The 56,535-nt window shown below is 70.7% G+C and carries 56 protein-coding genes, 1 tRNA gene and 1 pseudogene (1 of these 58 only partly in view); 40 read left to right on the top strand and 18 right to left on the bottom strand.

What is annotated here, in order from left to right:
• Together ACGFX4_RS27285 and ACGFX4_RS27280 are read left to right on the top strand one after the other, a co-directional pair.
• On the top strand, positions 1-435 hold the 3' portion of the coding sequence (locus tag ACGFX4_RS27285) for a GNAT family N-acetyltransferase (protein ID WP_393079524.1). The gene continues 132 nt to the left of window position 1, outside the view; only the last 435 of its 567 coding nucleotides appear in the window; its start codon lies beyond the left edge, outside the window; its stop codon occupies positions 433-435.
• A 65-nt stretch (positions 436-500) separates the two neighbouring features.
• Positions 501-815: a YbaB/EbfC family nucleoid-associated protein gene (locus ACGFX4_RS27280; protein WP_393079676.1), complete on the top strand. Its 315-nt coding sequence runs from the start codon at positions 501-503 to the stop codon at positions 813-815.
• Positions 816-891: 76 nt separating this feature from the next.
• Here ACGFX4_RS27280 and ACGFX4_RS27275 read toward each other — a convergent pair whose 3' ends face one another.
• The 4 genes from ACGFX4_RS27275 to ACGFX4_RS27260 are packed head-to-tail and all read right to left on the bottom strand — an operon-like array spanning position 892 to position 3,759.
• The gene (locus ACGFX4_RS27275) at positions 892-1,527 is read right to left on the bottom strand and encodes a nuclear transport factor 2 family protein (protein ID WP_393079521.1); all 636 of its coding nucleotides are present in this window, start codon (positions 1,525-1,527) and stop codon (positions 892-894) included.
• A gap of 48 nt (positions 1,528-1,575) precedes the next feature.
• Positions 1,576-2,532 (bottom strand): NADP-dependent oxidoreductase, encoded by a 957-nt coding sequence (locus ACGFX4_RS27270; protein WP_393079518.1) that lies wholly within the window; start codon positions 2,530-2,532, stop codon positions 1,576-1,578.
• Between the two features lies 1 nt (position 2,533).
• Complete coding sequence (locus tag ACGFX4_RS27265; protein ID WP_393079515.1) at positions 2,534-3,232, bottom strand: TMEM175 family protein; 699 nt, start codon at positions 3,230-3,232, stop codon at positions 2,534-2,536.
• Positions 3,233-3,279: 47 nt separating this feature from the next.
• Positions 3,280-3,759 carry a VOC family protein gene (locus ACGFX4_RS27260; RefSeq protein ID WP_393079513.1) on the bottom strand — a complete coding sequence of 160 codons (480 nt, stop codon included), beginning with the start codon at positions 3,757-3,759 and terminating at the stop codon, positions 3,280-3,282.
• A gap of 154 nt (positions 3,760-3,913) precedes the next feature.
• Here ACGFX4_RS27260 and ACGFX4_RS27255 point away from each other — a divergent pair, with 154 nt between their 5' ends.
• The 12 genes from ACGFX4_RS27255 (at position 3,914) to ACGFX4_RS27200 (ending at position 15,473) form a co-directional block, all read left to right on the top strand.
• Positions 3,914-5,386: an MFS transporter gene (locus ACGFX4_RS27255; RefSeq protein WP_393079510.1), complete on the top strand. Its 1,473-nt coding sequence runs from the start codon at positions 3,914-3,916 to the stop codon at positions 5,384-5,386.
• A gap of 113 nt (positions 5,387-5,499) precedes the next feature.
• A complete protein-coding gene (locus ACGFX4_RS27250; RefSeq protein WP_393079508.1) occupies positions 5,500-5,835 on the top strand; it encodes a nuclear transport factor 2 family protein in 336 nt (111 codons plus the stop codon).
• 32 nt (positions 5,836-5,867) lie between these two features.
• On the top strand, positions 5,868-6,536 hold the full coding sequence (locus tag ACGFX4_RS27245) for an SDR family oxidoreductase (protein WP_393079505.1): 669 nt from the start codon (positions 5,868-5,870) through the stop codon (positions 6,534-6,536).
• Positions 6,537-6,589: 53 nt separating this feature from the next.
• Positions 6,590-8,035 carry an ankyrin repeat domain-containing protein gene (locus tag ACGFX4_RS27240; protein WP_393079502.1) on the top strand — a complete coding sequence of 482 codons (1,446 nt, stop codon included), beginning with the start codon at positions 6,590-6,592 and terminating at the stop codon, positions 8,033-8,035.
• A gap of 94 nt (positions 8,036-8,129) precedes the next feature.
• On the top strand, positions 8,130-8,816 hold the full coding sequence (locus ACGFX4_RS27235; protein WP_393079499.1) for an NADPH-dependent F420 reductase: 687 nt from the start codon (positions 8,130-8,132) through the stop codon (positions 8,814-8,816).
• A 108-nt stretch (positions 8,817-8,924) separates the two neighbouring features.
• On the top strand, positions 8,925-9,455 hold the full coding sequence (locus ACGFX4_RS27230; protein ID WP_345697944.1) for a nuclear transport factor 2 family protein: 531 nt from the start codon (positions 8,925-8,927) through the stop codon (positions 9,453-9,455).
• A 149-nt stretch (positions 9,456-9,604) separates the two neighbouring features.
• On the top strand, positions 9,605-10,204 hold the full coding sequence (recR, locus tag ACGFX4_RS27225; protein ID WP_393079673.1) for a recombination mediator RecR: 600 nt from the start codon (positions 9,605-9,607) through the stop codon (positions 10,202-10,204).
• Complete coding sequence (locus tag ACGFX4_RS27220; protein ID WP_393079496.1) at positions 10,197-10,841, top strand: DUF5063 domain-containing protein; 645 nt, start codon at positions 10,197-10,199, stop codon at positions 10,839-10,841. Before recR ends, ACGFX4_RS27220 begins: the two co-directional genes overlap by 8 nt.
• Before the next feature lie 238 nt (positions 10,842-11,079).
• Complete coding sequence (locus ACGFX4_RS27215; protein ID WP_345697942.1) at positions 11,080-12,360, top strand: aspartate kinase; 1,281 nt, start codon at positions 11,080-11,082, stop codon at positions 12,358-12,360.
• A 255-nt stretch (positions 12,361-12,615) separates the two neighbouring features.
• Complete coding sequence (locus tag ACGFX4_RS27210) at positions 12,616-13,146, top strand: SigE family RNA polymerase sigma factor (protein ID WP_345701892.1); 531 nt, start codon at positions 12,616-12,618, stop codon at positions 13,144-13,146.
• 109 nt (positions 13,147-13,255) lie between these two features.
• The gene (locus tag ACGFX4_RS27205; protein ID WP_393079493.1) at positions 13,256-14,275 is read left to right on the top strand and encodes a hypothetical protein; all 1,020 of its coding nucleotides are present in this window, start codon (positions 13,256-13,258) and stop codon (positions 14,273-14,275) included.
• 412 nt (positions 14,276-14,687) lie between these two features.
• The gene (locus ACGFX4_RS27200; RefSeq protein WP_393079490.1) at positions 14,688-15,473 is read left to right on the top strand and encodes an SURF1 family protein; all 786 of its coding nucleotides are present in this window, start codon (positions 14,688-14,690) and stop codon (positions 15,471-15,473) included.
• 21 nt (positions 15,474-15,494) lie between these two features.
• Here ACGFX4_RS27200 and ACGFX4_RS27195 read toward each other — a convergent pair whose 3' ends face one another.
• From ACGFX4_RS27195 to ACGFX4_RS27185, 3 genes are read right to left on the bottom strand one after another with little or no spacing between them, the layout of a single operon-like run.
• Positions 15,495-15,818 (bottom strand): hypothetical protein, encoded by a 324-nt coding sequence (locus tag ACGFX4_RS27195; RefSeq protein WP_393079487.1) that lies wholly within the window; start codon positions 15,816-15,818, stop codon positions 15,495-15,497.
• Positions 15,815-16,153, bottom strand: a complete 339-nt coding sequence (locus tag ACGFX4_RS27190; protein ID WP_393079485.1) for a hypothetical protein — start codon at positions 16,151-16,153, stop codon at positions 15,815-15,817. The genes ACGFX4_RS27195 and ACGFX4_RS27190 overlap by 4 nt, the downstream gene beginning before the upstream one ends.
• On the bottom strand, positions 16,150-17,982 hold the full coding sequence (locus ACGFX4_RS27185) for a prolyl oligopeptidase family serine peptidase (protein ID WP_393079482.1): 1,833 nt from the start codon (positions 17,980-17,982) through the stop codon (positions 16,150-16,152). The genes ACGFX4_RS27190 and ACGFX4_RS27185 overlap by 4 nt, the downstream gene beginning before the upstream one ends.
• A gap of 102 nt (positions 17,983-18,084) precedes the next feature.
• Here ACGFX4_RS27185 and ACGFX4_RS27180 point away from each other — a divergent pair, with 102 nt between their 5' ends.
• The 4 genes from ACGFX4_RS27180 to ACGFX4_RS27165 all read left to right on the top strand — a co-directional run bounded on the left by ACGFX4_RS27180 (position 18,085) and on the right by ACGFX4_RS27165 (position 20,800).
• Complete coding sequence (locus ACGFX4_RS27180) at positions 18,085-18,624, top strand: hypothetical protein (RefSeq protein WP_393079479.1); 540 nt, start codon at positions 18,085-18,087, stop codon at positions 18,622-18,624.
• Between the two features lie 258 nt (positions 18,625-18,882).
• Positions 18,883-19,455: a helix-turn-helix domain-containing protein gene (locus tag ACGFX4_RS27175; RefSeq protein WP_393079476.1), complete on the top strand. Its 573-nt coding sequence runs from the start codon at positions 18,883-18,885 to the stop codon at positions 19,453-19,455.
• A 50-nt stretch (positions 19,456-19,505) separates the two neighbouring features.
• On the top strand, positions 19,506-20,027 hold the full coding sequence (locus ACGFX4_RS27170) for a GNAT family N-acetyltransferase (protein WP_393079671.1): 522 nt from the start codon (positions 19,506-19,508) through the stop codon (positions 20,025-20,027).
• Positions 20,028-20,077: 50 nt separating this feature from the next.
• A complete protein-coding gene (locus tag ACGFX4_RS27165; RefSeq protein ID WP_393079473.1) occupies positions 20,078-20,800 on the top strand; it encodes an SDR family NAD(P)-dependent oxidoreductase in 723 nt (240 codons plus the stop codon).
• Between the two features lie 7 nt (positions 20,801-20,807).
• Here ACGFX4_RS27165 and ACGFX4_RS27160 read toward each other — a convergent pair whose 3' ends face one another.
• Positions 20,808-20,945 carry a hypothetical protein gene (locus ACGFX4_RS27160; protein WP_393079470.1) on the bottom strand — a complete coding sequence of 46 codons (138 nt, stop codon included), beginning with the start codon at positions 20,943-20,945 and terminating at the stop codon, positions 20,808-20,810.
• Positions 20,946-21,166: 221 nt separating this feature from the next.
• On the opposite strand from ACGFX4_RS27160, the pseudogene ACGFX4_RS27155 reads away from it, so the two are divergent.
• Together ACGFX4_RS27155 and ACGFX4_RS27150 are read left to right on the top strand one after the other, a co-directional pair.
• Positions 21,167-21,442, top strand: a pseudogene (locus ACGFX4_RS27155) (helix-turn-helix transcriptional regulator); the annotation flags it as partial.
• A gap of 382 nt (positions 21,443-21,824) precedes the next feature.
• Positions 21,825-22,028: a cold-shock protein gene (locus ACGFX4_RS27150; protein WP_345697933.1), complete on the top strand. Its 204-nt coding sequence runs from the start codon at positions 21,825-21,827 to the stop codon at positions 22,026-22,028.
• A 416-nt stretch (positions 22,029-22,444) separates the two neighbouring features.
• Here the strand turns inward: ACGFX4_RS27150 and ACGFX4_RS27145 are convergent, their stop codons facing one another.
• Positions 22,445-23,152, bottom strand: coding sequence for a DUF6009 family protein (locus ACGFX4_RS27145; RefSeq protein WP_393079467.1), 708 nt, complete (start codon positions 23,150-23,152; stop codon positions 22,445-22,447).
• A gap of 608 nt (positions 23,153-23,760) precedes the next feature.
• On the opposite strand from ACGFX4_RS27145, the gene ACGFX4_RS27140 reads away from it, so the two are divergent.
• Entirely contained in the window at positions 23,761-24,582 is an 822-nt protein-coding gene (locus ACGFX4_RS27140) for an SLATT domain-containing protein (RefSeq protein ID WP_393079464.1), read from the top strand.
• Between the two features lie 189 nt (positions 24,583-24,771).
• Here the strand turns inward: ACGFX4_RS27140 and ACGFX4_RS27135 are convergent, their stop codons facing one another.
• Together ACGFX4_RS27135 and ACGFX4_RS27130 are read right to left on the bottom strand one after the other, a co-directional pair.
• Positions 24,772-25,698 (bottom strand): hypothetical protein, encoded by a 927-nt coding sequence (locus ACGFX4_RS27135; RefSeq protein WP_393079461.1) that lies wholly within the window; start codon positions 25,696-25,698, stop codon positions 24,772-24,774.
• 834 nt (positions 25,699-26,532) lie between these two features.
• On the bottom strand, positions 26,533-27,348 hold the full coding sequence (locus ACGFX4_RS27130) for a TIGR04255 family protein (protein ID WP_393079459.1): 816 nt from the start codon (positions 27,346-27,348) through the stop codon (positions 26,533-26,535).
• 614 nt (positions 27,349-27,962) lie between these two features.
• Between ACGFX4_RS27130 and ACGFX4_RS27125 the strand changes: the two genes are divergently transcribed.
• A complete protein-coding gene (locus ACGFX4_RS27125; protein ID WP_393079456.1) occupies positions 27,963-28,133 on the top strand; it encodes a hypothetical protein in 171 nt (56 codons plus the stop codon).
• Positions 28,134-28,183: 50 nt separating this feature from the next.
• Here ACGFX4_RS27125 and ACGFX4_RS27120 read toward each other — a convergent pair whose 3' ends face one another.
• Both ACGFX4_RS27120 and ACGFX4_RS27115 read right to left on the bottom strand, forming a co-directional pair.
• On the bottom strand, positions 28,184-28,843 hold the full coding sequence (locus ACGFX4_RS27120; RefSeq protein WP_393079453.1) for a YdcF family protein: 660 nt from the start codon (positions 28,841-28,843) through the stop codon (positions 28,184-28,186).
• Positions 28,840-29,634 (bottom strand): GntR family transcriptional regulator, encoded by a 795-nt coding sequence (locus ACGFX4_RS27115; RefSeq protein ID WP_393079451.1) that lies wholly within the window; start codon positions 29,632-29,634, stop codon positions 28,840-28,842. The genes ACGFX4_RS27120 and ACGFX4_RS27115 overlap by 4 nt, the downstream gene beginning before the upstream one ends.
• Before the next feature lie 604 nt (positions 29,635-30,238).
• Here ACGFX4_RS27115 and ACGFX4_RS27110 point away from each other — a divergent pair.
• From ACGFX4_RS27110 to ACGFX4_RS27055, 12 genes are all read left to right on the top strand, one after another.
• On the top strand, positions 30,239-30,517 hold the full coding sequence (locus tag ACGFX4_RS27110) for a hypothetical protein (protein WP_393079448.1): 279 nt from the start codon (positions 30,239-30,241) through the stop codon (positions 30,515-30,517).
• Positions 30,514-31,563, top strand: coding sequence for a DUF2637 domain-containing protein (locus ACGFX4_RS27105; protein WP_393079445.1), 1,050 nt, complete (start codon positions 30,514-30,516; stop codon positions 31,561-31,563). The genes ACGFX4_RS27110 and ACGFX4_RS27105 overlap by 4 nt, the downstream gene beginning before the upstream one ends.
• Positions 31,560-31,889 (top strand): hypothetical protein, encoded by a 330-nt coding sequence (locus ACGFX4_RS27100; RefSeq protein ID WP_393079443.1) that lies wholly within the window; start codon positions 31,560-31,562, stop codon positions 31,887-31,889. The genes ACGFX4_RS27105 and ACGFX4_RS27100 overlap by 4 nt, the downstream gene beginning before the upstream one ends.
• Positions 31,886-32,260 (top strand): RRQRL motif-containing zinc-binding protein, encoded by a 375-nt coding sequence (locus tag ACGFX4_RS27095; RefSeq protein ID WP_393079441.1) that lies wholly within the window; start codon positions 31,886-31,888, stop codon positions 32,258-32,260. Before ACGFX4_RS27100 ends, ACGFX4_RS27095 begins: the two co-directional genes overlap by 4 nt.
• A 26-nt stretch (positions 32,261-32,286) precedes the next feature.
• Positions 32,287-33,888: a hypothetical protein gene (locus ACGFX4_RS27090; RefSeq protein WP_393079440.1), complete on the top strand. Its 1,602-nt coding sequence runs from the start codon at positions 32,287-32,289 to the stop codon at positions 33,886-33,888.
• 118 nt (positions 33,889-34,006) lie between these two features.
• Positions 34,007-36,175 carry a hypothetical protein gene (locus ACGFX4_RS27085; RefSeq protein ID WP_393079437.1) on the top strand — a complete coding sequence of 723 codons (2,169 nt, stop codon included), beginning with the start codon at positions 34,007-34,009 and terminating at the stop codon, positions 36,173-36,175.
• A gap of 217 nt (positions 36,176-36,392) precedes the next feature.
• A complete protein-coding gene (locus ACGFX4_RS27080) occupies positions 36,393-36,602 on the top strand; it encodes a hypothetical protein (protein WP_393079435.1) in 210 nt (69 codons plus the stop codon).
• Entirely contained in the window at positions 36,599-36,871 is a 273-nt protein-coding gene (locus tag ACGFX4_RS27075) for a hypothetical protein (protein WP_393079433.1), read from the top strand. Before ACGFX4_RS27080 ends, ACGFX4_RS27075 begins: the two co-directional genes overlap by 4 nt.
• 11 nt (positions 36,872-36,882) lie before the next feature.
• Positions 36,883-37,584: a DNA methylase gene (locus tag ACGFX4_RS27070; RefSeq protein WP_393079430.1), complete on the top strand. Its 702-nt coding sequence runs from the start codon at positions 36,883-36,885 to the stop codon at positions 37,582-37,584.
• A gap of 234 nt (positions 37,585-37,818) precedes the next feature.
• Positions 37,819-38,667: a bifunctional DNA primase/polymerase gene (locus ACGFX4_RS27065; protein WP_393079427.1), complete on the top strand. Its 849-nt coding sequence runs from the start codon at positions 37,819-37,821 to the stop codon at positions 38,665-38,667.
• A gap of 2 nt (positions 38,668-38,669) precedes the next feature.
• Complete coding sequence (locus ACGFX4_RS27060; RefSeq protein ID WP_393079668.1) at positions 38,670-40,145, top strand: ATP-binding protein; 1,476 nt, start codon at positions 38,670-38,672, stop codon at positions 40,143-40,145.
• Positions 40,146-41,238: 1,093 nt separating this feature from the next.
• The gene (locus ACGFX4_RS27055; RefSeq protein WP_393079424.1) at positions 41,239-42,747 is read left to right on the top strand and encodes a tyrosine-type recombinase/integrase; all 1,509 of its coding nucleotides are present in this window, start codon (positions 41,239-41,241) and stop codon (positions 42,745-42,747) included.
• 160 nt (positions 42,748-42,907) lie between these two features.
• Here ACGFX4_RS27055 and ACGFX4_RS27050 read toward each other — a convergent pair whose 3' ends face one another.
• The 5 genes from ACGFX4_RS27050 to ACGFX4_RS27030 form a co-directional block, all read right to left on the bottom strand.
• Positions 42,908-43,873 (bottom strand): NaeI family type II restriction endonuclease, encoded by a 966-nt coding sequence (locus ACGFX4_RS27050; RefSeq protein WP_393079421.1) that lies wholly within the window; start codon positions 43,871-43,873, stop codon positions 42,908-42,910.
• 56 nt (positions 43,874-43,929) lie between these two features.
• Entirely contained in the window at positions 43,930-45,027 is a 1,098-nt protein-coding gene (locus tag ACGFX4_RS27045; protein WP_393079418.1) for a DNA cytosine methyltransferase, read from the bottom strand.
• Positions 45,028-45,365: 338 nt separating this feature from the next.
• Positions 45,366-45,439: transfer RNA gene (locus ACGFX4_RS27040), tRNA-Pro, on the bottom strand.
• 111 nt (positions 45,440-45,550) lie between these two features.
• Positions 45,551-46,495, bottom strand: coding sequence for a metallophosphoesterase (locus ACGFX4_RS27035; protein WP_393079415.1), 945 nt, complete (start codon positions 46,493-46,495; stop codon positions 45,551-45,553).
• 230 nt (positions 46,496-46,725) lie between these two features.
• A complete protein-coding gene (locus tag ACGFX4_RS27030; protein WP_393079412.1) occupies positions 46,726-47,172 on the bottom strand; it encodes a hypothetical protein in 447 nt (148 codons plus the stop codon).
• Between the two features lie 465 nt (positions 47,173-47,637).
• On the opposite strand from ACGFX4_RS27030, the gene ACGFX4_RS27025 reads away from it, so the two are divergent.
• The 6 genes from ACGFX4_RS27025 to ACGFX4_RS27000 all read left to right on the top strand — a co-directional run bounded on the left by ACGFX4_RS27025 (position 47,638) and on the right by ACGFX4_RS27000 (position 56,405).
• Positions 47,638-48,981, top strand: a complete 1,344-nt coding sequence (locus ACGFX4_RS27025) for an NDP-sugar synthase (protein ID WP_345697930.1) — start codon at positions 47,638-47,640, stop codon at positions 48,979-48,981.
• 134 nt (positions 48,982-49,115) lie between these two features.
• The gene (locus tag ACGFX4_RS27020) at positions 49,116-49,808 is read left to right on the top strand and encodes an SDR family oxidoreductase (RefSeq protein WP_393079409.1); all 693 of its coding nucleotides are present in this window, start codon (positions 49,116-49,118) and stop codon (positions 49,806-49,808) included.
• Between the two features lie 99 nt (positions 49,809-49,907).
• On the top strand, positions 49,908-52,046 hold the full coding sequence (gene glgX / locus ACGFX4_RS27015; protein ID WP_393079406.1) for a glycogen debranching protein GlgX: 2,139 nt from the start codon (positions 49,908-49,910) through the stop codon (positions 52,044-52,046).
• Entirely contained in the window at positions 52,043-54,208 is a 2,166-nt protein-coding gene (locus ACGFX4_RS27010; protein ID WP_393079403.1) for an AGE family epimerase/isomerase, read from the top strand. Before glgX ends, ACGFX4_RS27010 begins: the two co-directional genes overlap by 4 nt.
• Positions 54,209-54,355: 147 nt before the next feature.
• A complete protein-coding gene (locus ACGFX4_RS27005; RefSeq protein ID WP_393079400.1) occupies positions 54,356-55,573 on the top strand; it encodes an IS701 family transposase in 1,218 nt (405 codons plus the stop codon).
• Positions 55,574-55,730: 157 nt separating this feature from the next.
• Positions 55,731-56,405 (top strand): Crp/Fnr family transcriptional regulator, encoded by a 675-nt coding sequence (locus ACGFX4_RS27000; RefSeq protein WP_253802339.1) that lies wholly within the window; start codon positions 55,731-55,733, stop codon positions 56,403-56,405.
• Positions 56,406-56,535 lie beyond the last annotated feature (130 nt).

Raw genomic sequence — 56,535 nt, 5'->3', positions numbered from 1 at the left:
GAGTGGCGGGACCGGGCGGCGCGGCAGTCGTGGCCGGCCACCATCGGGGTGGCGGCGGTGACGCCGGACGGCGCCTGGGTCGGCCTGGCGGGCGGGTACGTGGTGTCCCGGCTGGCGTACGACGGGGAGTTCCGGACGGCGGTGCCGGTGGCGAAGGTGGTCAGCGTCTGGGTGGATCCGGCGCACCGGGGCCGTGCGGCGGGGGCGGCGGAGCTGCTGCTGGGTGCGGTGACCGGGTGGGCGCGGGAGCAGCCGGGCGTCGGGCTGGCGCTGCTGGAGGTGCACGAGGGGAACGGCCGGGCGCGGGCGTTCTACGAGCGGCTGGGGTACGTGCCGACCGGCGGGGAGCGGCCGTACCCGTTGGATCCGACGGCGCGGCTGCTCGAGCTGGGGCTCGATCTGCGTCCGGCGCCGGTGCCGGGTTCCGGCGCGTAGGCTCGACGGCGAAGAGATCGGTTCGAAGGCAGGAGAGTGCCGTGTTCCCTGGTGGCCAGCCCAACATGCAGCAGCTGCTGAAGCAGGCGCAGAAGATGCAGGAGGAGCTCGGCCGGGCTCAGCAGGAGCTGGCCGAGACGAAGGTGAGCGGTTCGTCGGGCGGTGGCCTGGTCGAGGCGACGGTGACCGGCGCGGGCGAGCTGGTGGCGCTGACGATCGCCCCGGCGGCGGTGGACCCGGAGGACACCGAGACGCTGGCGGACCTGGTGCTGCTGGCCGTCCGGGAGGCGACCGCGGCGGCGCAGAAGCTGCAGGCGGAGCGGATGGGCCCGCTGACCCAGGGCCTCGGCGGCGGCGGGATCCCCGGTCTGCCGTTCTGACCCGGCGCCAGGACGAAGGACGGACGGCTGTGCCCGGCGGTGGAGTTCCCGCCGGGCACAGCCGTCTGTGGTTCCGTCAGCGCCAGAAGGTGTCGTTGCCGGTGGGGCCGTCGCCGAAGTAGGCCTCGTGGCCGGTGACGACCTTGCCGTCCTTCCAGTGCAGCAGCTGGACGACGTCCACCGCGAGCGAGCAGGAGCAGTCCTCGCCGGTGCGGTGCGCGGAGTTGCGGCACAGGTAGGCGGAGACGTGCCCGTCGATCATGATCTGCTCGGTCTCGGAGCGGAACGAGCCGCCGGTGATCTCCTGCCGCGACTTGGCGTAGCCGAGGAAGGCCTCCAGGCCCTCGTACTTGCCGGCCAGCTGGTTGTCGCCGGGGACGTGCCAGACCAGGTCCTTGTCCCAGTACTGCTCGATCTGGGCGCGGTCGCCGCTGTCCAGCGCGGCGTACGCGTCGCCGACCCGCTTCGGGGTGAGCTTGACGGCGAGCTCCTGCTCGGAGCTGACGATCCCGCCGCGCATCATCTCCTCGGTGAGGAGCGTGCCGCCGACCGAGGTGGCGCCGGGCTTCATGTCGTCGACGGTCACGTAGATGAAGGGCCGGGCGACCTCGCCCATGACGGCGACCAGGGCGTCGGTCATCTCCGTGGTGATCTGCGCCTTCTCCGCCATGCTGGCGAAGCCTTCGATGAGACTGACCCGGATGATGGGCATGGGGATCCTCGATTCGTACGGGTGGGGACGGCGGCCGGACGACTGCGGTCAGATGACCTGGAGGACGACCTTGCCCTTGGCCTGGCCGGTCTCGATGAGCTCGTGGGCCTTGTCGGCGCGCTCCAGGGGCAGGACGTTGCCGATGATCGGCTTGAGGGCGCCGGCGTTGATCAGCGCGGTGATGTCCTCGAGGTCCTTGCGGTCGCCCTCGACGGTGAGCGAGACGGCGCGCAGGCCGAGCCGGGCGGCCTCGGCGGCGGTGGCCTCGTCCGGCGGGACGGGCAGCGAGACCAGGACGCCGCCGGTGCGCATGGTCTTCAGCGAGCGCAGGCCGTTCTCGCCGGCGACGGTGTCGACGACCACGTCGATGTCGTGGGCGTGCTCCTCGAAGCGGACCTTGGTGTAGTCGAAGACCTCGTCGGCGCCGAGGCTGCGGACCAGTTCGACCTGGTCGGTGGAGGCGGTGCCGCAGACGTATGCGCCGCGGGCGCGGGCGATCTGGACGGCGAGGTGGCCGAGGCCGCCGGCCGCGCCGTGGACCAGCACGCGGGTGCCGGGGCCGGTGTTGCCGACGCTGACCAGGCTCTGCCAGGCGGTCAGCGAGACCAGCGGGACGCCGGCCGCCTCGACGTGGGTGAGCGACTCGGGCTTGGGGGAGAGCTGGCGGGAGTCGACGGTCACGTACTCGGCGTAACCGCCGCCGATCCGCGGGAAGTTGATCATCCCGTAGACCTCGTCGCCGACGGCGAAGCGGGTGACGCCGCCACCGATCTCCACGACGGTGCCGGAGACGTCCCAGCCGATGGTGATCGGGAGCGGGCCCTGCGAGGGGGAGATCCCGCCGCCGTCGCGGGTCTTGCAGTCGACCGGGTTGACGCCGGCGGCGTGCACCCGGACCAGCACCTCGGTCCACATCGGCTCGGGGCGCGGGACGTTCTCCTCCAGGCGGAGCACCTCGGGAGCGCCGTAGCTGTGCTGGCGGACGGCGCGCATGGTCTCGGTCATCTCAGAACTCCTTAGGCGGTTCGGGTGAAGTGGCCTGGGGCCGGGACGACTTGGGGCTGACGTCGATGAAGTAGGAGATCAGCAGCACGATGTAGAAGCAGATGCTCACGGTCGCGTTGAAGATCGAGATCAGCACCGCGGTGAGGTACAGGAACGGGCCGATGCCGAAGCGGACGCGGATCCGCCGGGCCTGTTCGGGGGTGATGTGCCCGCCGAGGTGCTGGTGGTCGCGCGAGGCGTAGATCCAGATGGCGTTGAAGAAGATCCCGCTGAGGATCAGCACGATGCCGTAGAGCGCGGCGGCGACCTTCTCGCCGTGGCCGATGGTCACCGCGTCGGCGAGCACGGCGGTGGGGAAGGGCAGGAAGGCCACCGAGAGCAGCATCATCAGGTTGAGGATCATCAGCGGCCGGTCCACCTTGGTGATGTAGTGGAACACCAGGTGGTGGTTGAGCCAGATCATCCCGATCAGCAGGAAGGTGACCGAGTAGGCCGCGTACGAGGGCCACAGGTGGAGCAGGGCGTCGCCGAGTCCGGCGCGCATCGCCTCCGGCGAGGGGGTGTGGACCTCGAGGATCAGCAGGGTGATGGCGATCGCGAACACGCCGTCGCTGAACGCCTCCAGCCGCTGGGGGGACATCTCCACGTTGCCGAGGGCGTCCTCGGTCTCCTCGACCATCGGTTCGGTCGCGGTCACCATGCGGGGCTTCCTCCGATCGGGACGGGAGGGCGCGGACTGATCCGGGATCAGCTCCGGCCGGGGGTCTGGACGAACTCGATGAGGTGGCCCTCGATGTCGCGGACGAAGGCGACCGAGAGGGCCAGCGGGGCGATGTCGACCGGGCCGACGGCGACGGGCACGCCGAGGCCGGCGAGTTCGGCCAGGGCGGCGTCCAGGTCGTCGACGTAGAAGGCCAGGTGGCTGGGGCCCTGGACGAACCCGTGCTCGGGCGGGTCGGCCCGGTGCAGCGCGGCGGAGCCGTCCCGCTGGGCGAGTTCGAGGCGCAGCGGGCCGGCGGCGAGGAAGGCGACCCGCTCGCCGCGCTCGGGGATGTCGAGGCTGCTGACGGTCTCGAAGCCGAACACCCGTCGGTACCAGTGCGCGGCGCGGTCGAGGTCGGCGACCACCAGGCAGCTCGACATCCCGGTGACGTGCCGGGAGACCTGGTCCCCGACCTTTTCCCGCGTCAACTCCCGCGCCTCTTCCCGGGTCAACTCGGTGGTCATGGATCCTCCGTTGGTGGTCCGATGGCGTGCTCGGCAGCGTAGGCGATTGACTGTGCGATTGACAATATTTGACTCTAGGAGTTTTCTGAAGGGGCGTGGGTTTCCGCGCTCCCCGACCTCGTCCTGTCCAGAGACCTGAGGAGCCAGAACCGTCATGACAACCATCGACCGCGTATCGATCGCGGACCCGGGAGAGCTGTCCGACAGCAGGAAGCGGCTTGCGCTGCTGATCCTGTGCGGGGCGGTCTTCCTCGACGCGCTCGACATCTCCCTGCTGGGCGTCTCGCTGCCCAGCATCAAGACCGGCCTGGGCCTGTCGGACGGCTCGCTGCAGTGGCTCGTCTCGGGCTACACCGTGGGTTACGGCGGGTTCCTCCTGCTCGGCGGCCGGGTCGCCGACATCTGGGGCCGCCGTCGCACCTTCATGGCCGCGACCGTCGTCTTCATCGTCGCCAGCCTGCTCGGCGGCATCCTCACCGCGGGCGGCCTGCTGATCGCCACCCGGGTGCTCAAGGGCATCGCGGCCGGCTTCACCGCCCCCGCCGCGATGTCGCTGATCACCACCACCTTCCGGGAGGGCGACGAGCGCAACCGCGCCCTCGGCGTCTTCGCGATGACCGGCGCCGGCGGCTACAGCTTCGGCCTGGTCCTCTCCGGCGTGCTCACCGAGATCGACTGGCGGCTGGTGTTCTTCGCACCGGGCGTCATCGCGATCGCGGTGCTGCTCGCCAGCCCGCTGATCAAGGCGGACGGCCCGCGGACCGGCGGCTCGAAGATCGACGCCGCGGGTGCGCTGACCGTGACCCTCGGCGTGATGGCCCTGGTCTACGGCCTGGTCCAGGCTCCGGCCTGGGGCTGGGCGTCGGCCGGCACCATCGGCACGCTGGCCGGTGCCGTGGCCCTGCTGGTCGCCTTCGTGGTGATCGAGGCGAAGCACCGCTCGCCGCTGGTCCCGCTCTCGCTGTTCCGCTCCCGCTCGCTGAGCACGGCCAACCTGGTCAGCGTGGTGTGGGCCGGTTCCACCATCGGCTGGCAGTTCGTCGCCACCCTGTACCTGCAGGAGACCCTGCACTACTCGGCGCTGACCACGGCCTTCGCCTTCCTGCCGCTCGGCGTGATCATCGTCGCGGTGGCGAAGTTCGCGGCCGGTCCGCTGGTCGGCCGCTGGGGCACCCGCTCGGTGGTCACCATCGGCATGCTGATCCAGGCCACCGGTGTCCTGCTCTACCTGGGCGTGGGCGTCGGCAGCGGCTACACCACCGCGATCCTGCCCGGCATCATCCTGCACGGCATTGGCAACGGCCTGGTCTACCCGACCGTCAACATCGCCGGCGTCAGCGGCGTGGCGGACGAGCGCCAGGGCGTCGCGGCCGGTCTGATCACCGCCTCGTACCAGGTCGGCGCGGGTGTCGGCGTGGCCGTGCTGGCCGCGGTGCTGACCGCGACCGGTGGCGCCGACGCGGGTGTCGCGCACTTCCGCTGGGCCTTCCTGGTGGCCGGCCTGTTCTCGGTCGCCGGTCTGTTGGTCGGCTTCTTCGGCCTGCGTCCGACGACGGCCGCCGCGGTGGCCGCTCCCGCCGAGCGGGCGGCCTCCCGGCCGCTGAGCGAGGCCGCGGCCGAGCGCTGAACCGCCCGGTTCCCCGGTGCCCGCCGGACCTCTTCTCCCTCGGTCCGGCGGGCGCTTCCGGAAAGCGCATTTGACTCTCGGTTTGACAAACAGTCATAGACTTGGATTAATAAATGTCGGAAGCCCTGGACGTCGCCCGCGAGTTCATCGCGGCGGCCAATCGGGGAGACGTGTCCGAGCTGCTCGCCGCCCTCGCCCCCGAGGCCAGGGTGGAGATGGCCGGCGCCGTCTACGAGGGCCGCGAGTCGGCGGTGCACCGTTTCTTCGTCCCCTGGGTGGTGGATGTGGCCGGGCGGTACCGGGAGACCGGGGCGCCCACCGAGGACCGTCCGGGCGAGGTGGCCGTCGGCTACCGGTTCGCGACACCCCGAGGCCTGCGTGAGGACCTTGTGTACACCTATCGGGTGAACATGGGTCATATCACCGAGATCGTCGGCCGGTTCGCCTGAGCCGCGCCGGCGCCGAACCTGAAGGAGCACCAGTGGAGAACCCGGTAGCGGTCGTCGGCGGAGCGGGTCGGATCGGCCGCCTGGTGGTGGCCGGGCTGCTCGAGCGCGGCGAGGAGGTGCGGGTGCTGAGCCGCCGTCCGCGCGGCGCCCAGGCCGGCGCCGAGCCCCACCAGGCGGACGTGCGGGACCGCCAGTCGCTGTCCCTCCCGCTGGCCGGCCTCTCGGCCGTGGTGATCAGCGTCGAGCCGGGCACCGCCAACAGCGGCCCGGACAGCCCCGAGGCCACCATGTACCGGGGCGTGCTCAACGTCCTGGACGCGGCCACCGCCGGCGGCGAGAAGCCGCACATCGTGCTGGTCAGCCAGATCTACGTGACCCGCAAGAACCACCCGATCAACCGGACCGGCCGGATGCTCGACATGCGCCTGGCCGGCGAGGACGCGATCCGCCGCTCCGGCCTGCCCTACACCGTGGTCCGGCCGAGCTGGCTGACCGGCGGCAGCGGCGGCACCGGCGTGCGCCTGGAGCAGGGCGACACCGGCGACGGCGAGATCACCCGTCAGGACGTCGCGGACGCCGTGGTGCAGTCGCTCTACAGCCCGGCCGCCCGCTCGCTGACCTTCGAGATGTACAACACGTCCGGCGGCGTCCGAGCCGACTGGGACGACCTGTTCAGCACGCTGACCCCCGATTCTCACTGAGTCCGGAGCAGTCCCCCTGATCCCGGATCCCGTCCGATAGGAGCCCGCCCGCAATGGACAGCAACCGCACCCACGAGGTCGTGGCCGGCTGGTTCGACGCCCTCAGCCGCGGCGACATGGAGACCGTCATAGGCACCCTGGCCGAGGACATCGACTTCGAGCTGCCGCAGGACCGCTACAACCAGGTCATCCCCTACCTGGGTCGGCACCTCGGCCGGGAGGCCGTCCAGGCGGCGTTCGGCGTCCGGGCCGAGACCACCGAGGTGCTCGACTACGGCGTCCGCGACCTGCGGGCCGAGGGCGACACCGCGTTCGCCGTGGTCTACACCCGGGCCGCGCAGACCCGCACCCGGCAGGAGTTCGAGATCGAGGACGCGCACCGCTTCGTCGTCGGCGACTCCGGCAAGATCACCCACTGGAAGGTCTACTTCGACCCCAACGGCGAGGTGGCGGCCTTCACCGCCGACCGCCAGGAGCGCCTGCTCGCCGCCGTGCACGCCGGCGACGCCGACACCGCCCGCACCCTGATCGAGGTCGAGGGCGCCGACGTCAACCACCGGGACGCCGACAGCGGCCTCACCCCGCTGCTGATCGCCGCCGGCCGCGGCGACGAGACCCTCGTCGCCCTGCTGCTGGAGGCCGGCGCCGACCCGTTCACCGCCGACTCCCGGGCCGGGGCCACCGCCCTCCACAAGGCCTGCCAGAGCGGCAGCGTCGCGGTCGCCCGCCTGCTGGTCGAGGCCGGTGCCTTCGTCGACGCGGTCGCGCCGACCACCGGCCACACCCCGCTGATGGACGCCCTCTGGTTCAAGTACCCGGACCTGGTCGGCTACCTGCTCGACCAGGGCGCCGGCCTGGAGGTGTACACCCACTACGGCTTCTCGCTGCGCCAGCACTTCGAGTACGAGCTCAACGTCAACACTCGGGGCAAGGACCTGCTGCTGCGCGCCGAGCAGCTGCTGGAGGACCGCCGCAAGAGCGACGCCGAGACGGTCGCCTCCCAGCAGCTGATGGCCGCCGTGGTCGCCGACGACGTCGAGCAGGTCCGCTCGCTGCTGGCGGCCGGCGCGGACGTCGAGGCCCGCTTCCCGCGGCTCAACGGCTTCAACGACGGCCACACCCCGCTGCACGTCGCCACCCGCGACGGCCACCAGGAGATCACCCGCCTGCTGCTCGCCGCCGGCGCGACCGTCAACGCGGTCGAGCCCTGCTTCGGCGCCGTCCCGCTGCACAAGGCCGTCTACAACGGCCACGCCGCGATCACCGCCGACCTGGTGGTGGCGGACGGCATCGACCTGGACTTCCAGGGCGCCACCAACGGCTACACCCCGCTGCACGACGCGCTGTGGCACGGCTGGGAGGACTGCGCCCGGATCCTGATCGACGCGGGCGCCCGCACCGACCTGACCGGTCACGACGGCAAGACCCCGTACGACCTGGCGGTCGAGGTGCTCGGCGCCGACCACGAGCTGGCCGTCCGGCTGGCCCCGGCGGCCTGACGCCCCCGAAGCACCCTGCGGGCCCCGGGGCCGCTCCCGGGGCCCGCAGGCGTGTCCCCCCACCACTGCCACCGACAGGGAGAGCACACCCGCCATGCGCTACGCAGTCATCGGAACCGGCATCGTCGGCCGGACCCTGGCGGCCAAGCTGGCCTCGCTCGGCCACCGGGTCGCCGTCGGCACCCGGGACGTCGAGCAGACCCTGGCCCGCACCGAGCCGGACGGCTACGGCAACCCGCCGTACGCCCTCTGGGCCGCCGAGCACCCCGAGATCGAGCTGACCGGCTTCGCCGAGGCCGCGGCCGGCGCCGACACGGTGGTCAACGCCTCGCTCGGCTCGGCCAGCATCGGCGCGCTGACCGCCGCCGGCGCGGCGAACCTGGCCGGCAAGGTGCTGATCGACGTCGCCAACCCGCTCGACTTCTCGAACGGGATGCCGCCGACCCTGGACCCGGTCAACACCGACAGCCTCGCCGAGTCCATCCAGCGGGCCTTCCCGGCCGCCCGGGTGGTCAAGACGCTCAACACCATGAACTGCTCGGTGATGGTCGAGCCCGGCCGGCTGGCCGGCCCGCACGAGGTCTTCCTGTGCGGCGACGACGAGGCCGCGAAGAAGGAGACCGCCGAGCTGCTGGCCGCCTTCGGCTGGCCCGCCGGGTCGGTCGTCGACCTCGGCGACCTGACCGCGGCCCGCGGCACCGAGCAGTTGCTGCCGCTCTGGATCCGGGTGTGGGGCGCGCTCGGCACCTGGGAGTTCAACTTCCACGTCCAGCGGGCCTGACCGGCCGGATCCCGCAGCGGACCGCATCCCGACAACCGCAGAAGACGACAGCCGCAGAAGACGACAACCGCCGAAGCCGAGAACAGCCGAACGCGAGGAGCCAGACCGATGACCGACCAGCTGACCCGCCGGGCCGCCCAGGCCGCGGCCGCCATGCTCAGCGTCGCCGTGCTCTGCACCGCCTGCGCGGCCACCACCGACTCCGGCGCCGACCGGCGGCCCGCCGCCGCCGAGATCAGCGCCACCGGCACCACCGACGCCGTGGTGGCCGCCGCCGAGGCGCTGCCCGCGAGCACCGGCACCCCCGGCGCGGGCGATCTCGGGGTGGCGCGCGGCTACACCGACGCCGCCAACCGCGGCGACGTCGCGGGCATCACCGCGGCGTTCGCCCCGAACGCCCACTTCGACCGGGCCGGTTCGCAGTTCACCGGCCGGGACGCGATCGTCAACACCTTCATCCGCCCCGACGTGGTGGACGACAAGGGCCACTACCGGGAGATCTCGGTCACCACCAAGGGCGACCGCACCGTGATCGAGTACGTCTTCACCGCCCGTGGCGGCGGGGTCACCGAGCACTTCACCTACGCCTACCTGATCAAGGACGGTGTGATCGTCGACGTGATCGGCCGCTACGTCTGAGCCGGGCCCGATCGGGCCCGAGCCGGGTGCGACGGGAACGGATTCCACGAGTCGGGCGTCGGATGGTGTGTCCGACGCCCGATTCGTTGGATGATGGCACCGGAGCAATCGGACCCCGGTGACCGTCCGGGCCGGCGGAAGGCATGACGTTGTACGAGGGCGTGGTTCAGGACCTGATCGACGAACTGGGCAGGCTGCCCGGCGTCGGGCCCAAGAGCGCGCAGCGGATCGCCTTCCACGTGCTGCAGTCCGACCCGGTGGACGTCCGCCGGCTGGCGCACGCGCTGCTGGAGGTCAAGGAGCGGGTCCGCTTCTGCGTGGTGTGCGGCAACGTCGCCGAGGCCGAGCAGTGCCGGGTCTGTCTGGACCCGCGCCGCGACCTGGCGGTGATCTGCGTGGTCGAGGAGCCCAAGGACGTGGTGGCCATCGAGCGCACCCGGGAGTTCCGCGGCCGCTACCACGTGCTGGGCGGCGCGATCAGCCCGATCGAGGGCGTCGGCCCGGACGACCTGCGGATCCGCGAGCTGATGACCCGGCTCGCCGACGGCACCGTCACCGAGCTGATCCTGGCCACCGACCCCAATCTGGAGGGGGAGGCCACCGCCACCTACCTGGCCCGGCTGTGCAAGCCGATGGGCCTCAAGGTCACCCGGCTGGCGAGCGGCCTGCCCGTCGGCGGGGACTTGGAGTACGCCGACGAGGTCACCCTCGGCCGGGCCTTCGAAGGGAGACGACTGCTCGATGTCTGAACGTAGCCACACCCTCACCCACAACGACGAGCCGGACGACTTCGCCGTCCAGATCGCCGACTCGGTGGAGAGCTTCGTGCTCGCCGTCACCGAGGTCGCCAAGGGCGACGAGCCGGGCAGCGCGATCTCGCTGCTGCTGCTCGAGGTCTCCCAGCTGCTGCTGGCCGGCGGCCGGCTCGGCGCGATCGAGGACGTCGTGCCGGAGGACCGCTTCGAGCCCGACGCGGGCCCCGAGCCGGACGGCGTGGAGCTGCGGGACCGGCTGGCCGAGCTGCTCGCCCCGATCGACGTCTACCACGAGGTCTTCGACCCGTACGGGCCGCCGGAGATGCCGAACGCCTTCCGGATCTCCGACGACCTCGCGGGGGTGGTCAGCGAGCTGCGGCACGGCCTGACCCACTACCGGGAGGGCCGGATCAGCGAGGCGCTCTGGTGGTGGCAGTTCTCGTACCTGTCCAACTGGGGCACGACCTGCTCGGCGGTGCTGCGGGCGCTGCAGTCGCTGGTCGCGCACGTCCGGCTGGACAGCCCGCTCGGCGCCGCGCCCGACGGTGCGGACACCGACAACGACGGGCTGAGCGACGAGGAGCTGGAGAAGCAGGCGGGCGACCTGATGGCCGCCGAACTCGGGATGTGACGGGGCTCCGACGGGCGCTGTGACGCAACCGTCAGAAATTTCCGGGCGCGCGAAATCCGGGGAGCAGACGGTCGGCTCTCCGGCAAATCTCCTGGGCGGCCGGGCCGGGTCCGCAGACCTGCCCGTCCGGGGTGCCCACGGGTCGATATCGCCGTCTCAGTATGCGGAATGCCCCGGTTCGGCGTGACCGCGTCGTTAGACTGACCGCGACCAGACCACCCCAAGTCGAGGAGCCCCCGTGGGCCTTGTCGTGCAGAAGTACGGCGGCTCATCCGTTGCGGATGCCGAGGGCATCAAGCGCGTCGCCCGTCGAATCGTGGACACCAGGAAGGCCGGCCATGAGGTCGTCGTCGTGGTCTCCGCGATGGGCGACACGACGGACGAGCTCATCGAACTCGCGGAGCAGGTGACCCCTATTCCGTCCGGCCGTGAGTTCGACATGCTGCTGACCGCCGGAGAGCGCATCTCCATGGCGCTGCTGGCCATGGCGATCAAAACGCTGGGCTTCGACGCCCAGTCCTTCACGGGCAGCCAGGCCGGTGTGATCACCGACTCGACGCACAACAAGGCGCGCATCATCGACGTGACGCCGGGCCGCATCCGCAACGCCCTCGACGAGGGCAACGTCGCGATCGTGGCCGGTTTCCAGGGCGTCTCCCAGGTCTCCAAGGACATCACCACGCTCGGCCGCGGCGGCTCCGACACCACCGCCGTCGCGCTGGCCGCGGCGCTCGGCGCCGAGGTCTGCGAGATCTACACCGACGTGGACGGCGTCTTCACCGCCGACCCGCGCGTGGTCAAGAAGGCTCGCAAGATCGACTGGATCGCGTTCGAGGACATGCTGGAGCTGGCCTCCTCCGGCTCCAAGGTGCTGCTGGACCGCTGTGTGGAGTACGCGCGGCGCTACAACATCCCGATTCACGTACGCTCGTCCTTCTCCGGTCTCCCGGGGACGATCGTCAGCAACGACAACCCGAACAAGCCCGAAGGGGGCGAGATGGAGCAGGCCATCATCTCCGGAGTCGCCCACGACACGTCCGAGGCCAAGATCACGGTCGTCGGCGTGCCGGACAAGCCGGGCGAGGCGGCCCGCATCTTCCGCGCCATCGCGGACGCCGAGGTCAACATCGACATGGTGGTGCAGAACGTCTCCGCCACCTCCACCGGCCTCACCGACATCACCTTCACCCTGCCGAAGACCGAGGGCCAGAAGGCCATCGACGCGCTCGGCCGGGTCAAGGAGGGCATCGGCTACGAGTCGCTGCGCTACGACGACGCGATCGGCAAGATCTCCCTGGTCGGCGCCGGCATGCGGTCCAACCCGGGTGTCACCGCGACCTTCTTCGAGGCGCTCTCCGAGGCCGGCGTCAACATCGAGCTGATCTCCACCTCGGAGATCCGCATCTCGGTGGTCACCCGCGCCGAGGACGTCCCGGAGGCCGTCCGCGCCGTGCACACCGCGTTCGGCCTGGACAGCGACACCGACGAGGCCGTCGTCTACGGGGGCACCGGCCGCTGACCGGCGGTCGCCGACCCCCGCCGTAGGCCGGGGATCGTAGCCGTTCCCCCGGCGGGCGGTGAGACAGTCTGTCAGAATCCCCTTCCGGAGCGTCCGAGCTCTGGAGGGGGATTCGCCTTTTGGTGAAGAATGCCCCCCAGGTCAGGGCAACCAGGACAGGGGATCGAGTGTCCAACAGGCGTGGCGAACATGATGGGGGCGGCGGTGGCGGTGGCCATCCCGCTCGGGGCGGCCCGACGGCCGGTCGATAGTCGGATGGGCCTTGCTGCGGCGGCAGCGGACGCGACCGGGGCCAGCGTCGATCAGCTCACCGAGACCTACCAGGCGCACTACCGTTCCCTGCTGCGACTGGCGGCCCTGCTCCTCGACGACCTCTCCTCCTGCGAGGACGTCGTCCAGGAAGCCTTCATCCGGGTGCACGCCGCCCGGCGACGGGTCCGTGACCCGGAGAAGACCCTGGCCTACCTGCGGCAGACCGTGGTCAACCTCTCCCGGTCCACGCTGCGGCGACGGATCCTCGGCCTGCGGCTGCTGCCCAAGCCCATGCCTGACATGGCCAGTGCAGAGGAAGGGGCCTACGATGCGCTGGAGCGCGATCAGCTGAGGACCGCGCTACGGGGGTTGCAACGCCGTCAGCGGGAGGTGCTCGTGCTGCGCTACTACGCGGATCTGACCGAGGCTCAGGTCGCCGAGGTGCTCGGCATCTCCATCGGCTCGGTGAAGGCGTACGGCTCGCGCGGACTCACGGCACTGCGCACGCTGATGGAGAGCGGCAGCGATGACTGACCGCTCCGCGGGCCCCGGCCCGGGCGGCCCGGGAGCATCGGGTGGTCCGGGTGGTCCGGGGCGCTCGGTCGGGCCCGGTTCGGGCGGATCCGGTTCCGGCGGGGGCGGGATGACGGAGCGTGAACTCCGCGCCCGGCTGCGCCTCGCCGTCGACGACCTCGAACCCGCCGCCGCCGCCCTGCCCCTGCTGCGGGTCGCCGTACCGCGCCGCCGCGCCCGCCGCCGCAACGCCTGGACCGGCGCCGCCGTGGTCACCCTCGCCGCTGCCGTCGCCCTGCCCGCCCTGCACGGCGTCGACCCGCTCTTCGACCTCTCCGGCGGTGCCACGGCCGGCGCCGCCGGCGCCCCCGGCAGCGCCCACCCCACCCACCCGCCGACCGGATCCGCCACCAGATCCGCCCCCGCCCAGCCACCCGCCGCCGCCGACCCCTCCACCGCCGCCGCCCCCACCGCCAGCGGCACCGCCGGCCCGAGCGGCACGCCGACCCCCGGCGCGACCGGCGCCGTCCCCGCCTGCCTCCCCGCCGCCCTCGGCAAGGCCGACGCCCGGATCGACCCCGCCGACGCCGCCGGCCGGGTCTACGGCTGGTTCCACGTCGCCAACACCTCCGCGCAGAGCTGCCGGATCGACCGGGTCGGCACCGTCGACGCCGTCGCCGCACCCGGCGCCGGCAGCGGCACCGTCCGGGTCCTCGCCCACGCGGCCGGCGACCCGGCCGACGGGCTGCCCGATCCGGCGGGCCTGCCGCGCGAGGTCGTGCTCGCGCCGGGCGCCGCGTACGTCGTCCGGTTCGGCTGGGTTCCCGGCCGGGCCTGCGACACCGCCACCGCCGCCCCCAGCACCGCCGGCCAGACCGTCGCCCAGGCCGACACCAGCGCGGCCGCCGTCGCCCCCGCGGGCAGCGCCGCCCCCGGGGCCAGCCCCGGCCCCTCCACCGACCCGACGGCCGCCCCCACCGCCACCACCGGGCCGGACAACGCCCTGACGCTCTCCTACGCCCTCGCCACCGGCACCCCCGCCCTCGCCACCGCCCAACTCAAGGGCGCCTGCGACGGCACCGTCTACCAGTCCACCCCCGAACCCGCCCCCACCCCCACCCCGGCCCCACCCACCCCCACCCCGAGCTGACCCCCGCCCCGACAGGGCCGCAGCCCGGAACGGCACCGCCTCCGGCGTGGCGCTCCGCGGGACAGGATCGCCTCCGGCGCGGCGCTACGCGGGAGAACAACCGCCTCCGGCGTGGCGCTCCGCGTGGCGGGACTGCCCTCCGGCGGGGCGCTCTGTGGGGCGGGATCGCCTTCGGCGGAGGCACGATCCGGACGGCACCGCCTTCGGCGCGGCGCTCTGCGGGACGGCACCGCCTCCGGCGGGGCGCTCCGCGGGACAGGGGGACACGGCCCGGGATCGCCTTCGGCGGGGTGCGCCGCCGGGCAGGGGCGGCACGGTCCGGGACGGGAATGCCTTCGGCGGGGCGGGTTGTGGGTGGTGGTGTCGTGCCCCGGTGGGTGGGGGTGGTGTTGGGGGTGGTTACCGTGGTGGTGTGTACCGGTTTCTCCTGACCCCGCGGTGGCTCGGCGGCACTGTTGTCGCGTTGGCGGCGATCGTGGTCTGCCTGCTGCTCGGTTCCTGGCAGCTGGGGCGGTTCGAGGACCGGGTCGACTCGCACCAGGACACGTCCAGGGCGGCGGCCTCCGCGTCGACCGCTGCGGCGCAGCCGCTGTCGCGGGTGCTGGAGGGTCCGGCCGCCAGGGTCGGCACGGACACGGTCGGGCGTCCGGTCACCGCGACCGGCCGGTTCGACGCCTCGCACCAGTTGCTGGTCCCCAACCGCACGGTCGACGGCCGCCAGGGCTTCTACGTGCTGACCCCGCTGACCACGTCCGACGGCCGGGCGGTCGCGGTGGTGCGGGGCTGGGCGCCGGGTGCCGCGGCGGGCGCGGCGGTGCCGGCCGTCCCGGACGGCGAGGTGACGGTGGTGGGCCGGCTGCAGGCGCCGGAGAACAGTGGCAGTGGCGGTGCGGTGGCGGGCGGTCTGCCGTCCGGCCAGCTGGGCACGATCAGCCCGGCGACGCTGGTGAACGTGATGCCGTACGCCGTGTACGACGGCTGGGTGGCGGCGGACGCGGCGCCGGCCGGTCTGACGGCGGTGCCGACGGTGCAGCCGCAGGGCGGGGACGGTCTGAGCCTGCGGGCGTTCCAGAACCTGGGCTACACCTTGGAGTGGTTCGTCTTCGCCGGGTTCGTGGTGTTCATGTGGTGGCGGCTGGTGCGCCGCGAGGCGGAGGCGGTCGAGGACCGCGAGCTGGGCCTGGAACCCGCCGCGTAGCGGTCGGGCCCCGCGGCCCGGCTACCGCGTGGGCGTCGCCGTCGGGAAGGTCCAGGAGGGCTTGGGCGAGGGCGCGTCGCAGTCGTCCCCGTCGCTGTCGCTGTGCGAATGGTGGTGGACGGTGGTCCGCGAGCTCTTGGAGCCGCGGCTGCCGGAGCTGCTCTTGCCGCCCTTGCTGCTCTTGGCGAGCAGTTGGGCGGAGGCGTCCGCCGGGATGAAGGCGTCGACGGAGGTGACGGGGCCGGCCGCGTCGCCGCAGCCGTCCTCGTTCTGGTCGGAGCAGCCGCTCGTGGTGAGCAGCAGGGCCGCCACCGCGAGGGTGGCGGCCGTGGTGCGGGCGTTCACCGCTTGACTCCCGTGGGGTTGCCGGGCGCCGGTGTGCGGTTGCCGCAGTTGTCGGAGCTGCCGGTCCGGGTGGTGCGGGAGGTGCTGCTGGAGCCGGATCCGGAGCTCTTGGACCCCTTGGAGGTGCGTGAGCCCTTGCTGCTGCCGCTACTGCTGCTGCTCTTCCCGCCGCCGCCGCCTCCGCCGTGGCCGCCGCCACCGCCCTTGGCGAGCAGCTGGGCGGAGACGGCCGAGGCGGCCGAGGCCGACGAGCAGTCGTCGCGGTCGGAGCACGCGGTGGTCCCGAAGATCAGGACCGCGGCCAGCGCGCTGGCCGACGCGACGCGTCCGATCACTGGCCGTCTCCCTCCCCGAGGTGCCGCCGGACGAAGTCGATCTCCAGGCGGAGCTGCTTGATCCGCTCGTCGACGACCAGCGAACCGTGTCCGGCATCGTAGCGGTAGACCTCGTGGGTCTTGCCGAGGGCCTCCAGCCGTTCGACGTAGTTCTCGATCTGCTGGATCGGGCAGCGGGGGTCGTTGACGCCCGCGCTGATGTACACCGGGGCGCCGACCTGCTCGACGTAGGTGAGCGGGGAGGAGGCGTGCCAGCGCTCGGGGACCTCCTCCGGGGTGCCGCCGAAGAGCGTGCGGTCCAGCGACTTGAGCGCCTCCATCTCGTCCGCGTACGCGGTGAGGTAGTCGGCGACCGGGACGGCGGCGAGGCCGAGCGTCCAGTGGTCGGGCTGGGTGCCGAGGCCGAGCAGGGTCAGGTAGCCGCCCCAGGAGCCGCCGGAGAGCACCAGCCGGGACGGGTCGGCGAGGCCGGACTCCACCGCCCAGGCTCGGACCGCGGCGATGTCCTCCAGCTCGATCAGGCCGACCCGCTCGCGCAGTGCGTCGGTCCACGCCTGCCCGTAGCCGGTGGAGCCCCGGTAGTTGACCCGGACGACGGCGAAGCCGTGGTCGAGCCAGGCGGCCGGGCCGGCCGCGAAGGAGTCGCTGTCGTGGTACGTCGGCCCGCCGTGGATCTCGAACACGGTCGGGTACGGGCCCTCGCCGGCCGGGCGCTGGACCAGGGCGTGCACCCGGCCGCCCGGTCCGTCGACCCAGACGTCCTCGACCGGCACCGAGCGCGGCGGGACCGGCCCGGGGGCGCGCAGCACCACCTCGCCGGAGGTGGAGCGGACGGCGGACGGCTCCGCCGCCGAGGACCACAGGAACTCGACCGTGCCGTCCGGCCGCGCGGTGGCGCCGGAGACGGTGCCGCGCGGGGTGTCCAGGCGGGTCAGCTCGCCGCCCGCCAGGTCGTACGAGAACAGCTCGCTGCGCGCCTCGTACTCGTGCTCGATCAGCAGCGCGCGGGCGTCCGGCCGCCACTGCGCGGACAGGTCGCCGGGGAACTCGCGGCCCTGCTCGTCGCGCAGCTTCAGCTCGGTCTCGGTGCCGGCGGCGACGTCCCAGATCATCGGCTCCCAGCGGCCGCGGCGCTGGTGCGCGACCAGCAGCCGGGGGTCGCCGTCGGCCGGGGCGAAGCCGAGGCAGGCCACGCCGCGGGCCTCCTGCTCCTGGCGGCCGGTCACCTCGTCCAGCTCGGCGACGGTCGAGCCGTCGGCGGTGCGCACCACCCGGATCGCGGAGTGCATGGCGTCGCCGTGCTCGGTGTGGTCGACGGCCAGCAGCGCGCCGTCCTGGGAGAGGTCGCCGACGCCGCCGTACTCGGCGTGGTGGTAGATCACCTCCGCCGCCTCGGCGCCGGGGCGCCGCAGGTGGAGGGTGGTGCCCTCGTCGTCGGTGGAGGTGCCGACCACCACGGTGCCGTCCCGGCCGAGGGCCAGCCCCGCGGAGTACGCGGCCGGCACGCCGGGGACGGCCTCCTCGTCGGCGCCGCCCGCGAACGGCTGTCGGCGCCAGACGCCGAACTCGTCGCCGTCGGTGTCGTCGAACCACCAGATCCACGCGCCGTCGGGGCTCAGCTCGGCGTCGGTGGTGCCGTTCGGACGGTCGGTGACCCGGCGGTGGGTGCCCGCCGTGCGGTCCCACGCGTACACCTCGTAGGTGCCGGTCGCGTTCGACACGTACAGCGCGCGGTCCGGGGCGTCGTCCGCCCACTCGGGCAGCGAAACCCGCGCTGCCCGGAACCGCTGCTCCCACGCCGGTACGGCGCTCGTCGTCTGCTCGCTCATGGCCACCATCCAACCCGATCCGGCGCGCCGACAGGCAGCGGACGGCGACAGGGGTTATCAACGAAAGCGGTACGAATATGGACAAATAGCAATGGAGTTCCGTTGTCCGACACCCTGCGCGCCCCGCACGCCCCGCTGCTGGACCTCGTCGACGGCTCCGGCCTCGCCGAGGAGATCGAGGCGTACCTGGCCACCCTCCCCGTCCCCGCCCGCCCCGCCGGCCCCTACATCAGCCCGCTCGGCTCCACCCTCCAGCCCTGGAACGCCGGCTACCCGCTGCCCCGCCGCACCCTCCTCGACCGGGTCGCCCGCCGCCCGGCCCGCCCCGCGGACGTCACCGTCGCCGGCCACCTCACCCTCACCTCCCGCTACCTCACCGCCCACGGCTGGCTCCAGGGCGCCATGTGGGACGCCGCCGGCCGGGTCTGCCTGCTCGGCGCCCAGGCCGCCGTCCTCGCCCACGGCTACGGCACCCCGTACACCGTCCGCCGCGCCCGCGCCCAGGTCATGGAGGTCCTCCACGCCACCGGCCGGCCCGTCGACTCCCCGGACACCTACAACGACCGCCCCACCACCACCCGGGCCGACGTCCACCAGCTCCTCGCGCACGCCGCCACCCGCGCCCTCCACCTCGGCATCTGACGGCCCGCCGACCCGACCCCCGGCCGCCCGCGGTCCCGGTGTCCGCCCCCGGACGACCGCCCCGGCCCGGACCCCCCGATCCTGCGCCCGGCCCGCGACCCTCTGCCCGGGCCGGGCGCAGCCCAACGATCCGGAGCCCCGCGCCGGCCGCGGCCCGTCACCCGCCGCCCGTCACCCGGGTGGGCGTAGCCCCCGCAACCCCGTCCCGCCGTGGGCGGCCGTTCCCTCGCGTCCCTGATCCGGGATATCCTCCCGAATGTGAGAGAACCGGAACCGTCCCCCGAGGACCTGCGACTCGCCGCCCGTCTCGCCGGGCTCCGCGCCGAGCACGGCTGGTCGCTCGACGACCTCGCCGCCCGCAGCGGCGTCAGCCGCTCCACCCTCTCCCGCCTCGAACGCGCCGAGATCAGCCCCACCGCCGCCCAGCTCGGCCGCCTCTGTTCCGCGTACGGCCGCACCATGTCCCGCCTGCTCGCCGAGGTCGAGGCCGAGCCCCCGCAACTGCTCCGCGTCGCCGACCAGCCGGTCTGGCAGGACACCGCGTCCGGCTTCGTCCGCCGCTCCGTCTCCCCGCCGCACGCCGGCCTGCGCGGCGAGCTGATCGAGGGCACGCTGCGCCCCGCCGCCGCCATCGACTACGACGCCCCGCCCGTCCCCGGGCTCGAACAGCACCTGTGGGTCCTGGACGGCGCGCTCGAGATCACCGTCCGCGGCGAGACGCACCTCCTCGCCGCCGGCGACTGCCTGCGCTTCCGGCTCTGGGGGCCGTCCCGCTTCCACTGCCCCGGCCCGGACCCCGTCCGCTACGTCATCGCCGTGGTCCTGCCGTGAACACCGCCACCGACCGTGCGAACACCGCCACCGACCGGGGGACACCCGCCGTGACCGAGATCGTCCGCCTCACCGCCACCGACCTGACGGCCTGCCGGGACGGGCTCGGCGAGCTGCTCCTCGACGCCGTCGCCGACGGTGCGTCGATCGGATTCCTCGCCGCCCTCGACCACGCCGGCGCGGCCGCCTGGTGGCTCCGGTACGAGACCGCGCTGGCCGCCGGGAGCCGCCTGACCTGGGTCGCCCGCGAGCCCGGCGGCCGGATCCTCGGCACCGTCAGCCTGGTCCTCGGCGACAAGGACAACGGCCGCCACCGCGCCGAGGTGGTGAAGCTGATGGTCCACCGCGACGCCCGCGGCCGGGGCCTCGCCCGCCGACTCCTCGACACCGCCGAACACGCCGCGGCCGCCGCCTCCGCCACCCTCCTGCTGCTCGACACCCGCACCGACAGCGCCGCCGAGCGGCTCTACCACTCGGCCGGCTGGACCCGGTACGGCCTCGTCCCCGGCTACGCCGCCGACCCGGACGGCACCCTGGCGTCCTGCAGCTTCTTCTACAAGTCCGTCGGCTGACTGTCCCAGGTCGCCGGGATGATCCGCGGCGGAGGGGGAAGGGGTCGGCCATGGACTCCTCCGCCTCCTCGGCACCGATCTCGCTCGTCACCGGCGCCAACCGCGGCATCGGCCGCGAGACCGCCCGGCAGCTCGCCGAACTCGGCCACACCGTGCTGCTCTGCGCCCGCGACCCGCAGGCCGCCAAGAACGCCGCCGCCGACCTGACCCGCGGTTCCCGTCTGCGCGGCACTGTCCTGCCCCGCGCGCTCGACGTCACGGACGCCGCCGGCGTCCACGAGCTGGCCCGCTCCGTCGACGCCGAGTTCGGCCGCCTCGACGTCCTGGTCAACAACGCCGCGATCAACTACGACACCGGCCGCCGCGCCGTCTCCGTCGACCTCGACGAGGTCCGCCGCACCATGGAGACCAACCTGTACGGCGCCTGGGCGGTCGCCCAGGCGTTCATCCCCCTGCTCCGCCGGTCGGACCACCCCCGGATCGTCAACGTCTCCAGCGAGGGCGGCTCCCTCGCCTCCATGGGCGGCGGCACCCCCTCGTACAGCCTCAGCAAGGCCGCCCTCAACGCCCTCACCCGCACCCTCGCCGGCGAACTCCGCTCCGACGGCGTCCTGGTGAACGCCGTCTGCCCCGGCTGGGTCGCCACCGACATGGGCGGAGGCGGCGGCGCCCCCGTCTCCACCGGCGCCGCCAGCGTCCTGTGGGCCGTCACCGTCCCCGACTCCGGCCCCACCGGCGGCTTCTTCCGCCACGGCCGCCCGCTGGCCTGGTGACCCTCCCTCAGCGGAGCAGCCCGGCATGGTCGGCGGCCCAGGAGCGCAGTGAGCGGGCCGGTACGCCGGTGACGTCCTCGACGGTGCTGCCGGCCCGCTCCGGATCGGCGATCCGCGCGGCGAGGTGATCGAGCGCGCCGTCCACGATCGCGACGGCCGGCCACTGCCCAGCATCCGCCGGCGGGCGTCCTCCCGGGAGAGCTCCTCCCACCGGGCCGGCTGGCCCGTCGCCTCCCCGACGATCCGCACCTGCTCGGCCTGCGTCAGCGCGGCCGGGCCGGTCAGGACATACCGCGCGCCGTGGTGCCCGCCGTCGACCAGCGCCCGCACCGCCACCGCCGCGATGTCCCGCTCGTCCACCGGCGCCAGCCCGGCGCTCCCTGGACGGTCGAGACCCTCGCCGCCCGGGCCGGCCTCTCCCGCGCGGCCTTCGCCCGCCGCTTCACCACCCTGATCGGCCGGCCCCCGCTGGCCTACCTCACCTGGTGGCGGATGACCACCGCCGCCCGCCTCCTGCGCACCACCGACCAGCCCCTGCGCGCCGTCGCCGCCCACATCGGCTACGCCTCCGAGTACGTCTTCGCCCACGCCTTCAAACGCGACCACGGCCTGCCCCCGGGCCGCTACCGCCGCGAGGCATAGCCGGCCGTCCGACCGCGCCGCATTCCCGCCGCAAGTGATTTTCCGCGGCCGTCCACGGGGAGGGCTCCCGGCCGGACCGCATTCCTCCCATGGTCGGAAAACGAGAGGATCTCCGGCGCGAATTGCCCGGTCGACCGCGCGCGGGAGGGCCCGAGCCACACCGGCCGTCCGGCATCGTCCCAGGTCAGGGGTACTGTGATGAACCGGGTGCGGAGAATTCGCCCGTTTCGGTTCGACCCCTGGTACAGTCGGTGGTAGTTGCAGTTGTGGTTCCCATGAGCTTGAGCTTGGTGTGCGCCTGCTGGTTCCGACGCAGGCGCATTTTTTTGCCCGGACCGTTTGCCCGTGGGTTCCGAACCTCCCCATTCGAAGGATATTTTTTATGGCTAACGGCACCGTGAAGTGGTTCAACTCGGAGAAGGGCTTCGGCTTCATCGAGCAGGAGGGCGGCGGTCCCGACGTGTTCGCCCACTACTCGAACATCCAGGCCAACGGCTTCCGTGAGCTGCTCGAGGGCCAGAAGGTCGAGTTCGACGTCACGCAGGGCCAGAAGGGCCCGCAGGCGGAGAACATTCGCCCGCTGTAGTTCTTCCCGCTGTCAGGCACCCGCCGAGCAGCCCGGGCCCGCACCGTGCACCCGCACGGTGCGGGCCCTTCGGCTTTCTCCCGGGCCCGCTCCGGCACGGCACCCGAAACGCAGTCAGGGCCGGTGACTCTTGCGAGTCACCGGCCCTGAACTGGTCTTACGAAGTCGGGGTAGCGGGATTTGAACCCACGGCCTCTTCGTCCCGAAGTAGGCCCTCGGGTTCGGCCGACCTGGAAGCTAGCTCAAAGGTGCAGATCAGAGCGTTGGCGACCGTTGGTTGCGGTTGGTGTGGTGGGGCCGCGATTTCAAGATCGTCTCCAGGATTTCTCCAGGGTGGCACTGCGAGCATCTCCGGCCGGCGACAGCTCGGCGCGGCGGCCGTGACCGAAGGACGGCCACCCCGGCATATCGGTCGGTCAATCGCGCTCTCTCGGCGCCGTTCCCCGCTCGAGCCACTGATCCACAACCGAGATCGCTAGCGCCTCCTGGAGCCAGGGTGTGGTCTTCACGATCCCGACGAGCCGGGCTCGGGCCTCATCCGGGGGAAGAGTCTCGGAGACGATGTGGCTGCCGTCCCCCAGTTCCGTCCCGCTTGCACAGTCGATGTAGATCTCGACGTCGCCGCGACGAGACTGCGCCACGCCAACGAACGCAGAACCTCCGGATAGTGATGACTGACCGACTCGCACTTCTGACGCCCGCTGGCTCGGCGGCCCTGCCTTGCGGGATGAGTGGGAAGGGCGGGAAGAGGGCACGCCCGGTTGTGGCAGCGGAGCCCCCCAAGCACGATCGGTGAGCTCGCCCCATACGCCAGGGCCGACCGTCCGAGGATCTACCCCTTCAGCCGGCGCCTCGACCTTGTACGGGCCTTCAGGCCGTTCGGACCGGTCGTGCTCCTTGACCCAGAAGACGCGGCGCGCGAAGCGGGCGGGAGCGTCCCCCGAGGGCGCGTCGGCCTTCAGCACGGAGTAACCCACGCGCCGACCGGGACCGGTCCACCGCACTGGCCCGCGGCGAGTGCCGGCAAACAGCTCCAGGTACTCGCGGACGTAGTCGAAGCGACTGATGTCCTCATCCCAATGGATGCCGACTTCGTGCTGGATGACTTCTGGATCCCTACGCATGTGGTCACTCCCCAGACAGACGGTGGTTGCATCGCTTCCCACCGGTGGGGTCGAGGAACCCTGGGGGGCTGGCTGGCTGGCTGGCTCGGCTGAGGGCCCGTGGCGTTGCCGAACCGGTGACTGTCCGCCTTTCAGGCTGTGCGATGGGCGCTGGCCGGGACGAGGCATGGCCACTGCTCCACGGGGGTGTTCAGGTGGCCGTTGCTGTACGCCGCTGTTGGCATACGCGTTGGCATACAGGCCAGGGTCCGAGCAGAGCGGAGACAACCCTCCCGTACACGCTTTCGGTGTCTGGGATCCACTGTTTCAGGGACAGTTTGTGGATGTTCCAGCCCCAGGTGAGAGCGCGCGTCCTCCGGGTGCCGGTGGACCCGTCTAACTGTGGCGAATGAGGTCGCCGCGAGTGAGAAGACCCGCTCGCTGGGTCCTGCATCACATGCTGGCACGCGCGCGAGGTCCTTAGCTGTGCCGACGTTGTATCTCTCCTCAAATCAGCCTCGGCCGACCCGTTGCTAGTGTATTTTCATCAGCAATGATGGACGAGTGGGCTGAAGATGGGCGGTGAGGCTGGCGGGCCGTCCAATGCTCCAGGGGGAGTGACGAATTCCATGACGACAAGCACTACCGATGCATTGATTCAACATCGCCGAGAGATTGCTGATCTAAGGCAGCGGATCAGGAATCGACGCCTCCAAGTTTCGGGTCTCTATGTCACGCCCATTCTGCTTTTGGCGGTTGTTCTCACTTGGGTCGGCCTTAAGGTCTTCGTCTGGCTGAATGCAGACACTCCAACTGCGATCAACATGATTTTTTTCGGTGCGTCTATTGTCCTGGCTGCTGCTACCGCAGCGCAAGGGGTGGCCGAGTTTCACGAGGTCTATTCGATTTGGGATGACCATGGGACTTCGGTAAGAGAGCTGAAGCTTGATCTTGAGTTGGCCGAAGAGCGTCGAATCCTTGAAGCCAGGAGGCTTACTCCGTCTACGCTAGAACGCCAGGCGTCTTATAAAGAGCGCATTCCTGGAGAAGTTGGGCGGCTGCGTAAGGAATCTCGCTACTATCGGCGAGTGCATTTGCTGATGCAGTGGCTGACCTTTATTTGCTCGGCTGCCATTTCTGCTGTAACCGCCCTGTATGACCTTCCTCAGCCGGGAAAGGGTCTGCTGATTGCTTTGGCTTTCATTGTTACGGTTGTCACTGGCGCGGTCGGCTACTTTAAGCCGCGCGAGCGGGCGTTCAATCTCCAGCAAACGGCCGACAGTATTGAACAACATGTCACCGCGCTCGACTTGGGTATCGCACCCTACACGCATGACGACGGCGTCAACTTGGAGAGCTTCGCCACCACGGTGGAGGGGCTGCGCGCCGAGCAGCGAATGCGTGAGCAACAACTTGATCAGCCTCACCAGGGGCAGCAAGAGGTGATATGAAGCGGCTGGCTTTGCGGCCAGCCCTCAGAACACCCATCCACCCTTGCTTGCGAACAAGTCCGATCAAGGGAAACCAAGGTACCCCCATGGCCTCGCGGGCCGCGCTATGGGCCCTGCCCCGCCCCTGTCTGGCGCTAATGCAGAACGCCATATATAGCAAAGCAGTACCCGGCTGTACTGTCCTCGCGGCTACCAGATGGGCGCCCGTTGCAACTCCGGGATGCGCAATGGGATTGTTGCGGCATACAAGCGGGCCTTCATTGAGTCAAGATTTGTGAAGGTGATCTGCTGCAACTGAATCCCATGCTCTTTACGCAGGGTCTTGGCGAAACTCGTCCGCCAATCGTTCCAGACTCGCTTTTCGTCCTTCGTGAGCGTCTCCAATTGGATGATTACCAAGCGAACAGACCTTGGGCGCAATCGCTCGGGGTCCATCAGGATTCTGATCTGTTCGACCTTTTGCCACCAATCAGGTTCGTTCTTTCGCACCTGCTTTATGTGTGCGCCGATAGCTTTGGTCATGTTGGTCGTGATGGCGTCGTGCAGCGCAGGTCGCCGAATTCTGTGTGCGACATGCTCGGCAAAGTCGAGGGCGTCGGCCTCAACCGCGAAGCCAGGCTTCGGCGTTCCATCTATGAGCAATTGCTTACTCACGGGAAGGCTGATACGCAGATCGACGGCCCAATGGCCGGATTCGGGAGGGGCGGTCAAGTAGACATAGTGCTGGACCTGGTGGGTCTTGATTTCCATGAGCTTGTCCGCAGCAACGCCATTCAGTGCCACTACGGGGCTGACCTGAACAAAGGAATGCCTTGCTCCCGGCCCGACGCCAGCAATGTCACAGGTCTGACTGGTGATGATCACCCAAGGAAACGTCAGCTCTTCCGGCGCCGCGAACTCCCATGCGCTGGCTGCCCCAGAATCCTCAGTATGAAAATTCGTGATTGGGTCAGCTCCGGCAGGGGCGGCCCAGACCATCGACCCACCTGGAAGGAGGTCCCCCTGCTTCCAGGCGTCGAGCGCCTTTTCCTGCTCTTCGCTCCAGGATTTCGGGAGTACCCAGTCCAGGGATGCCGGTTCAGTGGAGCCCGACTGAGAAGAGTCTTCCGTCACCACTCTGCTCAGTCCTCCAATCGCTGATCCGGACTAGGGTACCTGCTGAGCGCGCCCGCCCGACGTACAACAACGCGCCCCTTCAGGGCCCTCGGTTCTGCTACGCGCGGGCCAGGATTCTCAACTCCAACGGCCTGCTCGCTCGCAAAGAACGGCAGCGAAGGACGTGTGAGCGACTCGCGTCGCACCCTCTCGGCCAGGGCATCAGCGATCAGCTGGTCGAAGTTTCCGGCTCGAAGCTGCTTCCGCCGCTCGGGCCCTGCCTTGAACCATTGCTTTAGACTCGCGCCGAGGATTTCCTCCAAATCCTCACAGGCTTGTATCAGGGCCACGGCGCGGCCCAAGCTTGAGAGGCGGGGGACGATACGCTCTCGACTCCGCCAGTGGTAAAAGGTCCTGGGGGCGATGTCGGCTGCCGCCAACACATCCCGTCGAGGGATTTCCAGCGACTGCTCCACGCGGCTCAACGCCTCGTCAATACCGATTTCATTCGTTGCATCAGCCGAAGCGGCAACAGTGGAGAACTCGGGGGCTGGCGTCTGTGGCTGGCTTGCGCTAATCCACGAAACGCTTCGATACATCGGGAAATCAGCCCCGACGCTCAAAAGCAGTGTACGGGGCAGCTGGCCACTCGCCACCCCTCTGCCAAGCAGGCTCTCTGGCAGTCCTGGCAATTGGCGCTTAACCAGGTCTCGGAGCGGACCACTAGGAATTCCTGGCAGGTACACGCGCGTGGCGTCGAAGTCAGGACGGTCCCAGTCGAAGCGGATTACCTCGTCTCCGGTTCCGCGGTCCGTCGAAGGCAGTACACCAAGCGATCCGGACATCAATTTCCCCCTAATCTTCTTCGGAAGCGGTGCGAGTGGCCTTCTCTTCCTTTTCTTTGGTATCGAAGACTGGCTTTAGCTCTTCGCGGAAATCATTTGAGGTGGCCTGCTGAAACATCGCCAGTGCAGTCCTATTCATGCGCTGCAACTGGGACAGGCACTCATCGACATCGAAAGTGCATGTCGACCCGTCGAATACATCCAAGTCAATGAGATAGCTGACCGAACGTGAGGCGCCATCGTTGAATGCTCCGTGCCTTATGACGGCCCCCTGGCCTCCACCAAAGGCCAATTCAAGTTGCTGATTTGCGGACGCAACAAGTTTGCCAAATATCGGATCCAAGATGGGGCCCATGAGAGCATCATTGATGCGCCCCTGCCAGGCTTGGGGGGTCGCAGCCTGCGGGTCAACCAAGCGGTTGATGTATCTCAGGCCAAGGCGGAACCGCAATTCCGGTGTGATCAGTTCTCCGAATCCCCTCAGCATGACGGCGAGCGCTGGGCGAAGGCTGCTGCTCCAGCGCTCATAGCGCGTCACCTGCACCACGATCGAATCCGGCATGACCGTCACGGTCATGGACTGATCATCAGAGAAGTACTGCCAGCCAGAGGCGCGCACCGTCACCTGAGGTGCCGGCGCGCCGACTCCCACCACCTGAACCATGAGCTCTTGTTGCCTTGCAGGCTGCATGGTGTTCAGCTTGAGACCTTGCTCCAGAGCCATCGCCTGCAACTTGGTTGCATGCTCTGTCGAGACCTCGTTTGCGGAACTGCTGAAACGAACCTCCGCGATCGCCACCTCCACCGGCGCGGCTGTGAAGGTCATGTTGTCTCCCCGGGGGAGACCGCCGAGCGGCAGATCTGAATCGGGAGTCTGGCCTGACTGCACCTTCTGCTCCTCCACACTGTCCGGCTGAAGTTGCACAAGAGTTGCACACTCCTCTGCCTGTGACGGTAGCACCATCGCGCAGGATGTCGAGCGGACATACAGGACACCTTGGCCACCAGCCCACCATCCCTGGTCACGTTCACGCTGCCCTCGCCATCCCGTCCGCCGCTGACCCACGCGTACGTGGACTGGCCTGCCTTCTGGGGTCCAAACGGAGCATGCGGCTGTACGAACGATCTTGACCCTAGAGGGCAGGTCTGCTCGGCTCTGCCTGAGTCGATGGAGGGCGGGACGGCAGTCCCCGCCTCAGTGCTCTACGGTCTGCACTTTCGGCACGACTCCCGATCATCCCGGTGCGGGCTGATCCTTACTGTCTGGACGGTCACGGACTCCTGCCCCTGTCTCCGCTTGCGATCGGCCCCGCCAGCGGCGCGGGGCGAAGACAGGAGCGTGCGCGAGCGGGGGCGGGCCGCGCCGCGTGAGCGGCGTGGTCCCTATGAGGTCGGCATCCCTAGCCGCGTCGCGTTCGCTGCGACCCGATGCCGCCGCGCATGGTCGCGGTCATCGTCGACGACGGCATCAGGGAGGTCATCGCCGAAGGCACGACCGACCACACCGGCTCCGGCGAGGTCGGCCTGCTGCGCGCTGGCGTGCTGTTCCTGGCGAGCCAGAACCACAGCCAGATACGCAGTAACACCCTCGGCCCGCAGGTGCTCCAGTAGGTGAACGGCACCCCGCAGCAGGCCAGCCAGCGCCCCACTTCGGAGACCCGCTATGCCGAAGCGCCCTGCACGATCCTGCTGGTGAAGCCTCTATCGACGAGTCGCTGGTAGGCGGCTGCGACATCATCCGGCACAGGGAGGCTGATCATGAAGCCTTGGCGCGGGTAGATCATTAGGCGTTGGAGGGCGCCGACCAACATGTCGATGACCAGGCGGGTGTCCCCAATCGACTCCGCATACTCCCGGAAGGTCATCGGGGTGGATGCGCTGACGAACTCCACCTCCGGCCACAACTTGCGCGCCGTGGCATAGACGCGCCGTTCTTCGTATGGCTTGCTGACCAGGAGCACCGACGAGACACTGACGCCGGCACATTCGAGAAGGGCTCGCGCGAAGCGGATGTTTTCCCCAGTGTTCCGGGCATTCGGTTCGACCAGGATCGCGGAGTCCGGTACGCCCAGCTCCAATGCCCGCTCGCGATAGTGCACCGCTTCGCCACGCGGCATGAGCCGCTCGGTCGTCCGGCTTGTGGCGCCAGTGAAGACGATCAGCGGCATCATCCCGAGTCGGTAGAGCTCAATGGTGGTGTCGGCCACGCCCAAATCGTGGCTTCCTAGCCCGATGGCGACGGAGCATGGCCGAAGCACATGGTGCATCTGGTGGTAGTTCCACAGAAGCTGAGCATCTGCGAGCGCCTGCGCCGAGGTCATGGCTTCAGCTTTTCATCCCGCGCCGAGTCCGGGACCTGGAAGTCGTAGCGCCACGCGAAGCGAGAGGCGGCATGAATGCCGATGGCAAACTCCACCACGGCGCCTTCGGCGGTGTAAGTCGTCCGGTGCATCTCGACCACGGGTTCACCGGCTGGAAGCTGGAGAAGCTTCGACTCTTCTGGCGTAGCCACCCGAGCAAACAGCTCCTCGGTCATGTGGTCGATCTCGTATCCAGCGTCGTACAGCACGCGGTAGCCGCCGCCGCGCCCGGCAGGACCAGGGGTTGGGTCCACTAGTCTCGTCCCTTCGACATGCTCGGGCCGGTAGTAGCTTGTCAGGGTATGTGTGGGCTGCTCGCCTTCCCTGACGAGCCGAGCCCGGGCGTAGACCGGTGCGCCTTCCGGCAAGCCGTGGGCCGCAGCGACGACGGCCGGCGCCTCTATGAGAGCGACGGTCTGGGTCTGGTCGCCCCGGCGGTATGCCCGGCCCGACGCGACGCGGTCGGCGATGAACGCCACCTCATCCCCATCCCGCCACTTCGCCTTGTCGTACCGCTCGATGCCAAGGCGCTTGAGTGGAGACTGCGGGCGAACACGTGTCCCGTGGCCCCGCGATGACGTGACCAGCCCCTCGGCCTCAAGAGCCTTGTAGGCGGCATGGACTGTGGCTTTCGAGCCCTCTCCCTCGTCCACGAGCACCCGGATGTGTGGCAGCTGCTGCCCCGGCGCGTACTCCCCGCTTCGGATTCTCTCGGCCAGCTTGTCGGCGAGCTCTCGCCACTTCGGTGCCATAGGACCCCTTCCACTGCAACAAGTGAAGCACAGTCCTAGGACTGTTGACAGCTCTGGGCTGAGTGGGGCATCGTCTTCCATGTCAGGCCGCAGTCCTAGGACTGCGGACGATGCGGCTTCCTTTGGGCTGCCCAGACCTGCACAACGCACCACTTGCGCACAACTCAAGAGAGTGATCCACCACCGCAGTCCTTCCGTGACCACGCCGGTCGGGGTGAGTGGAGACCAGTCGGCAGAGAAGGGGCGCACGCCCTGACACCTCGGTCGCCCTTCAGACGGCGGCCGTACATGGGACACGCAGCCGACTGAGAGGAGCTACTGGCCTCTCCAAAGAACGACGCGGCGGACATTCGCCGGCGACGACCTCCGGGAGGGATCTCCCCGGAGCGAGCCAGGACCGCGTCCAGCCGAGACCGAACCCCTGCTTCACCACTGATCTCACTCCCCGACACCCCACCGCATCTACCGGTCCGCGGGTGTCGGGCTCCGTGGCCGCTCGTGACGTGACGAGCGGCCTGGGCCCCACGAAACGGGCCGCCGCGCTCCCGGCCAAGGAACGCGCGGCGGCCCTCGGGCCCACCCCCTTCTAGGAAGAGGTAAACCCGTGAAGTCGATTGTTGCAGGCCAGAACGCCGCGAACCCGGATGAGTTCGCGGAGCTGGCGTTGGGCGTGGACTCCGAGCTGTTCGCCGGCATGCCCGGCGAGACCGCCGCCCAGTACCGCGTCCGGATGGACGCGGCGCGGGACGTGCTCGCGGACCTGCGCCGGGAGGACCCGGAGCTGGCCGCCTACGCCCAGCGGCTGATGGACCACGCCCCGCGGCCGCTGACCACCGCCCGCCGCACCACCGCCCGCCGCACGGCGCTGGAGGTGGCGGCATGAACCGACGGGCGAAGTACTCGATGGTCGCCGCGCTGCTGGTGGTCGTCGCCATGGCGTTCCGAGTGTCCTGGAACGCATTGAAGGACGTGGCCCACGCGGTCGGCGCAGACGGGCTCGCCGCCGACCTCTACCCGTTGGTGGTGGACGGGCTGATGGCGCTGGCGCTGATCGCGGCGCTGGTGCTGACCGGTCGGGACCGTCGGTTCGCGCTGTGGGTGCTGGGCGGCTACACCCTCGCCTCGCTGGTGCTCAACTACGTGCACGGTCTGGTGCCCGGACTGCACACCGGCGATCGGGTCCGACTGGCCGTCTGGCCGCCCGCGCACTACGCGCTGGTCCTGCTCGCGTCGTGCCTTCCGGTCGGCTCCATCTTCTTCGGATCCGACCTCGTGGCGAAGGTCCTCCACCACAAGCCCGAACCTGTACAAACCTCCCAGACAACTGCAAACCGGTCGGGGTCTGACCTGCCCGGATCGGCCGATCAGGACGGGTTCGAGTCGGTGTACGAGTCGGCCGATCTCGTGCTGGTCGCGGAGCCGATTCCGGTAGCCGCCGAGACCGTACCGGTTCGGCCGGTGCGGGCTGTGGCTGCGGCCGGGAGTCGGCCGCGTCGGGCGACCGGCGCGGTACCGAAGTCGGCCCGCACGAAGGTGCCCGCCCGCACCGAGGACGAGCTGGTGGAGCAGGCCCGATCGGCTGCGGCCCGCTGGTCCGATGAGGAGCTGACCGCCGATCGGATCCGCACCACGCTCCGCACGTCCCCGGCCAGGGCCCGGATGCTGCGCGAGACGCTCAAGGCCGAGCGCGCCGCCGACGGCCGGCACCTGACGGGCCCGCTCGCGCCGTCCGTCCTCGACCAGTACCAGGACGCCCGCGACGGGGCCGACAGCGCCGTCACCACGGCCATCACCCGGTTCGCCGTCGACTACGACGCGGCCAACCCCGGTGAGCCGTCCGCGATGGACCAGCTCCGCGCCCTGCCCGAGCCCAGCCGCGACCAGCGGGACGACCGCGATGCAGCCGACAGCGAGGAGAAGGCATCGTGAGTACCGCCGCCGAGCAGGTGAACCCCGCCGGCGCCCTGCTGGCCATGGTCACCGCGTTCTCCCACCTGCCCGCCCCCGAGCTCCACATCGAGCGACTGCCCCCGGCCGAGGGCGGCGGCGAGTTCGTGTGGGGCATCAACGTGTCGCTGCACGACAGCCTGAGTCACTTCGAGCAGTGGCGCGCGGCCCTGGGCCTCGACCCCGCCGCCGTCGAAGCCCACCTGGACGGCGCCACGAACTGGCTGAACGTCTTCGGCACCTGGGGCGGCATCCGCGTGCGCCTCACCGGCTTCTTCACCTTCCACGACCCCGCTCCCGACCGGTGAGCCGCCCGCGCTTCTGGGATCCGGCCGGGGAGCGGTTCGGGATCCCCACGTTCCCGTGGCGGATGGCCCCGGACGGCTACCTGACCCGCCGACAGCTTCGCGCCCGGGGACTGCGGCCGAACGGACAGCCCGTCACCGCCCAGGTCCTGTGGCGCTCCCGCAAGTCGAAGGACGTGCGGGCTGCGTACCTGTACCGGCCCGAACTCGCCGCCCCCGTCCGCCCGATGACCCCGGCCCGCGTCGTAGCGCTGGCCGCCGCGAACCGGGCCCGCCGGACCTGCCCGGCCTGCAGCCGGGACGCGGGCTACGTCCTCCCCGCTCACCTGGGCTGCTGCCTGCACTGCCACTACGGCGATCCGCTCGCCGCCTGACCCGCGAGAACTGGGGGAACCAACTCATGTCCCAGACCTACGCCGAACAGCCCACCACACGGCCCACCCCCGCACCCGCCGAGACCCGACCGGTGGCCGCCCCGCAGCCCGAGCAGGGCCGGGGGAAGGGCGCTTCTCCGGTCCCGCACACCCGGGGTGGCCTGCCGGCCGTCCCGCTCACCGTGACCACCGTCAACACGATGGTCGGGCTTGCGTCGGCCGCCGTGCTGACGTCCGGTCCGATCGCCGCGGCCGCCGCGACGCTCGGCACGGTGGCGACCAGCGCGATCGCCACCCGCACCGCCCGCCGCACCACCGCCAAGGCCGCCCAGCGCGCCGCCAGCGCCACCCGGGGCAACGCCGGTCAGCGCGCCGGCCACCTGTCGCTGGTCAAGTCGCCTGCCGGCGGCCGCGGTTCCAGCTCGGGGGCCGTGCCTCGCCAGGGCCGGTCCGCCCCCGGCCCGGCCGGGTCCGGCACCCGATCCGGCTCGGTCGTCTCGCCGTCGAAGCTGTCGGCGGCGGGTCGCCGCGGTTCGGCGGTCGGCACGTCGGGGTCGGTGCTGAAGTCGTCGCCGGTCGTGGGCCGTCTGGCCGCGCGGGCCGGTGAGGTGAAGGCGATCCGCAGCGCGGACCGGGAGGCGACGCCGTCGCGGGCCGAGCACCGCACCGGCCAGACCACGGCCCGCCGGCAGGTCGCCGACGCCCGCCGCGCCGCCAAGACCGCCGAAAAGGACACCCGCACCAACCAGCGCGGCCGGATCGGGAGGACGCTGGCCAAGCCCGGCCAGGCAGCCCGGCAGTCGCTCGACAAGGCCCGCGCCAAGAACCGCACCGCCGCCGACGAGCGGACCGGTCGGAAGGTGGCAGACGCCCGCCGGGAGGCCCGCAAGGCCCCGCTCCGCCGGGACGCTTCCGCGAAGCTCCGCAAGTCCGCTGCTCGGTTCCACGGCCGCCGGGTGCTGGCCGCGCTGCTGGCGCTGCCGGTCGGCCTGGTCGGGATGCTGACCACCCCGCTCGGCCGCCGGCTCGGCGCCGGCTGGCTGATGTACCCCGGCCGGCGCCTGTACCGGCACCTGACCGGGCAGGCCGCCGACGCCCGCACCACGCGGGACGCCGAGATCCGCGCCGACCTCGCCGACGCCGAGCAGGCCGTCGACGACGCCCTCAACAACCCCGAGGACGCGCCCAAGCCCGTCGGCGAGACGGTGCCGCGCGCTCCGAAGTCCCACCACGCCCAGCCCGAACTGACCGCCCTGGGAGGCGACGTGCCCAACACCGCCGAGTCCGGCTTCAGCTTCTCCGACACCGCGTCCGAGATGTACAGCGCCGCGATGAACTACGACCCCGACGGCATGATGCAGGTCCTCGCCGCGATCGAGTCCATGCCCGAGGGGCTGGAGTCCATCGCCAACACCTTCCGCGTCCTCGCCGAGCGCTCCGACAGCGAGTTCCCCCTCGACAAGAATGTCGGCGAGGCCCTGAACGAGGTCTACACCCTCCTCATGCAGGCCATGTCCGCCGCCGAGGAGGTCGGCAAGGCCTTCCGCGGCGCCCACGAGAGCGACATCGCCCGCCACGAGGACCCCCGCACCGGCGAGGAGAAGTGGGACATCGGCAACAACCAGTAGCCCAGCCGGGGCCAGAGAAACACAGTTCAGGGCCGTCCCGCCGTCCGGCGGGGCGGCCCGCCCCATCCCCGCACCACGCACCGCCCTCCCAACAGTCCTGCTGCCGCCTGGAGCTGCCGTGAATCAGCCCGAGCACACCCTGAACCTGACCAACGTCCCCCAGCCCAAGACCCGCAAGCCCCGCACCAAAACCGCCAAGACGTCGCTGCTGCCGCCGCTGGACTGGGCCGCCACCCACGGCCCCGTGTCCGGCGCCGTGTCGGCGGCGACCGGCGCCGGCGCGCTGGCCCTGCTCGGCGCCGCCACCCACATGCCCCCCGGCATCCCGCTCTACGTCGGTGTCGCCGGGGCCGTGGGGCACGGCATCGGCGTGAGCGTCCGGCGTCGCCTGACCGGCCGCACCATGGCCGGGCGGGCCGCGTCGTGGCTGCTCGCCGGCGGCTGGACCACCTGGGCCATCTCCACCGGCCCCCTCTCCTGGGCCGCCGCCGGCACGCTCGCCGCGCTCGGCGTCGGCATCGGCGCCATGGCCTCCAACGCCGCGATCCGCGAGGAGGCCGTGGAACTGGAGCGCATGAGCACCGAGGCACGTAGCGCCGCCGCGAAGATGAACGGCGAGCGCGAGGCCATCGCCCGGGAGTGGGCGGATCGGATCCACCGCGTCACCGGGATCCAGGTGGCGGTGTTCGCGGTCGAGTTCTGGAAGACCGGCGCCGGGTTCTCCCTCGCCGCCGAACTTCCCGGTGGCGCCGCGACCTGGGACCGGATCGCCTCACAGGCCCGCGCGCTCGCCACCGACGCTCGGCTGCCGCTGGGCTGCACGGTGTGGGTGGAAGAGGGCGACCGTCAGGGCCGCGTGGTCCTCGACATCGCGACCGTCAACGTGATGGCCCAGGACTTCCCCTATCAGGACGACTTCTCGGCGCTGTCGATCCTCACCGGCATCCCGTGGGGCCTGCTGCCGAACTCCGACGCCGCCGTGGTGCTGCTGCGGGAGGCGTGCGCGCTGATCCTGGGCCCGCCCGGATCCGGCAAGTCCACGTTCATCGACGTCGTCCTCGCCGGGTTCGCCCGTTGCACCGACGTGCTGACCTTCGTCATCGACCTGAAGGCCGGCGCCGCCGGCATCCCCTGGGTCCGCCCCTGGCTGGAGGCCCGCGGGCTGAAGGCACCCAAGACCGGCGCCGTTCCGGTGCCGGAGGACACCGCACCGGGCGTCGACTGGCTCGCCTCCACCCCGGGCGAGGCGCTGCGGCTGATGGAGGCCGTGCTGCGGATCAACGCCGCCCGCCAGCAGGGCTATCAGGACCTGCTCGACGCCAGGGACACGACGTTGCTGCCGGTGTCGGCGGAGATTCCGCAGGTCGAGGTGGTCGTGGACGAGGGCGCGGAGCTGCTGTCCGCCGCGTCGTTTGGCGACCCGACGATGAAGGCCCTGCAGGAGGCCGTGAAGAAGGCCATGCGCACCACCCGCGCGATGGGTATCCGCTTCGTCCTCACCGCGGTGGACGGGAACGTGTCCGCGCTCGGCGACACCAGCGTGCGCAAGTTCTCGCCGGTCGGTGTCGCGCTGACTTCCGGGGAGTCGTCCGGGAACAACCTGCACAAGCTGTTCCCGAGCGCGAAGGTCGACACCCGGCAGCTCAAGGCGAAGGGCTGCGGCGTCATCGGCGCCGCCGGAGCGGACGGCTTCGCCCCCACCGGCTTCAAGGGCTGGAAGACGTCGCCGAGCATGGTCCGTCAGGTCGTCCTCGCCACCAACGCCCGCCGCCCCCGACTCGACCCCATCTCCGCAGCCGCGGCCGGCGACGACTACGCCCGCCGCTGGGACGTGGACCGCGCCGGATGGCTCTGGGAAGGCACCAGCACCGCAACCCCGGCCAGCCCGGCGCCCGCGACGGCGTCCGGGGGCGGGCTGAACCTGTCCTCGCTCCGCGACCGACCCGCCGCGGCGGGGAGCACGGGGGGCGGGGACGGTCTGGCGGAGGTCATCGCGTTCCCGAACGCCCGGCCGCAGGGCCTGAACCTGACCTCCCTGCGCCAGGACCCGCCGGCGCCCGCACCGCAGCCGCCGTCCGCCCCGGCAGGGCCGCCGTGGCTGGCGGAGGCGATCGACGCGATCGAGTCCGCCGGCCACATGGGCCTGAAGGTCGCCGCCGTCGCCGACATGGTCTCCCGAAGCCGCCAGACCGTCCGGACCGCACTCCAGGAAGCCGCCGACCGAGGCGAACTGGTCTACCGCGAGAACGGCCCGCAGTCCGTATTCCTCCACCCCGACCACGCCTGACCTCCCGTCACTCTCAGCTACTGGGTACTGGCTACTGGCACCGCGCCAGTAGCCAGTAGATCGATCCCTGGGGGCCCGAAACGGGGTTTCATCCTGCGGATTACCCACTAGCCAGTAGCCAGTAGCCACCCCAGTACGGCCACGCACAGCAACCAGCGAGGTCCCGCCCGAACCACCCCGGGCGGGGCCTCGCATCGCCCCGGAAGGGAGCCCTGCCGTGTCCCACAGCGCCATCCGCCCGCTCGCCGCCACCCACTTCCGCGAGGCCCTCGCGGCCACCGCCAACGGCGAACCCGCCCAAGCGCTCGCCGCGCTCATGCACATCGACCCCGAGTCCTGGGCCGGGATCCAGCACCGCCTGGCCGCGCTCGGCACCGACCTGCTCGACGTCCTCGCCCACACCGCAGCAACGGGAGGCACCAAGTGAGCACCACCAGCGACCTCATCACCGCCGCCGTCCTCTTCGGCCCCGGCGCCCTGCTCTCCATCCCCGTCATCACCTCCCAGCGCGACGCCAAGGCCGACTCCGCCCGCGTCCAGGCCGTCCTCGCCCACTCCGCCTACGAGCGCGCCGTCCTCGCCGAGACCGAGCAGGACGCCCCCGCCCCGCCCGACGGCGGCCAGCCCACCCCCACCCCCACGCAGGCCCCGCGCCTCGCCGCCGTCATCGACCTCGACACCCGCCGCGCCGCCTGAGGGAGACCAGCATGAGGAACCTCGCGCGCCCGCTCCGGGTGCTGGACGCGTTCTGCTGCGCGGGTGGCGCCGGCACTGGCTACCACCGGGCCGGGTTCGACGTCACCGGCATCGACATCCGCCCCCGCCCGAACTACCCGTTCCGGTTCGTGCAGGGCGACGCCGTGGAGTACATCCGCGCGCACGGTGCCGAGTACGACCTGATCCACACGTCCCCGCCGTGCCAGGCCGGATGCGCGCTCACGGTCGGCACCAACTCCGCCATGGGCTGGGGCACCGCCCACGTCGACTTGGTGGCCGCCACCCGCGAGGCGGCCGAGTCCACCGGGCGGCCGTACGTGATCGAGCAGCCCAACGGCCGGGCCGCCGTCCGGAAGGACATCAGCCTCTGCGGCGAGATGTTCGGCCTGTCCGTGATCCGGCACCGGAACTTCGAGTTGGGCGGCTGGTCGATGCCGAACCCGACCCACCCCCGCCATCGGGGCCGGGTGCGGGGGTGGCGGCACGGCGAGTACTTCGACGGCCCCTACGTCGCCGCCTACGGCTCCGGCGGCGGCAAGGCCAGCATCCCCGAGATGCAGCAGGCCATGGGCATCACCTGGACCAGCGTCCGCGAGGAACTCACCGAGGCCATCCCCCCGGCCTACACCGAGCTGATCGGCCGCGCCGCCGCCCGCACCCTCGCTGTCGGGCCCGCCGCCGTGGCCGCGTAGGACCCCGCGCCGTGGCCGCTCTGGACTGGCGCGACGCCCGGCACTACGACCGCACCCGCACGCTCCCGTGCCGCTGGTGCGGTCGCCCCACACCGCTCCGGGACGACCAGCGCAGACCCACCCACAAGGTCTGCGCCGAGAACGCGGCGAACAACGACGACGGCGGCCCCCCTCTGCCAAGAACCGGGGCCGCCGCCAATCCAGCACGCTCATAGAGAACTGGAGACACCCAGCATGACCCAACTGACCCACGTTCGGGGAGAGCACCACCCCATCGCCCTCCGATTGGTGGCGTCCGGCCTGCCGGCGCTGCCGCTGCGGGACGGGAAGGTCCCGTTCGGCAACTGCCGGAACTGCGCGAACAACGCGTGCGGCGGCCGGCCGAACATGAAGACCCCCGGCCCCTGCCAGTGCCCGGCGCCCTGCCACGGCTGGGCCGCAGCCACCACCGACCCTGACGTCCTCAACGGGCCCGCCTGGGCCTGGGCGTGGTGGGAGGCGGCGGCCGTCGCCTACCACCCCGGCGGCGCGGGCCTCACCGTTGTCGACCTCGACAGCGCCGAAGCCATCGCCTGGGCCCTCGCGGCGCTCCCGGCCACCCGGACCGTGCCCACCACCCGGGGCCAGCACTGGATCTACCTCGGTGCCATGCCCTCCGCCAACCGCGTGCGCCCCGGCGTGGACATCAAGTCGTCCATGTCCTACGCCCGGTGGCTCGGCCCCGGCACCGGCACCATGGTCGCCCTTCCGGACGCCGTCCGAGACCTGATCGTGCGCGAGCCCGCCCCCGTCCGGCCGGCGCCCGCCGCTGTGCCAGCCGGGGGCGGGAAGTGCCCGCACCGCACGCCCGCCTACCTGGAACGCGGCATCGCCATGGCCGAGCAGCGCATCACCCAGGCGACCGGCGCGGTGCACGCGACCGTGTTCGGGGCGTTCCTGGCGGTGCTGTCCACGCACGGCCGGTGCGGGTGCCTGACCGAGGCGCACACGGCGCGGCTGTTCGCCGCCGCGCAGGCCATGGGCGAATCGCCCCGGCACTGCGCGGACGCGTGGGCCAACGCCCTGACCCGGCTGGGGCTGTGACCGTGGCCGATGACGAGAAGAACCCGGCCCGCGAGGTCATCGCCGACTACGCGCAGGCGCACTTCCGGTACTTCCGCACCGCGGACGGGACCGTGTACGCGCAGCGCAAGGGTCACCCGGTGGCGCGTCCGATCCGCTCGCAGGGCACGTCGGGCAGCCATCGGCAGGAACTCCTGGTCGGCCTGTTCAGGGACGGGCTCGGCGTGTTCAACGGCACCGCGATGAAGGAGGCATTGGACTTGATCGAAGCGCTCGCCATGTCCGAGGAGGTGCGGTCCGTGCACATCCGTGTCGCTCCCGGGTTCGACGGGGCGACCTGGCTCGACCTCGGCCGCACCGACGGGATGTCCGTACGCATCCACCCCACCGGCTGGGACCTCGCTGTCCCGGACCCGCGCGAGGTCTGCTGGCGGCGCACCCAGCTCACCGGCGAGCTGCCGGTGCCGACGAAGGACACCGACGGGAAGGGCATCGACCTGCTGTTCCGGCTGTGCAACTTCGCGAACGCCAGCTCCGAGTGCCTGGCTCTGGCGTGGCTGATCGGCTGCCTCGGCCCGTCCGTCCCGGTCCCGGCCCCGTTCCTCACCGGCCCGCAGGGAGCGGGCAAGTCCACCGCCGGGCGGATGCTCATGCGGATCATCGAGGGCATGAGCGGCGACCTGCGCCGGCCCCCGAAGGACGAGGAGAACCTGCTCGCCGCCGTGGCGGCCGGCTGGATCACCGCCCTCGACAACCTCTCCCACATGACCCCCGACATGTCCGACGCGATGTGCTGCATCGTGACCGGGGCCGAGAACGTCAAGCGCGCCCTGTTCACCGACGGCGACGTCTTCCGCGTCGGCTACCGCCGGCCGCTGATGCTGACCGGCATCGACGTCGGCGTCATCCGGCCCGACCTCGCCGAACGACTCCTTCCGCTGCGGCTGGAGCGGCCCACCGTCCGCCGCACCGAGGCCGAACTGTGGGCCGAGTACGCGCCCGTACTGCCCATCATGCTCGGGTCGCTGCTCGACCTCGCGGTCAAGGTCCGCGCCGCCGAGGCGGAGACCCCCACCGACCTGCGCATGGCGGACTTCGCCCACCTGTGCGCGCAGCTCGACGCCGCCACCGGCCTCGGGGCGCTCGCCGCCTACCGGGCCAGCCTGGACGACCTGAACGACGACGTGATCGAGGGCGACCTGCTCGCGCAGACCGTGCTGCAGCACGCCGAGACCATCGCCCCGGGCACCGCCCAGCGCATGACCTCCACCGAGTGGCTGGCCTGCCTCGGCCGCGTCTACAGCGGCGACGAACTCCGGGCCTTGCCGAAGGGCTGGCCGACCACCGGCAAAGTCCTCTCCGACCGGCTCAAGCGCCTCCAACCCACCCTCGCCGCCCGCGGTCTCCTCATCGACACCGGCCGCACGAAGGCGGGGCGCTACCTCGAAATGACCCGCCCCGCCCCCAAGCCCCCGCAGGAACGAGTCCCGCTCTTCTGACCCGCACCGCCACAGACCAACGGCAAGAAGAGCACCGGCCTCCGAGCGGGGGTGCTCCTCTTGCTGTTCGGCGGCAGCGCCGCCCAAGGGTCGCGCCGCGAAGCGGCTCCCTCTTTTCGCTCTGAGAGCCGCCCAACTACCTACAGACACCCCTTCTTTTTCCTAAGCAGGAAGACGCTGCGTCACCCGCGTCACCGGCGCCGAAAAACGGCCCCTGACCTGCCGGAAAGGGGGTGACGCAGACGGCGGGCTCTGCGTCATTCCTGCGTCACCCGCGTCACCCGGCTACGTCACGGTGACGCAGCCGGGTGACGCACCGGTGACGCAGGCCCCACCCCCGCCCACGCAAAACCGCAGGTCAGGGCCGACGAATGACGCTGTGACGCGGTGACGCAGAAATCCCCACCTCGGACACATGCGCACCGCGAGCAGCACGGTCAACACCCTTCCAGCCTCTCCACCCCTCGCCCAGCACCGGGAAGGACCGCCCCTTGGCCACCGCCGTCCCCGAAGTCCTCACCGTCCCCGAGGTCATGGCCGCCCTGCGAATGAGCCGCAGCAAGGTCTGCGACCTCATCCACTCGAAGAAGCTCGCCACCTTCACCTAGGACCACCGCCTGCCGCCATGCCACCGTCCTGCTCTACGCCCCGCTTGCCTGACCCCCGACCAGCGCACGGAAGGACCCACCCTTGGCCACCGCCGCCGTACGCCCTGACCTCCCGCCCCTGCCCCCCGTCTACCTCCCGAGCGACATCGCCAAGGCGCTCAACCGCTCGGAATGGTGGGTGAAGGAGCAGGCACGACGGGGACGCATCCCGTTCAGCAGGCTCGGAAGGGGCTACCGCTTCACTGCCGAGCACTTCGCGGAGATCATGCGAATCTTCGAGAGCCGCCCCGCCGAGAGCGCTCTTGCTCTGGCTCCGGCTCCCCAGCCGTCGCGGCGCACGACCGCCCGAGAGGCGGCCCCAGTAACACGCCTCAAGGCCCGAACCCCACGCAGGACTCAGCGCAGTCAGTCGCGTCCCAGCGCAGCCTGATCCCACGTGCCGCCCGGCCCAGCGCCGGGCGGCACACCGTTGAGAGGAGCACGAGTTGGGTTACGCCGAGAACCTCGGCAGCTATTGGCGCGGCCGGTACAAGGCCGCTCCGGGTAGGTACTCCACGGTCCGCGACGCCGACGGGGAAGCGATGCGCTTCAAGACCAAGGCCGCAGCGAAGAGGGCGGCAGACGCCGAAGAGGCGAAGGTGATGGCCGGGGTGAAGAAGGTAGCCCCCGAGCGGATGACCTTCGGCGTCTACGTCAGCCGGTGGTACGAAGCACAGGACTTGGCAGCCTCCACCATGCAGAACTACCGGCGCCACATCGAGGAGCATCTTCTCCCCGCATTCGAGCACTTCGTGATCGCCGACATCCTGGCCACGGACATCGCAGCCTGGGAGAAGCGCGAGCGTGAGGTTCCCTACGCGGCATCGAGCATCAAGACGTGGCGGGCGACGCTGCACCTGATCCTCGCGGATGCCGTTGACGAGGGGTTGCGCGACTCCAACCCGGCCACCAAGCGGCGCGGCCGAGGGAAGCGCGCTGGCCGTTCCCGCAATCGCGGGCCAGAGAAGGCCGTGACCACGCCGCTCGGCATCCTTCTGCTCGCTGAGCGGGCCGCGCTCCTCTCTGGTCGGGATGACGAGTTCGTCGCGGTCGCCCTCAAGGGCTACACCGGCATGCGCTGGGGCGAAATTGTGGGCCTGGAGACCGGGTTCGTCCGGCCGGCCAGTGTTCGGGTGGAGTGGCAGCTCTACGAGCTGGACACGGGCGAGCTTCACCGGTGCCCGCCGAAGGACGACTCTTACCGGGACATCGACACCCCGGAGTTTTTGGCCGCCCTGCTTGCGGGTCACGTCGCCCGCAGCCAGCCGAAGCCCTGCGAGTGCCACGGGCTGACCTACCTGTTCAGCGGCCACGGTGCGGCCAACGGCTCGGTGAGCCGGCCCGGGGCGAAGCTGGTCGACGTGGCCCGTCGCGCTGGCGTCTCGACCGGCACCGTCTCCAACGTCCTCAACCGGCCGGACACCGTGGCGGAGTCGACCCGGCTGCGGGTGCTGGAAGCGGTCACCGACCTCGGCTACATCCGAAACGCCGCGTCGGGGCAGCAGGCAGCGCACTGGCGGCGCTCCGGATTTGCCACCTGGCTGTTCCAACCGGCCGCCACGGGCCGGTACCCGAAGCGCGGCGGAAAGGACCAGCACCCAGTGCCGCTGGTGTCGGAGCCGTGGCCGGGCATCCCGGCCCGTGGCCGCGGTGCCTCCGGGCGGGCCCAGGCGTGCTGGCTGCCGATCGCGCCGGGACTGACCCCGCACGGGCTGCGCCATACGCACAAGACCCTGATGCGGGAGGCGGGCACCCCGCCGAAGCTCATGGATGAGCGGATGGGTCACGAGGACGGTTCGGTGCAGGCCCGCTACGACCACATCACTCTGGGGATGCGGCGGACCCTCGCGGCGGCCCTCACCGGCATGTGGGAGGAGGCGCTGGACGTCCGACGGGCGATGAGTGCCGGGTCTCCGGTGGCGGTTCTGGACGCCCTCCTGAAGACCGGGCGGTAGGCCAGTCCTGGAGACAAATTTCCGTGGCCTTCTCTGGGGGCTTCCAGGAGGGCCCTGAAAGACCTTCAGTGGGGGTGCTTCACGCGGAGCACCCCCACTGAAGGAGCGGCACCAGGCCAGTGATGCGAAGCGGAGAAGTCAGCTCGCCCGTTGTGCTGATCTAAAAGAGGCGGTCATGGTTGGCCGGTTCTGGCTGGGGCGTTGAGTTCAGCGGCAGCGCCACCCAGTCCTCCGATCCCAGGGCGAATCCGTGCCGCAGTGCTTCGGCCCGCTCGTCGAGCCAGGTGCCGCACAGCACGAGAAGTCCCTCCTTCTCGGCCCTTGGGCGGATGGCGCGTGCCCTGCGCATCGGGTCCTGGTTCCCCGCACACACGGTGAGGATGGCGCTCCTCGAAATGACTGTCTTCGGCAGGTAGTGGAACATCCTGAGGAGCCTGACCTCCTGGCCTTTTCCCTTCTCGAAGACCATGGCGGCTTGTTCTTCGGTGAGGCGCGTGAGCGGGTTTATCGGGATGTTGGTCCAGTCGTACAGAGGGAGACCCCACTGATGGCGCGCATCCACCGCGATTCCGCGCTTCCCGTCCTTGTTGCCCTTGCCTCGATAGAGCCATGACGTGTGGGTCCGGATGAGCCAGCTACGGTGGCGGTTCTTCTTCAGCTCGATCTTCGTACATATGCAGAGGTGACAGTGGGCCTCGGTGGGGATGGCCCAGTTGTCGCCCACCGTGGTCTTGAGGTCCACCGGGACTCCGCCGATCTCGACATCGAGCGGCTTCGCCTTCTTCCAGTCGAAGACGCGCTGGGCCTCGTACTCCAGCTTCGCTCCCACCGAGGCTCGCTCGCCGGGGTGGACGTCGGAGCCGAGCAGGTCGAATCGCCAGGTGCGGGCACCATCCAGCACGTAGGCGATCGAGGACTCGATGGCATCCGTGAACCCGGCTGCGAGATCGTTCCGACTGAGCTCATTTGCCACGGCCTGGAGTTCGTGGTCGTTGTCGGCCGCTCGAAGAATGCGATCGGCGGATCGGCACTCCTCGTTCAGGCACGTTTCTCCCAGCGGCTGGAGTTTGAGTCGAGCCATTGAGAAATCCCCCTGATGATCGCGCCTCAGCGAGAGGCTGGTCACGAGCGTCGCCGCTCAGTCGGATGATCAAGTGCAGAAGGCCCGCATCGATACCGGGATCAGTGCTGCGCAATCCCCTCGACAGCAGGCGTGTCCTCGGCCGGGGGTTCCGGGTGCGCGCGCGAGCCCCAGGTGGTGAGACTCTTCAGCAGTGCATCGGACGGAGCGCCCCAGCCGAAGGCCGCCGACAGGATGTGCAGGGCAAGCCGCGGCGGCACAGCATTGCCGATCTGCTGGCCGACGTCCTTCCCGGACCACGGGTAGTCGGTCGGAAAGGTCTGGAGCCGGCCAGCCTCGGAGAACGAGAAGCGGTCGAGCTCGGTGCCGTCTGTGCCGACGACACGATTGCGGGAGATCTTCCCAGTTACCGTGGCGGACGGCTCGCCGGATCCCCTACGCCCTCGGGCCTTCGGATCGCCTCCGGTGCCGTAGTTGGAGATGACCTCGAAGGCCGTGGAGCGGCTGACGACGTCTGCCATCGTCCTCCACGGAAGCAGCCTGGGGTCTCCGGACTCCCGGGCGACGCCCTTGCGGTAGATACGGTGCGTTGCAGCCGGGAGCGTCACGGGCTCGTTGCCGAAGCGGGCGATCAGGACGGCCCGCCGCCGGGTCTGCGGGACGCCGAACGCCTCCGTGTGCAGGATGCCGCAGTCCACCTGATAGCCCTCGGCGATCAGCGCCTTCGCGTACGCCTCCCAGACCGGAAGTACTGCGGGGACCTGCTCAAGCACGATCGCGCGGTAAGGGCGGTCGAGCTTGTCGATGGCGTCGAGTGCCCAGATGAGGGGTTGCAGGACGAGCCCGGTGCGTTCGTCGTCGAGCTTGGCGAGATCCTTCTCGATCTCCTCGCGATCCTCGCGGGCGACGAGGCGGTCGACGAACCTCAGAACCTCGTCGAGAGCCTTGCGGCCGACGCCCGTGCCCGCGACGGTGAAGGTCTGGCAAGGAGGCCCGCCGGCCAGCACGTCGGCGTCAGGGAAGTCGGATGGTCCGTAGAGGCGGACGTCACCTTCGACAGTGTCCAGACCGGCCGCCCGCCGGGTGGTGCATGCAGCGGCGTCCCACTCGACACCGATCGTGCGGATTCCGAGCTTCTCTGCCGCCACGTCGAGCCCGCCGGGGCCGGCGAAGAGGTCGACAATCTGGGTGGGCTGCACTCGGATCTCCTGATGTGTCGTTACGGGGCGACGGTGCTGCGAGCCCGGGAAGCTCGATTGCCCGCTCTGACTGCCGCTTCGGTAGCGACCATGCAGCGTACCGCGGGGTACCGACAGGCGAGCTTGTGCGCCGCGGTGAAGCTCCGGGGGATGCGGGTGGCTCGCGCCGACAAGACGTCCGATGAGGGTCGTTCGCGGCACTCGACTCCCCGGCGGGCCTGGTGCCCGGATCGCGCCGGGACCAAGATCTTCTCCAGGATTTCTCCAGAAGGGTCACAAAAAGCCAGTCAGGGCCGGTGTCTCTTGCGAGTCACCGGCCCTGAACTGGTCTTACGAAGTCGGGGTAGCGGGATTTGAACCCACGGCCTCTTCGTCCCGAACGAAGCGCGCTACCAAGCTGCGCTATACCCCGGTCCTGCTTTGTTGCCTTCCGTCTCCGGCGCAACGAGTAGAACTCTACAGGAGGTGCGGCGAGAGACGAAATCCGATTCGCGGCGGGGCGTCGTCGCTGGTCAGGGGCGGGTCAGCGGGGGGCGGGGGTGAGGGTGAGGAGGGTGGCCTCCGGGGGGCAGGCGAAGCGGACGGGGGTGTAGCGGTTGGTGCCGCAGCCGGCGGAGACGTGGAGGTAGGAGCGGTGGCCGCCGGCGGTGTGGGTGGAGAGGCCCTTGACCCGGTCGGCGTCGAGGTCGCAGTTGGTGACCAGGGCGCCGTAGAAGGGGATGCAGAGCTGGCCGCCGTGGGTGTGGCCGGCGAGGACCAGGGGGTAGCGGTCGGCGGTGAAGGCGTCGAGGACGCGGAGGTAGGGCGCGTGGACGACGGCGAGGGAGAGGTCGGCGTCGGCGGAGGGGCCGCCGGCGACCTTCTCATAGCGGTCGTGGCGGATGTGCGGGTCGTCGAGGCCGGTGAACTCGATGTCGAGGCCGGCGACGGTGAGGCGGCCGCGGGCGTTGCTGAGGTCGAGCCAGCCGGCGGCGTCGAAGCCGTCGCGGAGGTCCTGCCAGGGGTTGTGGACGGCGCCGGTGATGCCGCGGCGGCTGGAGCCGTCGGGGTTGTTGAGGCCGTGGACGCCGGTGCGCAGGGCCTTGAGGTACCGGGTGGGGCTCTTGCGGGCGGGGCCGTAGTAGTCGTTGGAGCCGAAGACGTAGACGCCGGGGAACTCCATCAGCGGGCCGAGCGCGTCGAGGGCGGCGGGGACGCCGAGCGGGTCGGAGAGGTTGTCCCCGGTGTTGACGACGAGGTCGGGCCGGAGTCCGGCGAGGCTCTGCAGCCAGCGCTGCTTCTTGGCCTGGCCGGTGACCATGTGGATGTCGGAGACCTGGAGGACGCGTATCGGCCTGGCCCCGGCGGGCAGGATCGGCACCTCGACGCGTCGCAGTCGGAACGCGCGCACTTCGTACCCGGCGGAGTAGGCGAGACAGGCGGCGCCGGCGGCGGCGATGCCGAGCGGTACGGAGTACAGGGGTCGCATCGGTCCATGCTCTCAGCCTGCGGGCCGAGCGCCGAAACGGGGGCGGGAGCGAGGTGGGAGCGGAGCGGGAAGGGGCCCGAGCTGCGGCGGAGGCGGGACGGCGGCGCGGACGCGGCGGTGCGCGGAAATCGAGTTGACACCGGCTTGACTGGCTGTCAAGGGTTAGTCGCGCAGTCTGGGAGCCGGTCGGGTGGCGCCGGGCGTAAGTGGTGCAGACCGCCGGTGGGGCGTTACGAAATCCCGATGGTCGAATCGCCGGATGTCGGCCAGCCGCGCTCACGGGCGTATTCGATGATTTCCGGGTCCTGGCCGAGGACGCGCGGATTGCCGACGACGCAGAGCATTCCGGCGGCGTCCAGGTGATCGCCGTATCCGAAGCAGCGGGTGGGGGAGAGTCCCAGTCTTGCCATGAACTCGACAACTGCGCCGAGCCGGGCGCCGAACGGACTGCGAACCTCCGGGCCGATCCCGTGCCCGAGGTCGTTCTCGACGTAGAGGAGCAGGTCGGGGGCGTCTTCGGGGCGGCCGTCCGGCGGCTCCTCCTCGATTCGGTGGACCATGTGGACCACTAAGTCGCCGGCTTCGCGGTGGCGGATCATCGCGTTGGCGGCGAGTGCCGCCGAATCCGTCACACCGTCCCTGAGATCGAAGAATGCCGCCCGCCGCAGCTCCGCCACCGCAAAATCGTCCGCGCCTCCGCCTGCCACGCCTGCCCCCACTGCTCGGACCATTGGCGGGCGGCCAATGGTGTACCAGTGAAAAATAGCGCATTGGGTGATCGCGTAGCGACGTTGGATGACGGAGCGGGTTGCGATTGGTTCAAAAATCGCAGTCGGAATGGGGCAAAGCGGCGCGGAACGATTGTAAATTCGCGCAAGGGCTCGGGAATGCGCGGATCGGGGCAATCGGCGCACAACGCCCCCGCTCCGGCCCCGTCCGGCGCCCGGCCGCGACGGCCAGCTCCCGTGGCAGCGGCGGAGACTGACGGTCGATCAGCTGACCGGACCCTGTCACAGCCCGGTCGAGCAGGGCTTGAGCAGCACGTGAGTGGCCCGGGTCGATCGTATTGACATCATGATTGACAGATATTTACAAGTCGTGTTGACTCTCGTCGGACAGGGTTGCCGACGCAGAGGAATGACATGACCGGGGGAGACGTCGACACGGTCGGGATCATCCTGGCCGGGGGCCGGGGTGAGCGGGCCAAGCCCATCACCCTGGAGTCCGCCGACTACATACGCAGCAAGGCGCTGATCCCGTTCGCCGGGCGCCGCCTGATCGAGTGGGTCATCGACGCCTGCCGCGAGCAGGGCATCCGTCGTTTCTACGTGGTCGCCCAGGGCCTGGAGAACCGCAGCCAGATCAAGCTGCTGCTCGGCCACGGCGAGCGGTACGGCGTCGACGTCCGCTACTCCCGGTCGAGCTTCGACCGGTACAACGTCGGGTCCGGCGCGGCGACCCTGCACAACCTGGAGCAGTGGGACCTGACGGGCAGCGCGCTGGTGCTGCCGGTCGACTCCATCTTCGACTTCTCGCTGGCCGAGCTGCAGACCACGCACCGGACGACCGGGGCCGTGGTGACGGTCGCGGCGGTCGCCCGCACCCCCGTCGAGGTGTCGGGCAAGTACGGCGCGATGACCACCGACGCCGAGGGGCGGGTCACCGGTTTCGTGGAGAAGCCGGACCTGGCCCGGGTGCACGAGGTGTTCCCGGACGCGATGGGGGACACGGGCGCGCTGATCCCCACCAACGCGGGGATGTACCTGATCGACTGCGGTCGGCTGCGGGCGCTGGCCCGGGAGCCGAAGCTGATGCGCCAGGCGCAGCAGCGCCTCGACTGGGGCGGCGAACTGCTGCCCTGGCTGGTCTGCCACGGCCACACGGTGGCCTCGCACCACATCGCCCGGCTGGGCGACCTCGGCAACGTCGAGGACTACCTGGTGACCCTGCGCAACGTACTGGCCGGCGACTACCCCCAGATGAACCAGCTGATGCCGGCCCCGCACAGCGACAAGCCCCGGTTCTGGGTGCACGAGTCCAGCCTGGTGACCCGGGACGACGTCACCGGGACCACGCTGGCCGACAAGATCGCCGACGGCTCGGTGCGGATCGGCCCGGGCGTGCGGATCGGCCGTCACGTGACCATCGGCAACGACGTGCGGCTGGAGTACGCGGACATCGGCGACGGGGTCGAGGTCCGGGAGGGCGCCACCCTGGTCGGCACCTCGCTGGGCGACTCGGCGGTGGTCGGCCCGTACGCGGACATCAAGGACAGCTACGTCGGGCCGATGGTGGAGATCCGCTCGGAGCGGGCCCAGCCGGTGCGGCTCGACTCGTACTCGGCGGTCGGCGACGGCGCCTACCTGTGGCCCGGCACCCGCCTCTCGGGCGTCAGCGTCTACCCGCGGCTGAAGGTCCCGGCGATCGCCAATCTGCCCTCGGGGACCAGGCTGACCAGCTCGGACGACATCCTGCGCTGGGTCTGACCCGGCCGCCCACGGATCTGAAGAAACGTTTTGCTCGGCCGGCCTGCCGACAGGTCGACAGCTCGCGGCACGCTCGTACAGCCCAAGGAACGGGACAGCCCCTTAAGCCCAGCACAGCTCAGAGGAGGACCCTGATGGACAGCCCCGTTGCGGTGGTCGGCGGTTCCGGCCGACTCGGACGACTGATCGTTCAGCGCCTGCTGGACCGCGGCGAGACGGTACGCGCACTCGGACGTACGGTGCAGCCGGCCAGACGGCTGCTGCCACCCGGGGCGACCTTCACCCCGGGTGACGTACGGGACCCCGCCACCCTGGCCGAACCGCTGGCGTGGACCTCCGCGGTGGTCTTCTGCGTCGAGCCGGGCACCGACGACGAGGGCCCAGACCGGCCCGAGGCCACCCTGTACCTGGGGCTGCGCAACGTGCTGGAGGCGGCCACCGCCGGCGGCGCCCGGCCGCACGTGGTGCTGGTCAGCCAGCTGCACGCGACCCACCGCGGCCACCCGCTGAACGCCTACGGCCGGGTGCTGGACTGGCGCCGGGCCGGCGAGGAGCTGCTCCGCGAGTGGGGCCTGCCCTACACGGTGGTCCGGCCGGGCTGGCTGATCGACGACCACGCGGCCGGCGACCGGGTCCGACTGGAGCAGGGCGACCAGGGCTTCGGCCAGGTCAGCCGCACCGACGTGGCCGACGCCTGCGTGCACGCCCTGTACTCGCCGCCGGCGACCGGGGTCACCTTCGAGATGTTCAACGAGCCGGGTTCGCGACTCATCGACTGGGAGCAGGCGTTCGCCGCCCTGGAGACGGACCGCGTCGTCGTGGCCTGACCACGCCGCGACGGAAGTGCGCCACGCCGGAGTGCCGCCACGCCCGAGTGTGCCACCGCGCCACCTTTCCCAGCCGCACCGAGAGAAACGGCAGAGACGATGACAACGAGTCAAGAGATCCCGGTGGCCCTGGAGGGCCTTGCCGGGGCCAGAGTCACGGCGGGGCGCTCCCAGCCCCTGGGCGCGACGCTGGACGCCGACGGCGTGAACTTCTCGGTGTTCTCCGAGCACGCCAACCGGGTCGAGCTGCTGCTCTTCGACAAGCACGACGACCTGGCACCCAGTCGGATCATCAACCTCGAACCGGACGAGCACCGCAGCTACCACTTCTGGCACTGCCACGTCTCCGGGCTGAAGGTCGGCCAGACCTACGCCTACCGGATGGACGGCCCCCGCCACACCAAGGAGTCCGGCACCCGCTTCAACCACCGCAAGGTGCTGCTGGACCCGTACGCGCGCGCCAACGTCAACACCCTGTGGGACCGGGTGCGCGCGGTCGGCCCGGAGGACAACTGCGCCTACTCGATGCGCTCCATGGTCGTCGACCTGGACAGCTACGACTGGGAGGGCGACGAGCCGCTGCGCCGCCCGCTGTCCGACACCGTGATCTACGAGGTGCACGTCGGCGGCCTGACCTCCTCGCCGACCTCCGGGGTGCGCCACCCGGGCACCTTCACCGGGGTGGTCGAGAAGATCCCGTACCTGAAGGAGCTCGGCGTCACCGCGGTCGAGCTGCTGCCGGTCTTCGACTTCGACGAGCGCCAGGTGCTGCGCACCGGCCCGAACGGCGTGCCGCTGCACAACTACTGGGGCTACGACCCGTTCGGCTTCTTCGCGCCGCACACCTCGTACTGCTCCGACCCGTGCGAGTGCACCCACATCACCGAGTTCCGCGACATGGTGAAGGCGCTGCACAAGGCCGGCATCGAGGTCATCCTGGACGTGGTCTTCAACCACACCAGCGAGGGCAACGAGCACGGCCCGACGATCAGCTTCCGGGGCCAGGCCAACGAGGTGTACTACCACCTGTGGCCGCAGGACCGCCGGCACTACATGGACTTCACCGGCTGCGGCAACGCGATCAACGCCAACCACCCGGCGGTGGCGAAGTTCATCATCGAGTGCCTGGAGTACTGGGTCACCGAGCACCACGTGGACGGCTTCCGCTTCGACCTGGCCTCCGAGCTCTCGCGCGGCGCCGAGGGCTACGAGATGGAGACCCCGCCGGTGCTGTGGGGGATCGAGCTGTCCGGCATCCTCTCCGACACCAAGATCATCGCCGAGCCGTGGGACGGCGGCGGCCTCTACCAGGTCGGCCGCTTCCCGGGGAAGCGCTGGGCGCAGTGGAACGGTCCGTTCCGCGACGACGTCCGGCGGTTCGTGCGCGGCGACGCCGGGATGGTCGGCACCGTGGCCACCCGGGTGGGCGGCTCCCGCGACCTGTTCGCCAAGGCCGGTGAACTCCCCACCAACAGCATCAACTTCATCACCTGCCACGACGGCTTCACGCTGAACGACCTGGTCAGCTTCAACGGCAAGCACAACCACGCCAACGGCGAGTCCAACGCCGACGGCTCGGACGAGAACTTCAGCTGGAACTGCGGCGTGGAGGGCCCGACCGACGCCTGGGACGTGGACCAGCTGCGGGTGCGGCAGATCAAGAACCACGCCGCGATCCTGCTGCTCAGCCGCGGCGTGCCGATGATCCTGGCCGGCGACGAGTTCCGCAACAGCCAGCTCGGCAACAACAACGCCTACTGCCAGGGCAACGAGATCGCCTGGCTGGACTGGCAGCAGGCCGAGAAGGAGGTCGACGTCCAGCGGTTCTTCCGCGAGATGATCGCCTTCCGCAAGCGCCACGGCGCACTGCGCGCGCCCCGGTTCTTCTCCGGGCGCCGCAACGAACGGGATCTTCCGGACGTCACCTGGCACGGCACCCGGCTGGAGCAGCCGGGCTGGGAGGACACCGACGCCCGGGTGCTCAGCTTCACCCTGGCCGGCTTCGACGGCGAACCCGACCTGCACGTCATCTTCAACATGTTCCACCTCGGCCTGGACTTCGAGCTTCCCCATCTCCCCGGCCACCACTGGGCCCGGTCCGTCGACACGGCCCGGACCAGCCCCAACGACATCCTCCCCCCGGGCGCGGAAGCCCCTGTCGAGGGCCACCTCTTCCACGCCCACGGCCGCAGCGTGGTCGTCCTGACCGCCCTGCCCGACGATGGAGTCACCCGATGAGCGCACCTGCAGCCCGCCGCACGTACTCGGACAGCATCGCCGGCTACGTCACCTCGTTCGACCCGGTCCACGACAGGTTCGGCCTGCGGACCTCGGACGACCGCGAGTTCACCATCCACCTCGACGGTCTGATCGGGTCGGAGATCGTGCGCAACCTGGGCGACGAGCGACGGGACACCAGCGGCTCGACCCGGGACATGCTCGCCGAGGGGCGCTTCGTCTTCGTCCACGGCCTCTTCTACCAGTGGGACGGCGGCGAGCGGATCGAGGCCCGGCAGATCACCTTCCCCGAGGAGACCCGCGGCGCCTACGTCTTCGAGAAGCCGACCTGGTGGGTCCAGCAGGCCGCCGAGATCGCCGACTTCTACCTGCGCGGACACTTCCCCGACGGGGTGTACGACTGGCGCAACTTCCGTACCAAGCTGACCCTGAGCGGCACCCACCTGCCCGAGTTCGCCGGCCAGGACGTCCGCCAGGAGACCGACACCATCTCCCGGCTGGTCTACGGCCTCGCCACCGCCTTCATGCTGACCGGCGAGGACCGCTTCCTGGAGGCGGCCCAGTCCGGCACCGACTACCTGCGCGAGCACATGCGGGTGGTGGACGAGCGCGAGGGCGTCGCCTACTGGTACCACGGCATCGACATCACCAGCTCGGGCCAGCGCAAGGTCTTCGCCTCCGAGTTCGGCGACGACTTCGACGCCATCCCGATGTACGAGCAGATCTACGCGCTGGCCGGCCCGACCCAGACCTACCGGATCACCGGCGACCCGCGGATCCTCGAGGACATCGACCGCACCGTCGCGCTGTTCCACCGCTACTTCAAGGACGAGGACCGGGGCGGCTTCTTCTCCCACCTCGACCCGATCACCATGGACCCGCGCGCCGACTCCCTCGGTCGCAACCGGTCCCGCAAGAACTGGAACTCGGTCGGCGACCACGCCCCCGCGTACCTGATCAACGCCTACCTGGCGACCGGCCGCGAGGACTTCGCCGAGCTGCTGGAGAACACCGCCGACACCATCGCCAAGTACTTCCCGGACGAGCCCAACAGCCCGTTCGTCCAGGAGCGCTTCCACGAGGACTGGAGCCCCGACCGCACCTGGGGCTGGCAGCAGGACCGCGCCGTGGTCGGCCACAACCTCAAGATCGCCTGGAACCTGACCCGGATCCGCGCCCTGCGCGACAAGCCCGAGTACGCCGCCCTCGCCGAGCGGATCGCCGACATCATGCCGCCGGTCGGCAGCGACCAGCAGCGCGGCGGCTGGTACGACGTGGTCGACCGCCGGGCCGACCCGGCCAGCGGCGCGCACCGCCTGGTCTGGCACGACCGCAAGGCCTGGTGGCAGCAGGAGCAGTCGATCCTCGCCTACCTGATCCTGGCCGGCGTCGACGGCGACCCCGAGCACCGCCGCCTCGCCCGCGAGGCCGCCGCCTTCTACAACGCCTTCTTCCTGGACTACGACGACGGCGGCGTGTACTTCAACGTGCTCGCCAACGGCATCCCGTACCTGCTCGGCACCGAGCGGCTCAAGGGCAGCCACTCGATGGCCGGCTACCACGCGCTGGAGCTGTGCTACCTGGCCGCCGCCTACACCGGGCTGCTGCTCACCTCCTCGCCGCTCACCCTGCACTTCCGGCCGCTGCCGGAGACCTTCCCCGGCCGCGTGCTGCGGGTCTCCCCGGACCTGCTGCCCGAGGGCACCGTCCAGATCGACCGGGTCTGGATCGACGACCAGCCGTACCTGGACTTCGACCCGAAGGCGCTGACCGTCAACCTGCCGGAGAGCGACGTCCCGCTGAAGGTCCGGGTCGACGTCGAGCCGGCCGACATGCGGCTGCGGGTCACCAGCGAGTTCGACGGCAACACCGCGCACATCCACTGCGACGGCGTGATCGACCGCGACGAGCTGGAGAAGTTCCGCCGGGCGCTCGTCGAGGCGCTCTCGGTCGAGCCGCGCCGGGTGGAGTTCCACCTCTGCAAGACCACCGAGATCACCCGGCCCGCCATCAACGAACTGCTCTTCCAGCGCGCCAAGATCGGCCTGGACGTCGAGTTCGTGATCGTCGGCTGCGCACTGCCCGAGGTCACCCAGGCCCTGCTCGCCACCGACGCGTTCGTCGTCGAGCTCGACGACGAGGGCGCCTGCGACCGGGACTGACCCGTCCCCTTCACCCCCACCGCGTCACCCCCAGCCGGCTCCGCCCGGCCCACCCTGCCCTCCCGCGGTGAACCCCCCACACACCGAGGGAGGGCAGGGCTCTGTCCACCCCCTTTTCCGACCGCTTCCGACTCCCGGAGGATCGACGTGCGCACACTGACGCGGCCCGGCGAACCGCTCGCTGGAGAGAGTACGGACGAGATCTCCGCGTACTGCCAGGATCTGTTCGCCCCGCTGGCCCGCTCGGACCAGCGCCGCTGGGGCGAGGTGTACCTGCGCGGCCTGCTGCACGCCTCGGGCCGCCGCACCCCCAGCAACATCTCCGAGCAGGTGCTCGGCCGGCGGACCGCCCAGCCCATCCAGCAGTTCGTCAACCACAGTACGTGGGAGTCGGGTTGGATCCGCCGGCAGCTCGCCGAGGCCTACACCGCGACCGCCGCGCCGCGGGCCTGGGCCTTCGACGAGGTCGCCTTCCCCAAGAACGGCACCCGCTCGGTGGGCGTCGCCCGGCAGTTCGCCTCCACCGCGCGGCGGACCATCAACTGCCAGCTGGCGCTCGCCACCTCACTGGTCCACCCGCAGTCCTGCCTGCCGGTCAACTGGCACCTGATGCTGCCCCGGCACTGGGACGACGACGAGGACCTGCGCGACCGCGCCCACGTCCCGCACCACGAGCGGCACCGGCCGCGCTGGCACTACCTGCTCGACTCGGTCGACGAACTGCTCCAGGACTGGGACCTGCCCCAGGCCCCGGTGCTCGCCGACTGGACCATGGAGTCCCAGGTCGAGCCGCTGCTGCTGGGCCTGGAGGACCGCGGCCTCGGCTACCTGCTGGAGGTCGGCGCGGCCAGCCACATCCCGGTCGGGCGGCACCCGGTCCGGGTCGGCGTGCACCACCGCGCGCCGCACACCCGCACCGTCGCCGAGGTCGCGCACGCCCTGCTCGACCGGGCCCACCGCGAGGTGATCGCCTGGCGCGACGCACCGGCCGCCAACGTCCGGCGCTCCCAGTTCCTCGCCGTCCGGCTGCCCGGCGGCCCCGCCGCCCCCGGCGATCGGCGCGCGGCCGGCCCGGCGGCCGGCGGCCGGGTCCGGCACCTGATCGCCGAGTGGCCGTTCGGCCGGCCCAAGCCGCGCACCTACTGGCTGACCAACCTGCCCGCCGAGCAGCTCGCCGAGACCGTAGCGCTGGCCGAGCTGCGCCACCACTCGGCCCGCGGCTGCGAACGGCTGCACCGCGAGTACGGCCTCGGCGACTTCGAGGGCCGCTCCTTCCGGGGCTGGCACCACCACGTCACCCTGGTCTCCGCCGCCCGCGGCTTCCACACCCTGCAGGAGCTCGGTGAGGAGGCCGAGGCCTGCTGACCCGTCCGGGTGGTGCCGGACGGGACACCGGGGCAGGCCGAGGCGCGAATGGCCCCGTAGACAACCCCCCGGCGCACCCCCTCCTCATATGATCGGAGCGACATGCGTCATCCTTGGTGGTGAATAGCACTGCCCAGACACCAGCAGGAGGAAGCTCGTGGACGACGTTCTGCGGCGCGCCGCGCTGTTCGCGGCTCTCGACGACGACCAGGCTGCCGAGCTGCGGGCTTCCATGACCGAGGTGACCCTCGCCCGCGGTGAGTCGCTGTTCCACGAGGGCGACCCGGGCGACCGGCTGTACGTCGTCGTCGAAGGCAAGGTCAAGCTCCACCGGGCCTCGCCCGACGGCCGCGAGAACATGCTCGCGGTGCTCGGCCCCAGCGAGATGATCGGCGAACTGTCGCTGTTCGACCCGGGCCCGCGCACCGCGACCGCCACCGCCCTGACCGAGTGCAAGCTGCTCGGCCTCGGCCACGGCGACCTGCTCCCGCTGCTGCACGCCCGGCCCGAGGTGTCCATCGCCCTGCTGCGCGCCATCGCCCGACGGCTCCGCCGGACCAACGACGTCATGTCCGACCTGGTCTTCTCGGACGTGCCGGGCCGCGTCGCCAAGGCGCTGCTCGACCTGTCGCGCCGCTTCGGCGTCCAGTCCGACGAGGGCATCCACGTCGCCCACGACCTCACCCAGGAGGAGCTCGCCCAGCTGGTCGGCGCCTCCCGCGAGACGGTCAACAAGGCGCTCGCCGACTTCGCCGGCCGCGGCTGGCTCAAGCTGGAGGCCCGCGCCGTCGTCCTGATGGACGTCGAGCGCCTCTCCCGCCGCTCCCGCTAGGCCGGGAAGACTCGAGGGGGGGGGGGGGGGGGGGGGGGGGGGGGGGGGGGGGGGGGGGGGGGGGGGGGGGGGGGGGGGGCGCGGCGGGGCCGGCCCCGGAGAGCGCGAGCGGGACGGGCGGCCGGGCGGG

Source organism: Kitasatospora sp. NPDC048365 (assembly GCF_043200835.1).
Taxonomy (GTDB): Bacteria; Actinomycetota; Actinomycetes; order Streptomycetales; family Streptomycetaceae; genus Kitasatospora; species Kitasatospora terrestris.
Note: the sequence above shows the minus strand (reverse complement) of the source record. Positions and strands in the feature narration are given on the sequence as shown.

Coding starts and splice junctions, on each gene's coding strand:
- ACGFX4_RS27280 (WP_393079676.1), top strand. CDS start 501: ATGCAGCAGCTGCTGAAGCAGGCGCAGAAGATGCAGGAGGAGCTCGGC.
- ACGFX4_RS27275 (WP_393079521.1), bottom strand. CDS start 1,527: ATGCCCATCATCCGGGTCAGTCTCATCGAAGGCTTCGCCAGCATGGCG.
- ACGFX4_RS27270 (WP_393079518.1), bottom strand. CDS start 2,532: ATGACCGAGACCATGCGCGCCGTCCGCCAGCACAGCTACGGCGCTCCC.
- ACGFX4_RS27265 (WP_393079515.1), bottom strand. CDS start 3,232: ATGGTGACCGCGACCGAACCGATGGTCGAGGAGACCGAGGACGCCCTC.
- ACGFX4_RS27260 (WP_393079513.1), bottom strand. CDS start 3,759: ATGACCACCGAGTTGACCCGGGAAGAGGCGCGGGAGTTGACGCGGGAA.
- ACGFX4_RS27255 (WP_393079510.1), top strand. CDS start 3,914: ATGACAACCATCGACCGCGTATCGATCGCGGACCCGGGAGAGCTGTCC.
- ACGFX4_RS27250 (WP_393079508.1), top strand. CDS start 5,500: ATGTCGGAAGCCCTGGACGTCGCCCGCGAGTTCATCGCGGCGGCCAAT.
- ACGFX4_RS27240 (WP_393079502.1), top strand. CDS start 6,590: ATGGACAGCAACCGCACCCACGAGGTCGTGGCCGGCTGGTTCGACGCC.
- ACGFX4_RS27235 (WP_393079499.1), top strand. CDS start 8,130: ATGCGCTACGCAGTCATCGGAACCGGCATCGTCGGCCGGACCCTGGCG.
- ACGFX4_RS27230 (WP_345697944.1), top strand. CDS start 8,925: ATGACCGACCAGCTGACCCGCCGGGCCGCCCAGGCCGCGGCCGCCATG.
- ACGFX4_RS27220 (WP_393079496.1), top strand. CDS start 10,197: ATGTCTGAACGTAGCCACACCCTCACCCACAACGACGAGCCGGACGAC.
- ACGFX4_RS27210 (WP_345701892.1), top strand. CDS start 12,616: ATGGGCCTTGCTGCGGCGGCAGCGGACGCGACCGGGGCCAGCGTCGAT.
- ACGFX4_RS27205 (WP_393079493.1), top strand. CDS start 13,256: ATGACGGAGCGTGAACTCCGCGCCCGGCTGCGCCTCGCCGTCGACGAC.
- ACGFX4_RS27185 (WP_393079482.1), bottom strand. CDS start 17,982: ATGAGCGAGCAGACGACGAGCGCCGTACCGGCGTGGGAGCAGCGGTTC.
- ACGFX4_RS27165 (WP_393079473.1), top strand. CDS start 20,078: ATGGACTCCTCCGCCTCCTCGGCACCGATCTCGCTCGTCACCGGCGCC.
- ACGFX4_RS27150 (WP_345697933.1), top strand. CDS start 21,825: ATGGCTAACGGCACCGTGAAGTGGTTCAACTCGGAGAAGGGCTTCGGC.
- ACGFX4_RS27145 (WP_393079467.1), bottom strand. CDS start 23,152: ATGCGTAGGGATCCAGAAGTCATCCAGCACGAAGTCGGCATCCATTGG.
- ACGFX4_RS27140 (WP_393079464.1), top strand. CDS start 23,761: ATGACGACAAGCACTACCGATGCATTGATTCAACATCGCCGAGAGATT.
- ACGFX4_RS27130 (WP_393079459.1), bottom strand. CDS start 27,348: ATGACCTTCACAGCCGCGCCGGTGGAGGTGGCGATCGCGGAGGTTCGT.
- ACGFX4_RS27125 (WP_393079456.1), top strand. CDS start 27,963: ATGGTCGCGGTCATCGTCGACGACGGCATCAGGGAGGTCATCGCCGAA.
- ACGFX4_RS27120 (WP_393079453.1), bottom strand. CDS start 28,843: ATGACCTCGGCGCAGGCGCTCGCAGATGCTCAGCTTCTGTGGAACTAC.
- ACGFX4_RS27115 (WP_393079451.1), bottom strand. CDS start 29,634: ATGGCACCGAAGTGGCGAGAGCTCGCCGACAAGCTGGCCGAGAGAATC.
- ACGFX4_RS27105 (WP_393079445.1), top strand. CDS start 30,514: ATGAACCGACGGGCGAAGTACTCGATGGTCGCCGCGCTGCTGGTGGTC.
- ACGFX4_RS27090 (WP_393079440.1), top strand. CDS start 32,287: ATGTCCCAGACCTACGCCGAACAGCCCACCACACGGCCCACCCCCGCA.
- ACGFX4_RS27070 (WP_393079430.1), top strand. CDS start 36,883: ATGAGGAACCTCGCGCGCCCGCTCCGGGTGCTGGACGCGTTCTGCTGC.
- ACGFX4_RS27065 (WP_393079427.1), top strand. CDS start 37,819: ATGACCCAACTGACCCACGTTCGGGGAGAGCACCACCCCATCGCCCTC.
- ACGFX4_RS27035 (WP_393079415.1), bottom strand. CDS start 46,495: ATGCGACCCCTGTACTCCGTACCGCTCGGCATCGCCGCCGCCGGCGCC.
- ACGFX4_RS27025 (WP_345697930.1), top strand. CDS start 47,638: ATGACCGGGGGAGACGTCGACACGGTCGGGATCATCCTGGCCGGGGGC.
- ACGFX4_RS27020 (WP_393079409.1), top strand. CDS start 49,116: ATGGACAGCCCCGTTGCGGTGGTCGGCGGTTCCGGCCGACTCGGACGA.
- glgX (WP_393079406.1), top strand. CDS start 49,908: ATGACAACGAGTCAAGAGATCCCGGTGGCCCTGGAGGGCCTTGCCGGG.
- ACGFX4_RS27010 (WP_393079403.1), top strand. CDS start 52,043: ATGAGCGCACCTGCAGCCCGCCGCACGTACTCGGACAGCATCGCCGGC.